This is a genomic window from Arenibaculum sp. (assembly GCF_035998295.1).
Lineage (GTDB): Bacteria > Pseudomonadota > Alphaproteobacteria > Azospirillales > Azospirillaceae > DASYHS01.
Map to the genome: position 1 here is coordinate 1 of NZ_DASYHS010000176.1, position 55,174 is coordinate 55,174.

53 protein-coding genes and 1 pseudogene (1 of these 54 cut by a window edge) are annotated in these 55,174 nt (G+C 69.8%); 21 read left to right on the top strand and 33 right to left on the bottom strand.

The window, feature by feature from the left end; genetic code table 11:
* The 10 genes from VGO20_RS17660 to rpiB form a co-directional block, all read right to left on the bottom strand.
* Positions 1-1,976: sodium-translocating pyrophosphatase (locus VGO20_RS17660; protein WP_327503685.1), on the bottom strand; the 1,976-nt coding region annotated here is incomplete at its 3' end.
* Between the two features lie 244 nt (positions 1,977-2,220).
* A complete protein-coding gene (locus tag VGO20_RS17665) occupies positions 2,221-2,709 on the bottom strand; it encodes a flagellar basal body-associated FliL family protein (RefSeq protein ID WP_327503686.1) in 489 nt (162 codons plus the stop codon).
* A gap of 66 nt (positions 2,710-2,775) precedes the next feature.
* Complete coding sequence (gene thiL, locus VGO20_RS17670; protein ID WP_327503687.1) at positions 2,776-3,807, bottom strand: thiamine-phosphate kinase; 1,032 nt, start codon at positions 3,805-3,807, stop codon at positions 2,776-2,778.
* Positions 3,788-4,375, bottom strand: a complete 588-nt coding sequence (nusB, locus tag VGO20_RS17675; protein WP_327503688.1) for a transcription antitermination factor NusB — start codon at positions 4,373-4,375, stop codon at positions 3,788-3,790. Before nusB ends, thiL begins: the two co-directional genes overlap by 20 nt.
* Positions 4,376-4,387: 12 nt before the next feature.
* Positions 4,388-4,852 (bottom strand): 6,7-dimethyl-8-ribityllumazine synthase, encoded by a 465-nt coding sequence (locus tag VGO20_RS17680; RefSeq protein ID WP_327503689.1) that lies wholly within the window; start codon positions 4,850-4,852, stop codon positions 4,388-4,390.
* 4 nt (positions 4,853-4,856) lie between these two features.
* Positions 4,857-6,059: a 3,4-dihydroxy-2-butanone-4-phosphate synthase gene (gene ribB, locus VGO20_RS17685; RefSeq protein ID WP_327503690.1), complete on the bottom strand. Its 1,203-nt coding sequence runs from the start codon at positions 6,057-6,059 to the stop codon at positions 4,857-4,859.
* Positions 6,056-6,661 (bottom strand): riboflavin synthase, encoded by a 606-nt coding sequence (locus tag VGO20_RS17690; RefSeq protein ID WP_327503691.1) that lies wholly within the window; start codon positions 6,659-6,661, stop codon positions 6,056-6,058. The genes ribB and VGO20_RS17690 overlap by 4 nt, the downstream gene beginning before the upstream one ends.
* A 142-nt stretch (positions 6,662-6,803) precedes the next feature.
* On the bottom strand, positions 6,804-7,934 hold the full coding sequence (ribD, locus tag VGO20_RS17695) for a bifunctional diaminohydroxyphosphoribosylaminopyrimidine deaminase/5-amino-6-(5-phosphoribosylamino)uracil reductase RibD (RefSeq protein ID WP_327503692.1): 1,131 nt from the start codon (positions 7,932-7,934) through the stop codon (positions 6,804-6,806).
* A 5-nt stretch (positions 7,935-7,939) separates the two neighbouring features.
* Complete coding sequence (gene nrdR, locus VGO20_RS17700; protein ID WP_327503693.1) at positions 7,940-8,398, bottom strand: transcriptional regulator NrdR; 459 nt, start codon at positions 8,396-8,398, stop codon at positions 7,940-7,942.
* Between the two features lie 36 nt (positions 8,399-8,434).
* Positions 8,435-8,869 (bottom strand): ribose 5-phosphate isomerase B, encoded by a 435-nt coding sequence (gene rpiB / locus VGO20_RS17705; RefSeq protein ID WP_327503694.1) that lies wholly within the window; start codon positions 8,867-8,869, stop codon positions 8,435-8,437.
* A gap of 467 nt (positions 8,870-9,336) precedes the next feature.
* On the opposite strand from rpiB, the gene VGO20_RS17710 reads away from it, so the two are divergent.
* Entirely contained in the window at positions 9,337-9,780 is a 444-nt protein-coding gene (locus tag VGO20_RS17710; protein WP_327503695.1) for a Ros/MucR family transcriptional regulator, read from the top strand.
* 87 nt (positions 9,781-9,867) lie between these two features.
* On the opposite strand, the gene VGO20_RS17715 is transcribed toward VGO20_RS17710, so the two are convergent.
* The 5 genes from VGO20_RS17715 to VGO20_RS17735 form a co-directional block, all read right to left on the bottom strand.
* Positions 9,868-10,065 carry a DUF6898 family protein gene (locus tag VGO20_RS17715; protein WP_327503696.1) on the bottom strand — a complete coding sequence of 66 codons (198 nt, stop codon included), beginning with the start codon at positions 10,063-10,065 and terminating at the stop codon, positions 9,868-9,870.
* 101 nt (positions 10,066-10,166) lie between these two features.
* Positions 10,167-10,640 carry a MarR family winged helix-turn-helix transcriptional regulator gene (locus VGO20_RS17720; protein WP_327503697.1) on the bottom strand — a complete coding sequence of 158 codons (474 nt, stop codon included), beginning with the start codon at positions 10,638-10,640 and terminating at the stop codon, positions 10,167-10,169.
* Between the two features lie 74 nt (positions 10,641-10,714).
* The gene (gene mmsB, locus VGO20_RS17725; RefSeq protein WP_473964860.1) at positions 10,715-11,608 is read right to left on the bottom strand and encodes a 3-hydroxyisobutyrate dehydrogenase; all 894 of its coding nucleotides are present in this window, start codon (positions 11,606-11,608) and stop codon (positions 10,715-10,717) included.
* 99 nt (positions 11,609-11,707) lie between these two features.
* The gene (locus VGO20_RS17730) at positions 11,708-12,787 is read right to left on the bottom strand and encodes an enoyl-CoA hydratase/isomerase family protein (protein ID WP_327503699.1); all 1,080 of its coding nucleotides are present in this window, start codon (positions 12,785-12,787) and stop codon (positions 11,708-11,710) included.
* Positions 12,788-12,818: 31 nt separating this feature from the next.
* Entirely contained in the window at positions 12,819-13,958 is a 1,140-nt protein-coding gene (locus tag VGO20_RS17735) for an isobutyryl-CoA dehydrogenase (protein ID WP_327503700.1), read from the bottom strand.
* 186 nt (positions 13,959-14,144) lie between these two features.
* Between VGO20_RS17735 and VGO20_RS17740 the strand changes: the two genes are divergently transcribed.
* The 3 genes from VGO20_RS17740 to hemB are packed head-to-tail and all read left to right on the top strand — an operon-like array spanning position 14,145 to position 17,134.
* The gene (locus VGO20_RS17740) at positions 14,145-15,125 is read left to right on the top strand and encodes a diacylglycerol/lipid kinase family protein (RefSeq protein WP_327503701.1); all 981 of its coding nucleotides are present in this window, start codon (positions 14,145-14,147) and stop codon (positions 15,123-15,125) included.
* Complete coding sequence (locus tag VGO20_RS17745; protein WP_327503702.1) at positions 15,122-15,991, top strand: metallophosphoesterase family protein; 870 nt, start codon at positions 15,122-15,124, stop codon at positions 15,989-15,991. The genes VGO20_RS17740 and VGO20_RS17745 overlap by 4 nt, the downstream gene beginning before the upstream one ends.
* Before the next feature lie 21 nt (positions 15,992-16,012).
* The gene (hemB, locus tag VGO20_RS17750; protein ID WP_327503703.1) at positions 16,013-17,134 is read left to right on the top strand and encodes a porphobilinogen synthase; all 1,122 of its coding nucleotides are present in this window, start codon (positions 16,013-16,015) and stop codon (positions 17,132-17,134) included.
* A 25-nt stretch (positions 17,135-17,159) separates the two neighbouring features.
* On the opposite strand, the gene VGO20_RS17755 is transcribed toward hemB, so the two are convergent.
* Genes VGO20_RS17755 through VGO20_RS17765 form a run of 3 tightly spaced genes read right to left on the bottom strand, consistent with a single transcriptional unit; the run spans position 17,160 to position 19,829 of the window.
* Complete coding sequence (locus tag VGO20_RS17755) at positions 17,160-17,624, bottom strand: hypothetical protein (protein WP_327503704.1); 465 nt, start codon at positions 17,622-17,624, stop codon at positions 17,160-17,162.
* Positions 17,625-17,650: 26 nt separating this feature from the next.
* Positions 17,651-18,508 (bottom strand): alpha/beta fold hydrolase, encoded by an 858-nt coding sequence (locus tag VGO20_RS17760; RefSeq protein WP_327503705.1) that lies wholly within the window; start codon positions 18,506-18,508, stop codon positions 17,651-17,653.
* Between the two features lie 58 nt (positions 18,509-18,566).
* Positions 18,567-19,829 carry a type III PLP-dependent enzyme gene (locus VGO20_RS17765; RefSeq protein ID WP_327503706.1) on the bottom strand — a complete coding sequence of 421 codons (1,263 nt, stop codon included), beginning with the start codon at positions 19,827-19,829 and terminating at the stop codon, positions 18,567-18,569.
* Between the two features lie 162 nt (positions 19,830-19,991).
* Between VGO20_RS17765 and VGO20_RS17770 the strand changes: the two genes are divergently transcribed.
* From VGO20_RS17770 to VGO20_RS17780, 3 genes are all read left to right on the top strand, one after another.
* Positions 19,992-21,491, top strand: a complete 1,500-nt coding sequence (locus tag VGO20_RS17770; RefSeq protein WP_327503707.1) for an aldehyde dehydrogenase family protein — start codon at positions 19,992-19,994, stop codon at positions 21,489-21,491.
* Positions 21,492-21,576: 85 nt separating this feature from the next.
* Complete coding sequence (locus VGO20_RS17775) at positions 21,577-23,967, top strand: penicillin acylase family protein (protein ID WP_327503708.1); 2,391 nt, start codon at positions 21,577-21,579, stop codon at positions 23,965-23,967.
* Positions 23,964-25,178 carry a threonine ammonia-lyase gene (locus tag VGO20_RS17780; protein WP_327503709.1) on the top strand — a complete coding sequence of 405 codons (1,215 nt, stop codon included), beginning with the start codon at positions 23,964-23,966 and terminating at the stop codon, positions 25,176-25,178. The genes VGO20_RS17775 and VGO20_RS17780 overlap by 4 nt, the downstream gene beginning before the upstream one ends.
* A 4-nt stretch (positions 25,179-25,182) precedes the next feature.
* Here the strand turns inward: VGO20_RS17780 and VGO20_RS17785 are convergent, their stop codons facing one another.
* A complete protein-coding gene (locus VGO20_RS17785; RefSeq protein WP_327503710.1) occupies positions 25,183-25,659 on the bottom strand; it encodes a flavin reductase family protein in 477 nt (158 codons plus the stop codon).
* 242 nt (positions 25,660-25,901) lie between these two features.
* On the opposite strand from VGO20_RS17785, the gene motA reads away from it, so the two are divergent.
* From motA to VGO20_RS17830, 9 genes are all read left to right on the top strand, one after another.
* Positions 25,902-26,762 (top strand): flagellar motor stator protein MotA, encoded by an 861-nt coding sequence (gene motA, locus VGO20_RS17790; RefSeq protein ID WP_327503711.1) that lies wholly within the window; start codon positions 25,902-25,904, stop codon positions 26,760-26,762.
* 9 nt (positions 26,763-26,771) lie between these two features.
* A complete protein-coding gene (locus tag VGO20_RS17795; RefSeq protein ID WP_327503713.1) occupies positions 26,772-27,797 on the top strand; it encodes a flagellar motor protein MotB in 1,026 nt (341 codons plus the stop codon).
* A gap of 129 nt (positions 27,798-27,926) precedes the next feature.
* Entirely contained in the window at positions 27,927-28,673 is a 747-nt protein-coding gene (locus VGO20_RS17800; protein WP_327503714.1) for an arginyltransferase, read from the top strand.
* Between the two features lie 304 nt (positions 28,674-28,977).
* The gene (locus VGO20_RS17805; RefSeq protein WP_327503715.1) at positions 28,978-30,105 is read left to right on the top strand and encodes an ABC transporter substrate-binding protein; all 1,128 of its coding nucleotides are present in this window, start codon (positions 28,978-28,980) and stop codon (positions 30,103-30,105) included.
* A 76-nt stretch (positions 30,106-30,181) separates the two neighbouring features.
* Positions 30,182-31,063 carry a branched-chain amino acid ABC transporter permease gene (locus VGO20_RS17810; RefSeq protein WP_327503716.1) on the top strand — a complete coding sequence of 294 codons (882 nt, stop codon included), beginning with the start codon at positions 30,182-30,184 and terminating at the stop codon, positions 31,061-31,063.
* Entirely contained in the window at positions 31,060-31,911 is an 852-nt protein-coding gene (locus VGO20_RS17815; RefSeq protein ID WP_327503717.1) for a branched-chain amino acid ABC transporter permease, read from the top strand. The genes VGO20_RS17810 and VGO20_RS17815 overlap by 4 nt, the downstream gene beginning before the upstream one ends.
* Positions 31,908-32,699: an ABC transporter ATP-binding protein gene (locus tag VGO20_RS17820; RefSeq protein WP_327503718.1), complete on the top strand. Its 792-nt coding sequence runs from the start codon at positions 31,908-31,910 to the stop codon at positions 32,697-32,699. The genes VGO20_RS17815 and VGO20_RS17820 overlap by 4 nt, the downstream gene beginning before the upstream one ends.
* Positions 32,696-33,412 (top strand): ABC transporter ATP-binding protein, encoded by a 717-nt coding sequence (locus VGO20_RS17825; RefSeq protein ID WP_327503719.1) that lies wholly within the window; start codon positions 32,696-32,698, stop codon positions 33,410-33,412. The genes VGO20_RS17820 and VGO20_RS17825 overlap by 4 nt, the downstream gene beginning before the upstream one ends.
* A 263-nt stretch (positions 33,413-33,675) precedes the next feature.
* Positions 33,676-34,791: a TRAP transporter substrate-binding protein gene (locus tag VGO20_RS17830; protein ID WP_327503720.1), complete on the top strand. Its 1,116-nt coding sequence runs from the start codon at positions 33,676-33,678 to the stop codon at positions 34,789-34,791.
* A 152-nt stretch (positions 34,792-34,943) separates the two neighbouring features.
* On the opposite strand, the gene VGO20_RS17835 is transcribed toward VGO20_RS17830, so the two are convergent.
* The 4 genes from VGO20_RS17835 to recO form a co-directional block, all read right to left on the bottom strand.
* Positions 34,944-36,590, bottom strand: a complete 1,647-nt coding sequence (locus VGO20_RS17835) for a TRAP transporter large permease (RefSeq protein ID WP_327503721.1) — start codon at positions 36,588-36,590, stop codon at positions 34,944-34,946.
* Between the two features lie 10 nt (positions 36,591-36,600).
* Positions 36,601-37,143: a TRAP transporter small permease subunit gene (locus VGO20_RS17840; protein WP_414639845.1), complete on the bottom strand. Its 543-nt coding sequence runs from the start codon at positions 37,141-37,143 to the stop codon at positions 36,601-36,603.
* Positions 37,144-37,329: 186 nt separating this feature from the next.
* The gene (gene parC, locus VGO20_RS17845; protein ID WP_327503723.1) at positions 37,330-39,549 is read right to left on the bottom strand and encodes a DNA topoisomerase IV subunit A; all 2,220 of its coding nucleotides are present in this window, start codon (positions 39,547-39,549) and stop codon (positions 37,330-37,332) included.
* Positions 39,546-40,292 carry a DNA repair protein RecO gene (recO, locus tag VGO20_RS17850; RefSeq protein ID WP_327503724.1) on the bottom strand — a complete coding sequence of 249 codons (747 nt, stop codon included), beginning with the start codon at positions 40,290-40,292 and terminating at the stop codon, positions 39,546-39,548. Before recO ends, parC begins: the two co-directional genes overlap by 4 nt.
* A gap of 188 nt (positions 40,293-40,480) precedes the next feature.
* Here recO and VGO20_RS17855 point away from each other — a divergent pair, with 188 nt between their 5' ends.
* The gene (locus tag VGO20_RS17855; RefSeq protein WP_327503725.1) at positions 40,481-42,586 is read left to right on the top strand and encodes a putative bifunctional diguanylate cyclase/phosphodiesterase; all 2,106 of its coding nucleotides are present in this window, start codon (positions 40,481-40,483) and stop codon (positions 42,584-42,586) included.
* 26 nt (positions 42,587-42,612) lie between these two features.
* Here VGO20_RS17855 and era read toward each other — a convergent pair whose 3' ends face one another.
* From era to folK, 8 genes and pseudogenes are all read right to left on the bottom strand, one after another.
* On the bottom strand, positions 42,613-43,554 hold the full coding sequence (gene era / locus VGO20_RS17860; protein ID WP_327503726.1) for a GTPase Era: 942 nt from the start codon (positions 43,552-43,554) through the stop codon (positions 42,613-42,615).
* Between the two features lie 49 nt (positions 43,555-43,603).
* Positions 43,604-44,323 carry a ribonuclease III gene (gene rnc / locus VGO20_RS17865; protein WP_327503727.1) on the bottom strand — a complete coding sequence of 240 codons (720 nt, stop codon included), beginning with the start codon at positions 44,321-44,323 and terminating at the stop codon, positions 43,604-43,606.
* Positions 44,320-45,087 carry a signal peptidase I gene (gene lepB, locus VGO20_RS17870; protein ID WP_327503728.1) on the bottom strand — a complete coding sequence of 256 codons (768 nt, stop codon included), beginning with the start codon at positions 45,085-45,087 and terminating at the stop codon, positions 44,320-44,322. Before lepB ends, rnc begins: the two co-directional genes overlap by 4 nt.
* A gap of 24 nt (positions 45,088-45,111) precedes the next feature.
* A complete protein-coding gene (acpS, locus tag VGO20_RS17875) occupies positions 45,112-45,549 on the bottom strand; it encodes a holo-ACP synthase (protein WP_327503729.1) in 438 nt (145 codons plus the stop codon).
* A gap of 37 nt (positions 45,550-45,586) precedes the next feature.
* Positions 45,587-46,132 carry a DUF2062 domain-containing protein gene (locus tag VGO20_RS17880; RefSeq protein WP_327503730.1) on the bottom strand — a complete coding sequence of 182 codons (546 nt, stop codon included), beginning with the start codon at positions 46,130-46,132 and terminating at the stop codon, positions 45,587-45,589.
* A 213-nt stretch (positions 46,133-46,345) separates the two neighbouring features.
* On the bottom strand, positions 46,346-48,514 hold the full coding sequence (locus tag VGO20_RS17885; protein ID WP_327503731.1) for a RelA/SpoT family protein: 2,169 nt from the start codon (positions 48,512-48,514) through the stop codon (positions 46,346-46,348).
* Positions 48,515-48,790: 276 nt separating this feature from the next.
* Positions 48,791-49,150 (bottom strand): annotated as a pseudogene (gene rpoZ, locus VGO20_RS17890) (DNA-directed RNA polymerase subunit omega); the annotation flags it as partial.
* 125 nt (positions 49,151-49,275) lie between these two features.
* Positions 49,276-49,776, bottom strand: a complete 501-nt coding sequence (folK, locus tag VGO20_RS17895; protein ID WP_327503733.1) for a 2-amino-4-hydroxy-6-hydroxymethyldihydropteridine diphosphokinase — start codon at positions 49,774-49,776, stop codon at positions 49,276-49,278.
* Positions 49,777-49,980: 204 nt separating this feature from the next.
* Here folK and VGO20_RS17900 point away from each other — a divergent pair, with 204 nt between their 5' ends.
* Complete coding sequence (locus VGO20_RS17900; RefSeq protein ID WP_327503734.1) at positions 49,981-50,553, top strand: LabA-like NYN domain-containing protein; 573 nt, start codon at positions 49,981-49,983, stop codon at positions 50,551-50,553.
* On the top strand, positions 50,550-51,212 hold the full coding sequence (locus tag VGO20_RS17905; RefSeq protein ID WP_327503735.1) for a uracil-DNA glycosylase family protein: 663 nt from the start codon (positions 50,550-50,552) through the stop codon (positions 51,210-51,212). Before VGO20_RS17900 ends, VGO20_RS17905 begins: the two co-directional genes overlap by 4 nt.
* On the opposite strand, the gene smpB is transcribed toward VGO20_RS17905, so the two are convergent.
* Both smpB and dapA read right to left on the bottom strand, forming a co-directional pair.
* The gene (gene smpB / locus VGO20_RS17910) at positions 51,209-51,685 is read right to left on the bottom strand and encodes an SsrA-binding protein SmpB (protein WP_327503736.1); all 477 of its coding nucleotides are present in this window, start codon (positions 51,683-51,685) and stop codon (positions 51,209-51,211) included. The two genes, VGO20_RS17905 and smpB, sit on opposite strands and share 4 nt — an antisense overlap.
* 27 nt (positions 51,686-51,712) lie before the next feature.
* A complete protein-coding gene (gene dapA, locus VGO20_RS17915) occupies positions 51,713-52,588 on the bottom strand; it encodes a 4-hydroxy-tetrahydrodipicolinate synthase (RefSeq protein ID WP_327503737.1) in 876 nt (291 codons plus the stop codon).
* A 69-nt stretch (positions 52,589-52,657) separates the two neighbouring features.
* Here dapA and VGO20_RS17920 point away from each other — a divergent pair, with 69 nt between their 5' ends.
* Positions 52,658-54,622 (top strand): lytic transglycosylase domain-containing protein, encoded by a 1,965-nt coding sequence (locus VGO20_RS17920; protein ID WP_327503739.1) that lies wholly within the window; start codon positions 52,658-52,660, stop codon positions 54,620-54,622.
* Positions 54,623-54,714: 92 nt separating this feature from the next.
* Positions 54,715-55,174 carry the 5' portion of a threonine/serine dehydratase family protein gene (locus VGO20_RS17925; protein ID WP_327503740.1) on the top strand. The gene runs 554 nt beyond the window's last position, so the window shows 460 of its 1,014 coding nt (coding positions 1-460); its start codon is at positions 54,715-54,717; its stop codon lies off the right edge, out of view.

Genomic DNA, 55,174 nt, shown 5'->3' on the forward strand with positions numbered 1-55,174 from the left:
TCGCCGGTCACGGCCGCCTTGTGGGCGTCGGAACCCTTGCCGCCGTAGTTGCCCTCCTCGATGTACTTCTTGGCGTTGTCCCAGGCGCCGCCGCCCGACGTCATCGAGATCGCGACGAACAGGCCGGTCACGATCGTGCCGAGCAGCATCGCGCCCAGCGCCGAGAACGCGGCCGCCTGGCCCGCGATCAGGTTGACGATGATGTAGAGCAGGATCGGCGCCACCACCGGAAGCAGCGAGGGGATCACCATCTCGCGGATCGCGGCCTTGGTCAGCATGTCGACCGCGCGGCCGTAGTCGGGCTTGGCGGTCCCTTCCATGATCCCCTTGATCTCGCGGAACTGACGCCGCACCTCGACCACCACGGCGCCGGCGGCGCGACCGACGGCGGTCATGCCCATGGAAGCGAACAGGTAGGGCAGCAGCCCGCCGATCAGCAGCCCGACCACCACGAACGGGTCCTGGAGGACGAAGGTCACGGGGACGTCGGGGAAGTAGTGCTTCAGGTCCTCGGTATAGGCCGCGAACAGCACCAGGGTCGCGAGGCCGGCGGAGCCGATCGCGTAGCCCTTCGTGACCGCCTTGGTGGTGTTGCCGACCGCGTCGAGCGCGTCGGTTGTCACGCGCGTCTCCTTCGGCAGATCGGCCATCTCGGCGATGCCGCCGGCGTTGTCGGTGACCGGGCCGTAGGCGTCGAGAGCCACCACCATGCCGGCCAGCGCCAGCATCGTGGTCACGGCGATGCCGATGCCGAACAGGCCGGCGAGCGCGTAGGCGATGATGATGCCGGCGCAGATCACGATCGTCGGCAGGGCGGTCGACTCCATCGACACCGCGAGGCCCTGGATCACGTTCGTGCCGTGGCCGGTCTCCGACGACTTGGCGACGCTGCGCACCGGGCGGTAGCTCGTCGAGGTGTAGTACTCGGTGATCCAGACCAGGAGGCCCGTGACGCCGAGCCCGACGAGGCTGCACAGGAACAGGTCGAAGCCCGTGACCGAGGCGCCGCCGATGCGTTCCATCGGCGTGCCGAGGCCGAACATCAGCAGAGTGGCCAGCAGGATCAGCACCGCCGAGATCGCGGCGGTCACGATGAGGCCCTTGTAGAGGGCGCCCATGATGTTGTTGCTCGGCCCCAGCTTCACGAAGAAGGTGCCCGCGACCGAGCCGATGATGCAGACCGCGCCGATCACCAGCGGGTACATCATCATCTCCGACTGGGTGGTGCCGGTGAAGAAGATCGCGGCCAGCAGCATGGTCGCGACGATGGTGACGGCATAGGTCTCGAACAGGTCCGCGGCCATCCCGGCGCAGTCGCCGACATTGTCGCCGACGTTGTCGGCGATCACGGCGGGGTTGCGGGGATCGTCCTCGGGGATGCCGGCCTCGACCTTGCCGACGAGGTCGGCCCCGACGTCGGCGCCCTTGGTGAAGATGCCGCCGCCGAGGCGGGCGAAGATCGAGATGAGGGAGGCGCCGAAGCTCAACGCGACGAGGGCTTCAAGGATGGCGCGCGTCTCGAACCCGGATGCGAGCAGGATGCCGTAGTAGACCGCGACGCCGAGCAGCCCCAGGCCGACCACCAGCATCCCGGTGATCGCCCCCGACTTGAACGCGATGTCGAGTGCCGGCGCCAGCCCGTGCCGGGCCGCCTCGGCCGTGCGGACGTTGGCGCGGACGGAGACGTTCATGCCGATGTAGCCCGCCAGGCCGGACAGGATCGCACCAACGAAGAAGCCGACCGCGGCCTGGATGCCGAGGACGAAGCCCAGCACGATGCCGATGACGACGCCGACGATGGCGATCGTCAGGTATTGCCGGTTCAGATAGGCCTTCGCGCCCTCCTGGACGGCGCCGGCTATCTCCTGCATGCGCTCCGAGCCGGCGCTCGCCGCCATGACCTGCTTGCCCGCATAGGCCCCGTATGCCAGCGCGAGCAGGCCACAGAGGATGACGAAGAAAAACGCGATTGACATCAATCCCCCCACCTTCCCTTTTTGAGGATGGTCCCAGTGCCCGCATTTACCGCCATAGATCAAGGTGGTAGCGGGAAATTTGGTGCCGGCGAAGCATGCCGGAGGGAAACGCGCAAAGCAACTGGGGCAACAACTCCGGAGCAGATCCACTGCCCAGGAGTGGTGTCCCCCGGCAATCCGCAGCCGTGACCGCGCAAGTTCCGCCGCCGGACGCCCCGAATCGGGGCGCGGCGGGCGAACACCGTCACATCGGGCGCTGCGTCACCACCTGGACCAGTACGTCGCGGAAAGCCTCCTGGCCGAGCACGCGCCGGCTCGCCGCGTTCAGGCGCTCCTTCACCTGCGCCAGGTCGAGCAGGCCGGCCTGGATCATCGTCCCCGACGCGACGGCGCCGTAGAGGCTGGTCAGGTAGGCATCCGTCAGCCGCGGGCCCTGTGCGCGCACGCGCTCGGCCGTCGCGGCGTCGCCGACCTCGACCGCGACCAGCAGGGTCACGAACTGGTCGATGCGGTCCGAGGCGAGGACGGGGACGGTCAGCGGGCCGATATTGACGAACAGGGGCACGCCGGTGGACGGCGGAGGCGGCGCCTGCGCCTGGCCGGCCTCCCGGTCCTCCTCCGCGCCCTCCTCCGCGGCCTGTCCGTAGCCGAGCTCGACGAAGACGTACCAGCCCGCGCCGAACCCGGCGCCGGCCATGAAGAGGGCACCGAACAGAAGAAGGAGAATGCGCATGGTCCGGTCTCCCCGAACGGCCGCAGTGCCGCGGAGCTACGATGCGCAGCTTCCGTTAAGGCCCGCTTAACCGTCCTGAAAATGGACCCAGCCGCGTCCCGCGAGGGGAACGGGCGCACCCGACGGGTCGAGGACTCGGACCCCGGCGGCACTCCCCGCCTCCACCATCCCACCGATCCGCGTCACGTCCACGCCCGCGTCGCGCGCGAGTGCCGCGATCTCGCCCTCGCGCGCGGCATCGGCGGTGAAGACGATCTCGTAGTCGTCGCCGCCGACCAGCGGCAGCGTGCGCAGGTCCGGCCGCAGGCCGACGGCCGCGCGGGCCGCTGCGGAAAGCGGCACCCGCTCCATCGCGATCTCGGCCGCGAGGCCGGAAGCCGCGCAGAGATGGCCGAGATCCGCGACCAGGCCGTCGGAGACGTCGAGGCCGGCGCTGGCGACAGCGCGCAGCAGCGGGACGGCGGCGAGCCGGGGCCGGGGCCGGCGGTAGCGGTCCGCGAGTTCGGCGGCGGCGGCCGGGCCGGGATCGAGCCGGCCCTGGAGCACGAGCAGGCCGAGCGCGGCGTCGCCGAACGTACCGGTGACGAAGACGGCGTCTCCCGCGCGCGCGGTGCCGCGGCGCAGCGCCCGCCCCTTCGGAACCGTCCCCATCGCCGTGACGCTGATGACGAGCGGCCCGGGCGTCGCGACCGAATCGCCGCCGAGCAGCGCGATGGCGAACAGGCGCTGCGCCTCGGCAAGCCCGCCCGCGAACGCCTCCAGCCAGGCGTCGTCGCACCCCCTGGGCATCGCCAGCGCCAGCGTGTAGCCGAGCGGGTCGGCCGCCATCGCGGCGAGGTCGGAGACGTTGACCCCCAGCGCCTTGACGGCGACGTCGGCCGGAGGGTCGCCCGGAAGGAAATGCACGCCCTCGACGAGGGCGTCCGTGGTCACGACCAGCTCGCGGTCCGGGGCGAGCGCTAGAAGAGCCGCGTCGTCGGTCAGCCCCAGGCTGGCCGGGTTCCCGGCCGCCAGCGGCCTGAAGAACCGGTCTATGCGGTCGAACTCGCCGAGCCTGTCCCCGGCCGGGCGCGGACCGTCACTCGCCGGCGGGGTCACGCCCCTCCCCCGAAACCTCGTCCGGGCGCAGCGTCCGGGCGACGCGGTCGAGCACGCCGTTGACCATCCCGGGCTCGCGGCCGGCGAAGAAGGCCCGGCCGACGTCGACATACTCGCTGATCAGGATGCGCGCATGCGTGCCGCCATGGGCGAGGATCTCGAACGCGCCCGCGCGCAGGATGGCGCGCAGCAGCAGTTCCAGCCGGTCCAGCGGCCATTGCGGGTCGAGCGAGCCCGTGACGATCCGGTCCACCTCCTCGCGCCGGGCCATGGCGCCGCGCAGGATGTCGGCGAAGAGCTGCGGGTCGGCGGCGACATAGCGGTCGCCGTCGATCTCCTGGCCGATGCGGTGCTTCACGAACTCGCCCAGCACGGTCTCGGGATTCGTGCCGGTCAGGTCGATCTGGTAGAGCGCCTGCACCGCCGCCAGCCGGGCGGCCTTGCGCCGGGCCTTCGCGGAACCGCCGCCGCGCTGCTTCTTCGGCTCGGGCGTCTCGTCCCCGCGGGAAGCCGCCTTGGCAGCGGCCAGCCGCGCGGCAGCGCGCAGTGCGTTGTCGGTCTTGGACATGGGTCCTGGAGCTTATCTCGGGTACAGCCGGAATTGGCGCTTGATCTCGATCATGTCAAGGCACGCCTGCGCCGCAACCCCGCCCTTGTTCCGGCCGGCGACCGAGGCGCGCGCCCAGGCCTGGTCGTCGTTCTCGACCGTGAGGATGCCGTTGCCGATCGCGAGCGTATAGCGCAGCGCCAGGTCCTGCAGGCCGCGCGCGCTTTCCTGGCACACATAGTCGTAGTGGGTCGTCTCGCCGCGGATGACGCAGCCGAGCGCCACGTAGCCGTCGAAGCGCCGTCGGCCGGTGTCGAAATCCATCGCCCGCACGGCGATCCGGATCGCCGCCGGGATCTCGAGCGCGCCCGGGACGGGGAAACGCTCGTAGGTGCAGCCGGCCGCTTCCAGCGCGGCGACGGCGCCGCGGCCGAGCTCGTCGGCGATGTCCTCGTAGAAGCGCGCTTCCACGATCATGACATGGGGCTTGTCGGACATGAGGCTATTCCGTTTCCTTGCTGTCGCCCGCGGACCCGCCGGCGATCGGCTGCCGGCCCACGACCTGCAGACCGTAGCCGTCGAGGCCGACGATGGTCTTGCTGCGGTTCGAGAGGAGCACCATCTCCCGCACCCCGAGGTCGCCCAGGATCTGGGCGCCGACGCCGTAGTCCCTCAGCTCCGGGCCGTCGTCGTCGTCCCCGCCGCCCTGGAGCACGGCCCTGACCCGCGACGAGAGGCTGGTCGGCTGCGGCTCGCGCAGCAGGACGACGACGCCCCGCCCCTCCGCGCCGATCCGGCTCATGGCCGCCTGCAGGTCGCCGCCGCGCCCCCCGGCCTTCTCGTACAGCACGTCGTCGAGCACGTTCAGCGCATGCATGCGGACCAGCACCGGCCCGGGCGTGGCGATGTCGCCCTTCACCAGGGCGATGTGCTCGGCATAGGCGATCTTGTTGACGTAGACGACCATCCGGAACTTGCCGCCGAAGCGGCTGTCCAGCTCGGTTTCGAGCGCGCGTTCGACCACCGTCTCGGTGCGGCGGCGGTAGTTGATCAGGTCGGCGATCGTCCCGACCTTCAGGCCGTGGAACTGCGCGAACTTGATCAGGTCCGGCAGGCGCGCCATGGTGCCGTCGTCGTTCATGATCTCGCAGATCACGCCCGCCGGGCTCAGGCCGGCGAGGCGCGCGATGTCGACCGCGGCCTCGGTGTGGCCGGCGCGGACCAGGACGCCGCCGTCGCGCGCGACCAGCGGGAAGACGTGGCCGGGCGAGGCGATGTCGCGCGGCGTGCTCTGCGGGTTGATCGCGACCTGGACCGTGCGGGCGCGGTCGGCGGCCGAGATGCCGGTCGTCACGCCCTCGCGCGCCTCGATCGACACGGTGAACGCCGTCTCGTGGCGCGACGCGTTCTGGCGCGCCATCAGCTGCAGGCCGAGCCGCTCGACGTTCGGCCGGTCCATGGCGAGGCAGATCAGCCCGCGGCCGAAGCGGGCCATGAAGTTGATCGTCTCGGCCGTGCACCACTGCGCCGGGATCACGAGGTCGCCTTCGTTCTCCCTGTCCTCGTCGTCGACGAGGATGAACATCCGCCCCTGGCGCGCCTCCTCGATGATCTCCTCCGGGCCCGACAGGAAGTCCAGGTTCCCGGTGCGCTCCCGGCCGGCCGCGACCGCCGCGCCGACCTGTGCCTTCGTGAAGGTCTTCATGATCCCCGTACCGCCAACAGACGCGCGACGTAGCGCGCCAACATGTCCGCCTCGAAATTCAGCCGGTCGCCCGGGCGGCGGCGGCCCAGCGTCGTGCAGTCCCAGGTGTGGGGGATGACGTTGACCCCGAAGATCGCCCCGTCGACCTCGTTCACCGTCAGAGACACGCCGTCCAGCGTCACCGATCCCTTGGGCGCCACGAACTGCGCCAGCTCCGCCGGCACCTCGAACAGCAGCCGGTGGCTGTCGCCCTCGGGCCGGACCTCGATCAGTTCGGCCAAACCGTCGACATGGCCGGAAACGACGTGGCCGCCGAGCTCGTCGCCGAGCCTGAGCGCGCGCTCCAGGTTGATCTCGGTTCCTTCCGTCCAGGCGCCAGCCGTCGATTTGGACAGGGTCTCGGCCGAGGCCGAGACGACGAAGCGCCCACCCCTCTCCGCCGCGGCGGTCGAGACGGCCGTCAGGCAGATGCCGCTGCACGCGATCGAGGCGCCGATCCGCACGTCCGAGAGGTCCTGGCGCGTCTCGATCGTGAAGACGGTGTCGCCCCGCCGCTCCACCTCGGCGATCCGGCCGACATCGGTGACGATCCCGGTGAACATGGTCCCGAACCCAACAATCCTTCGCCCGTCGCGGGCACGATTCCTTCGCCCTCGGCGGGCGCATGCGAGTTGCGCCGGCATCGTCCGGCACGGGGCCATTGGTTGCACGCCCGGCCGCGTTTGCCAAGCGCCTTCCCCGCAGTCAAGGGTCGCGCCGGGCGCGCCTCACATAGGATTCCACGAGATCCTCACCGACCCGGCGCACGCCGGCGCCCTCGAAACGGGGCGCCTGGGCGAGGGCTTCGACGCCGGAGCCCACGACCGCGGCGACGCCGTCGCCGCCGATCACGCTCGGCGCGCGGAACCACTCGATCCGGTCCACGAGGTCTTCGCGAAGCAGCGATCCCGCCAGCCTCGCCCCGCCCTCCGCGAGCACCCGCGTCAGCCCCCGCGCGCCCAGCGCGCGCAGCACCTCGGCCATGTCGATGGCGCCGACCTCGCCGCCCGCCACCTCGATGACCTCGACGCCGCAGTCGGCGAAGGCCTGGGCCCTCAGCCGGTCGACGCCGGCGAGCGCCACCACCCAGACCGGCACCTGGCGCGCGCCGCGCACGAGCCGGCTGGTGAGCGGCAGGCGCAGGCGGCTGTCGAGGACGATGCGGATCGGCGAGCGATGGCCCAGCCCCGGCAGCCGGCAGGTCAGGTCCGGATCGTCGGCGAGCGCCGTGTTCGACCCGATCATGATCGCGTCGTGGTTCGCCCGCAACGCGTGCCCCCAGGCGCGCGCCGCCTCGCCGGTGATCCACTTGCTGTCGCCGGAGCGCGTGGCGATGCGGCCGTCCAGGGTGGTCGCGAGCTTCAGGGTCACGAGCGGCCGCCCCTGCGCGATGCGCAGGAAGAAGCCCCGGTTGACCTCGCGCGCCTCCTCCGCGCACAGCCCGAGCTCGACCTCCAGCCCGGCCTCGCGCAGGAAGCGGACGCCGCCGCCCGACACGCGGGGGTCGGGGTCCTCGCAGGCGACGACGACGCGGGCGAGCCCCGCCGCCAGCAGGGCCTGCGTGCAGGGCGGGGTCTTGCCGAAGTGGTTGCACGGCTCCAGGCTGACATAGGCCGTGGCGCCGGCGGCCGCGCCGCCCGCCTCGCGCAGCGCCTCGGTCTCGCCGTGCGGGCGCCCGCCCGGCTGGGTCCAGCCGCGGCCGAGGATCACGCCGTCCCGGGTGATCACGCAGCCGACCGACGGGTTGGGCGCCACCGTCCCCAGGCCCCGGCGCGCCAGCGCCAGCGCCGTCCGCATCAGCCGGACGTCGTCCTGTCCCCACCGCTGTCCGGACATGGCGGTCAGCCTACCTCCTGCTTCAGCGTGCCGACGATCTCGTTGAAGTCGGCGGCCTCGCGGAAATCCTTGTAGACGGACGCGTAGCGCACATAGGCCACCTGGTCCAGGTTGAGCAGCGCCTGCATCACCATCTCGCCGATCTGCTTCGAGGGGATCTCGCTCTCTCCCGAGCTTTCGAGCTGGCGGACCAGGCTGTTGACGATCCGGTCGATCCGGTCGGCGTCGACCGGGCGCTTGCGCAGCGCGATGCGCATGGAGCGCAGCAGCTTCTCGCGGTCGAAGGGCTCCCTCTGGCCCGTGCTCTTCACGACCGTCAGCTCGCGCAGCTGGACCCGCTCGAACGTCGTGAACCGGGCGCCGCAGCTCGGGCAGAAGCGCCGCCGGCGGATCGCGGAGTTGTCCTCCGTCGGGCGGGAGTCCTTGACCTGGGTGTCGTCGTGTCCGCAGAAGGGGCAGCGCATGGGGCCTCGTCGGATCGTGGTCGGTGGGCGGCGGGCTCAGCCGAGCTTCGCAACCCGGCGCTCGTGGCGCCCACCCTCGAAAGGCGTTTCCAGGAAGGCGAGCAGGCAGTCGCGGGCCACTTCCGCCCCGACCATCCTGGCGCCGAGCACCAGCACGTTGGCGTCGTTGTGCTGGCGGGAAAGGCGGGCCGAGGTGACGTCGTGGCAGAGTGCCGCGCGCACGCCCTTATGACGATTGGCCGCGATGCCGATGCCGATGCCGGTGCCGCAGATCAGGACGCCCCGGGCCACGTCGCCCGCGCGCATGCGGGCGGCGAGCGCGTCCGCGAAATCGGGATAGTCGACGGAGGCGCTCCCGTCCGTCCCGAGGTCCAGCACCTCGCAGCCGGCGGACGCCAGCACCTGCTTCAGGGCGGCCTTCAGTTCCACTCCCGCATGATCGGAAGCGATCGCGATCTTCTCACCCGACATGTCACCAGACCCACGCAAACCGGAAAGTTATCTTCGGCAAAGCCGACCAGAGCCGACCATAGCCGATGTCGCGGGATGCCGCCACATCACCGCCGCCCTGCCCCCTGCCCTGCCCCGCCCCGCCCGTCCAGGGACTCGCGTCCGGCTTCCGGCGCGCTTTCCCGTCTCTTTCCGTAATCCTACCGTTGGAGTGGAAACCGGGCGCAATCTTGAGACGGCGTCCTATACGTCAAGTTGCGCCCTTCGGCTACGGGATAACGGGTACTCCACATCCACTACAATTCGACAAATCGGCCTTCGCCCTGCCTTTCGCGCCAGCGCGAAGGCTGTGGCAGTCTTGGCCCTTCGCTGTAAACGCCCAGGTCTTTAAAATAAGCAGCGGCCCTCTTGCGGAATTTTTATTGACACCTAAATCTCTCTGTGCAACTTGGTGCGGGCCAAGACAATGAATAACCAGGACACTGGGTATGAGTGAGCAGCAGGAACACAATCTCCCCGAGGATGCCATTCTGCGCATGACCACGGACATCGTGTCCGCCTACGTCAGCAAGAATGTCCTTCCGGCGCAGCAGATCCCGGAAGTCATCAACACGGTCTTCTCCTCGCTGACCGGGCTGAACGGGGCGCCGCGCGAAGCGCAGGCCGAGCCTCAGAAGCCGGCCGTGCCGATCCGGAAGTCCGTGACGCCCGAATACATCGTCTGCCTGGAAGACGGCAAGAAGCTGAAGATGCTGAAGCGCCATCTCCGGTCGACCTACGGAATGACGCCGGACGAGTACCGGTCCAAGTGGGGCCTGCCGCCGGATTATCCGATGGTGGCGCCGAACTATGCGGCACAGCGTTCGGAGTTCGCGAAGAAGATCGGTCTCGGCCGCAGTTCCGGCCGCCAGACCCGTCGTCGGGCATCCTGAGGCCTTCGGCCGGCTGGCCGTCGCACCCGGCCGGTCCCGCGGCAGCCCGTCAGCGGCTGCCGCTTTCTTTTCGTGCCGGCACGCAGATCAACGTTTTCGTGCCAGCACGTAGCTCAACTTGGCGACCACCGTGCGCTTGAGCTGCGCCTCGGCGTGCAGGGGGCCGACGACGCTCACCTCGGTGAGGGTGTCCGGGTCCACCGCCGTCGCCTTCAGGTACATGCCGACGCGCTGGAACTCGATCAGCACCTCGCGCTCGCCACCCATCGCTGCCGCCTTCTCCATCCGGACCCGCGCCTTTGACTACCCGGCCTCGAACGGCGGAGGGAGCGGAGAGGTGCCAGCCTCTCCGCTCCGGAAGCACGTGGAGCCGTTGGTATGCCGCGTCAGGCCGCCGAGGTGACCGGGAACGCGCTGTAGTCGAGCGAGGCCGACCAGAACCGCTCGAGCTTGCGCATCGTGTCGTTCGCCTTGGTCAGCTCCTCGTCGGAGAGCCCTGCCTTGTCGAGGGCGTCGATCTGCCGCTCGAACATGGCGCTGATCTTGTCGCGCAGGTCCAGCCCCTTCTTGGACAGGCGCACGCGCACCGACCGGCGGTCATGCGGCGAACGCTCCTGCCCGAGATAGCCGTTCTCGACCATCTTCTTGACGTTGTACGAGACGTTCGACCCGAGATAGTAGCCGCGGGCGGTCAGTTCGCCGACGGTCAGCTCGTCGTCGCCGATGTTGTAGAGGATCAGGCTCTGAACGTTGTTGATGTCCTGGATGCCAAGCCGGTCCAGCTCCGTCTTCAACACCTCCAGGAAATGGCGGTGAAGTCTCTCAATCAGTAGTATACTGTCATAGTAGGGCTGTCGCACGGCCTTCTCCATTGGCTCCGCCGGGGCACGGCGCGGCACCGGCCCGCGCCCGTCGGCTTCCTCCTGATGATAACCTATGGTTCTCCCCGGAGCATATTGATAATTCCCGAAAAATCTTTCCCGCCGTTTCCATTATTGCAGAATATTGCATAAAGAGACGCGGCCTCCGCGCCCAGCGGAGTGGGCGCCCCGCTGCCCTGGGCCGCCTGCTGCGACAGCTTCAGGTCTTTCAGCATCATGTCGGCGGCGAATCCGGGAACGTAGTCGCGGTTCGCGGGCGAGGCCGGGACCGGCCCCGGCACCGGGCAGTAGCTGGTCAGTGACCAGCACTGGCCCGAGGACTTGGACGCGATGTCGAAGAGCTTCTGCGCGTCGAGGCCCAGGCGCTCGGCAAGCACGAACGCCTCGGAAACGGCGATCATCGAGATGCCGAGGATCATGTTGTTGCAGATCTTCGCGGCCTGGCCGGTGCCCGGGCCGCCGGCGTGGATCACCGCCTTGCCCATATGCGACAGGATCGGCTCGGCCCGGGCGAAGGCGGCGTCGCTGCCGCCGACCATGAAGGTCAGCGTGCCGCCCGCCGCGCCGCCGACGCCGCCCGACACCGGGGCGTCGACCATGTCGAACCCCGCTTCGCGGACCGCCGCGCCGACCGCGCGCGCGCTCTCGACGTCGATGGTGGAGCAATCGATCAGCAGCGCGCCGGCCGGGACCGCAGCCAGGACGCCGTCCTCGCCGAGATAGACCGAGCGGACATGCGCGCCGGCCGGCAGCATCGTCACGACCACTTCGGCCGCGCGCGCGGCGTCGGCGGCCGAGGCGGCGGTCTCGATCCCGGCTTCCCGCGCGCGGGCCAGGTTGGCTTCGACGACGTCGAAGCCGAGCACGCGGTGCCCGGCCTTGACGAGGTTGGCGGCCATCGGCCCGCCCATGTTCCCGAGCCCAACGAATGCGATCGTCGCCATGATGTTCCTGCTCCTCCCGATGCGGCCGGCGCGCTGGCCGGCGCCGCTTCTGCGCGTTTGACTACGTCGCCGGGCGCCCGCGGGCGCCCGGTCGGCACCCGGTCAGACAAAAGTCAGTTCGTTGCTGCCGAGCGGCGCGAAATGCTCCTCGACGTCGGCCTCGCCGACGTCGCGCAGGCTCGCCGGCCGCCATTTCGGCGACCGGTCCTTGTCGACCAGCAGGGCGCGGATGCCTTCGTAGAAATCGTGCCCCCGCATGCATGCCTGGCTCAGCCTGTATTCCATGCGCATGGCATCGTCGAAGTCGAGCCCGGCTCCGGTCCTGATCTGCCGCAGCGTGACCTTGAGGCTCGTGGGCGACATCTGGCTCAAGACCGTCAACGTGGCGTTGGCCCAATCGGTTCCTTCGCGCTCCAGGGCGGACAGGATTTCCTCGACGGTGTCGAAGCCGAAGCAGCGGTCGATCGCCGCGCGCTGGGCGGCCAGCGTCGGTTCGCCGGCGTCGCCGGCATGCCGGCCCAGGACCGCGTCGACGATGCCGCCGGCATCCCCGCTCCAGTCTGCCGCGGCCAGATCGTCGACCACCGCCGCCAGGCGCTCGGACGGGACGTGGTGCGTCCCGACGCCGAGATACCGGATGTCGGCCGCATGCAGCCGCGTCCCGGTCAGGGCGACATAGGTCCCGGTCCGGCCCGGGCAGCGCGGCAGGAACCAGCTCCCGCCGACGTCGGGGAACAAGCCGATCCCGGTCTCCGGCATCGCGAACAGGGTGCGCTCGGTGGTGACGCGGTGCGAGCCGTGCACCGAGAGCCCGACCCCGCCGCCCATCGTGATGCCGTCGAGCAGCGCGACATAAGGCTTGGCGAACCGGTGGATGCGGCGGTTCAGCCGGTACTCCTCGCGGAAGAAGTCGCGCGTCAGCGCGCCGCCGCCCTGCCCCGCCTTCATCGCCTTGCCGTCGTCCCACACGGCGCGCACGTCTCCGCCGGCGCAGAACGCGCGGTCGCCGGCCCCCTGGACCACGACGGCCCGAACCGCGGGGTCGCGCTCCCACTGCGCCAGCACGGGATCGAAGGCCCGGATCATCGGCAGGTTGAGCGCGTTGAGCGCCTTCGGCCGGTCGAGCGTGACGACCCCGATCGGGCCCGTCACTTCGAATCGGATGTCTTGAACCTCGGTCATTCTCTTCCCGTATGCGCTGTCGGCGGAGGCGTCACGACGAGAGCAGGCGGCGGGCGATGATCACCCGCATGATCTCGTTCGTGCCCTCCAGGATCTGGTGCACCCGCACGTCGCGCAGGTAGCGCTCGATCGGGTATTCGCGGATGTAGCCGTATCCGCCGTGGAGCTGGAGCGCGTCGTTGCAGACCTTGAAGCCCACGTCGGTGGCGAAGCGCTTCGCCATGGCGCAGTACATCGTCGCCTCGGGGTGGCCCTGGTCGAGCGAGGCCGCGGCCCGGTGGACCATCAGCCGCGCCGCCTCCAGCTCGGTTGCCATGTCGGCGAGCTTGAACTGGAGCGCCTGGAAGTCCGCGAGCTTGCGGCCGAACTGGCTGCGCACGCCCATGTACTCGCGCGCCGCGTCCAGGCTGGCGCGCGCCCCGCCGAGCGAGCAGGCCGAGATGTTGAGGCGCCCGCCGTCCAGTCCCATCATCGCGATCTTGAACCCGTCGCCCTCCTCGCCGAGGCGGTTGGCGACCGGCACGCGGCAGTTCTCGAACACGACCATCGCGGTCGGCTGGCTGTTCCAGCCGAGCTTGCGCTCCTTCTTGCCGAAGGACAGGCCGGGCGTCCCCTTCTCGACGACGATGCAGGAGATGCCCTTGGGGCCCGCCTCGCCGGTGCGCACCATCGCGACGTAGACGTCGGAGGCTCCGCCCCCGGAGATGAACGCCTTCGACCCGTTCAGCACGTAGTGGTCGCCGTCGCGCTCGGCGCGCGCGCGCAGGCTCGCCGCGTCGGAACCCGCCCCCGGCTCGGTCAGGCAGTAGCTGGCGAAGAGCTGCGCCGACGCCAGCCCCGGGACCCAGCGCGACCGCTGCTCCTGGTTGCCGAAGCGGTCGATCATCCAGGTCGCCATGTTGTGGATGGAGAGATAGGCGGAAGTCGAGACGCAGCCGGCCGACAGCTCCTCGAAGATGATGGCGGCGTCGAGCCGCGTCAGCCCGGAGCCGCCGAACTCCTCCTTGCAGTAGATGCCGCCGAAGCCCAGCTCGGCGGCCTGGCGCAGGGCGTCGACCGGGAAGGTCTCCTTCTCGTCCCATTCCGCGGCGTGCGGGGCCAGGGAATCGGCCGCGAAGCCACGCGCGAGATCCTGGAAGGCGCGCTGGTCTTCCGTCAGGTCGAAGTTCATGATCCCGCATCTCCCCCTTCGTGCACAGGACACGGGATGATAGTGGCCCGGCCTCTTCTGTCAATGTTCGGGGGGGCGCACGCGAAAGTCTTTCCGCCGCCAGGAACCGGGCGGGCTCCGATGCTGTTCCTTGCTGGCCGCTGGGGCGAGTCTCGTGAGGGCGAAGCTGGTGCACGCGACATGAAGATGGCCGTCGTTCTCAATGCCGGGGCCGGCTACCTGCTGGGCCGGCCGCCGCAAGACGCCGCCGACCTGGTCCGGCGCCTGTTCGCCGAGGCGGGCCACGACGCCGACGTCGAGGTCGCCGAGGGGCGCGGCATCGTCGACGCCGTCGCGCGGGCCGCCGCCGCGGGGGCCGACGCGGTCGTCGTCGGCGGCGGGGACGGCACGGTGGCGTGCGCGGCCAACCGCCTCGTCGGGACCGGCACGCCGCTGGGCATCCTGCCGCTGGGCACGCTGAACCTCTACGCGCGCGACCTCGACACGCCGCTCGAGGTCGAGGAGGCCATCCCGGCGCTTGCCGCCGGCGAGGTCCATCCCCTGGACGTCGCCGAGGTCAACGGCCGCATCTTCCTCAACCATTCGGCCTTCGGCCTCTACCCGCTGATGATCCGCGAGCGCGAGGACATGCGCGCACGGCAGAAGATGTCGAAGCGCAAGCTCTCGAAATGGCCGGCCATGGCGGTCGCCGTGGTGAAGTCGCTGTACCGCTACCCGATGTTCACGGTCGGGCTCGACCTCGGCACCGGGCCGACCAGCATCGTGACCCCGGCGCTCGTCGCCTCCAACAACCGCTACGAGGAAGGGTTCGCCCCGATCCCCCGGCGCAGCAGCCTCGATTCGGGCCGTCTCGGCGTCTATGTCGCGCGGCACCGCCGCCCGCTCGCCATGGCCCGGCTGATGGCGGAGATGGTCCTGGGGTCCTGGCAGCAGGACGAGGAGCTGGACGTGTTCGAGACCCGGGAGTTCACCGTCACCAGCCGGCGCAGCCGCCTGCAGGTCGCGAACGACGGCGAGTTGGAGGTGATGATCCCGCCCCTGAAATACCGCCTGCGGCCGGGCGCGCTGCGCGTCCTGGTGCCCCGGGGCGCGGCACTCGACCGGCTCAAGGCCGCGGCATCCGGCCGGGAGACCGATGCCCTCGACGCGGTGCCCCGGTCGGCATGAGAAAGATCGCCCACATTTCCGACCTGCATTTCGGCCGCATCGACCCGATGGTGGTGGAGGCGCTGCTCGCCGACATCGAGCGGCTCCGGCCCGACCTCGTCGTCATCAGCGGCGACCTGACCCAGCGGGCCCGGCGCAGCCAGTTCGACGCCGCGCGCGACTTCCTCGCGCGGCTGCCGGTCCGGCACATGGTGGTCCCCGGCAACCACGACATCCCGGCCTTCAACCTGTTCGCCCGGTTCTCGCGGCCGTTCTCGGCCTACCGGCACTTCGTCTCGCGCGACCTGAACCCCTACTGGCAGGACGACGAGATCGCGGTGCTGGGCCTCAACACCGCGCGCCCGGTGATCCTCGACTTCGCCGAGGGCCGGGTGAACCGCCTCCAGATGGAGCGCGCGGCCGAGGTCTTCCGCGAGGCGGGCCACGGCCGCTTCAAGATCGTCTTCACCCACCACCCGTTCCTGCCGCCTCCGGACGCCCCGGGCACGCGGCTGGTCGGCCGGGCCCGGCGCGCGCTCGCGGCGATCGAGGCCGCCGGGGTGGACCTGCTCCTCGCCGGCCATCTCCACCGGGCCTATGCCGGCGACATCATGGGCCACCACACCCATATCGAGCGCTCGATCCTGGTGGCCCAGGCCTCGACGGCGACCTCGACGCGCCTGCGCCGGGAGCCCAACGCCTACAACTTCATCACCATCGGTCCGCCGGGGATCGAGATCGAGGTCCGGTCGTGGGAAGGCGCGCGCTTCACCGGCGGCATGAGCAGCCGCTACGAGAAGCGCGGCGACGTGTGGCAACTGGTCGCGCAAGATACGGGATTGAGGAAGGTGGCGGGCGGCGCGTACCATCGCGTCCGACAAGGTTGAACACGGCCCCGCAAGATCCCCATGCTTTTCGACAGACTGTTCCGCCGGTCCTCTCCCCGGCCCGCCCCCGCCCTGCCCGCTGCCGCCCTGCCCGTTCCCGCGGCGGAACCGGCGCACGCGCCCGTGCCGCCGGCCCCGTCCCAGGGCGCGGCCGGCCCGGCGTTTCCGCGGACGCGCATGCGGCGCAACCGGGCCGACGGCTGGACCCGCCGCCTGGTCGCCGAGAACCGGCTGTCGCCCGACGACCTGATCCTGCCGGTCTTCGTCGTCGACGGCAGCGGGCGGCGGGAGCCGATCCCCTCGATGCCCGGGGTGGAGCGGCTGTCGATCGACCTGCTGATCGACATGGTCAGCGAGGCCGCGGCACTCGGCATTCCGGCGATCGCGCTGTTCCCGGTCGTCCCGGCCGAGCTGAAGTCCGAGGATGCGCGCGAGGCGTACAACCCCGACAACCTGATGTGCCGGGCGATCCGCGCGATCAAGCAGGCGGTGCCGGAGATCGGCATCGTCGGCGACGTCGCGCTCGACCCCTATACCAGCCACGGCCATGACGGCCTGGTGGTCGACGGCTACGTCGCCAACGACGAGACGGTCGAGATCCTGTGCCGCCAGGCGCTGGTCCAGGCGGCGGCCGGCATCGACGTGGTGGCGCCCTCCGACATGATGGACGGCAGGATCGGCACGATCCGCGACCGCCTGGACGCGGCGGGCCACCAGCTCGTCCGGGTCTGCGCCTATTCGGCCAAATACGCGTCTGCCTTCTACGGCCCGTTCCGTGACGCCGTGAACTCGGGCGGGTTCCTGAAGGGCGACAAGCGGACCTACCAGATGGACCCGGCCAACACCGACGAGGCCCTGCGCGAGGTGGCGCTCGACCTGCGGGAGGGGGCCGACATGGTGATGGTCAAGCCCGGGATGCCCTATCTCGACATCGTCCGCCGGGTGAAGGAGACCTTCGCCGTCCCGACCTTCGCCTATCACGTCAGCGGCGAGTACGCGATGCTGAAGGCGGCCGCGGCCAATGGCTGGCTCAACTACGACGACGCCGTGGTCGAAGTCCTGCTCGCCTTCAAGCGGGCCGGCGCGGACGCCGTTCTGACCTACGCGGCGATGGACGCGGCACGGCTGCTGCGCCGCGGCTGAGCGCCCTCGGAGCGTCGCCGCGCGCTCACTCCATGCCGGAGTCGGAGAAGTACTGCTCGTGGGCCCGGTAGAGCGCGGCGTAGAACGGGTTCGCCGACAGGAACTTCAGGAACCCCTTCTGCCGGTCCCGCGTCGCGCGCAGCCAGGCATCCGCCGCTTCCTGGTGCTCGGGATGGGCCGACAGCAGGTAGAAGGCGGCCTGGTCCAGGGACGCGACCTCCTCCTCGGCAAGGCCTTCGAGAAGGGCCGCGATGTGCACCGGCAGCAGCGCCATGAAGGGCAGGTTGCTGCCGACGTCGCGGCGGTTTCTCTCGAAGCCGCCGCGCAGCTTCTCGACGATCCGGAAGAAGAGCTGCCGGCGCTCCCGCCAGCCCGGCTCGGCCGCGAGCAGTTCGACCAGGGTCCGGAACAGGCCGCGCTGCTCGTCGTCGAAGTCGTCCCAGGCGGACTGGGCCGGTCTGCGGATCGGGATCGGGGCGTCTTCGCTCATGTCACCGGGGGTCATGTTACCAGACGTCATCTGAACAGGAAGTCCCGGACCACGGAGATCTGGTCCTCGGCCATCAGCGACGGCGCGTGCCCGGCGCCCGCGACCTCGTGGATCTCCGCCTTCGGGCCGCGGCGCGTCATCCCGGCGGCCACCTCGCGCGTCAGCAGGGTGGAATCGGCGCCGCGCACCACCAGGACGGGGGCAGCGACCCGGTCCCACAGGTCCCAGAGGTCGACGTCCACCGGGGCCGACGCCCGCATCGGGACGACGATCGCCGGGTCGTGGAGCAGGCCGAAACCGCCGCCGGGCCGCGGGCGCGACGAGGTCCGCGCCAGGCTCCGCCATTGCGCCGCGCTCAGGCGCCCGAAGCCGGCATGGATCAGGCGCAGGTGGCGCTCCACCTCGTCGATGGTCCGGAACGTCGGGTCCAGGCCGACATAGCCGGCGATCTGCGCCAGCGCCTCCTTCGGGACGAAGGGGCCGACGTCGTTCAGCACCAGCCGGCCCAACGGCGCCTTGGGCCGGGACGCCAGGAGCAGGCCGATCAGCCCGCCCATCGAGGTGCCGACCCAGTCGACCGTCGCCACGTCCAGCCGCGCGATCAGCGCGACCATGTCCTGGACGTACTGGGGCAGCGCGTAGCCCATCGGGTCGGCGAGCCGGTCGCTGCCGCCCCGGCCGACGACGTCCGGGCAGACGACCCGGCAGCCCGCCTCCGCCAACGCGCGGGCCAGCGGGTCGAAGTCGCGGGCGTTGCGCGTCAGCCCGTGGACGCAGACGACCGTCCGCGCCGCGTCCGGGTCGCCCCACTCCAGGTAGGCCACGCGGTGGAACCCTCCGGGCCCGAGGCCGAGGAAGGCGTGCTCTCGCGGGATCTTGCTCATGCGGGAAGGTCTAGCACGCCGGCGCGCCGCCGGACATGGTTCCCGGCACCCCGGCCGCTCACTCCGCGGCCCGCGCGACGGGCTTCGCCTCCATCTCGGGCGCCGGCAGGAAGGCCGGGTCGCTGACCTCGACGAAGCGGTCGGGGAAGAAGCCGTTGAAGTCCGTCCGCAGTTCCAGCGTGTAGGCTCCCGCCTGGCCGATCTCGATGTAGTCTCCCTCCCGGACGTCGGCCGCGAGCCGGTACGGCCCCTCCATGTGGTCGACGGAATCGCAGGTCGGCCCGTAGAGCGCGAAGTCGTCGAGCTGGCCGCTGGTCCGTCCGTCGACCCTCAGCACCCGCATCGGGAAGGTGAGGCCGGCGTATTTCAGGTCGGACAGGCTGCCGTAGACGCCGTCGTTGATGTAGAGCTGGTTGCCGCGCCGCAGTTCGACCCGGACGACGAGCGAGGCGCCGGCCGCGACCAGCGCCCGGCCCGGCTCGCACCACAGCTCGCAGCCCTCCGGCAGGTCGAGCCCCTCCAGCCCGGTGCGAATCGCCGCCACGTATTCGTCGAGCGGCGGCGGCATCAGGCCGACATAGGGGACGGGGAACCCGCCGCCGACGTCGAGCACCCGGATGGGCACCGAGGCCCGCTCGATCACGTCGGCCGCCAGCCTGAGGGCCGCGGTGTAGGAGGCCGGGGTCAGGCATTGCGAGCCGACATGGAAGGAGAGCCCGACCGGGTGCCCGGCCTGGGCGGCCGTGCGCAGCAGGGCGGCGGTGCCGTCGACCGACGCGCCGAACTTGCCGCCCAGGTCGTAGATCGCGGCGCCGCGCGCGGTGGCCATGCGGACCACGACCGTCACGTCCTCCGCCCGCCCGGTCTCCACCCTGACCTTCTCCAGCTCGTCGGGATGGTCGACGACGAAATGGCGGACGCCGTACTGGTAGTAGGCGGCCCGGATCGCGCTGCGCTGTTTCACGGGATGCATGAAATAGGCCGACGCGTCCGGGTAGCGCTCCTTCACCAGCGCGATCTCCGGCAGCGACGCGGTGTCGAAATGGCGGATGCCCGCCTCGTAGAGCGCGTCGACGAAGACCGGCTCGGCGTTGCACTTGACGGCGTACAGCACCTTGCCCGGGAACTGCGCCAGGAAGTCGCGCGCGCCGGCGCGCAGCGCGTGGGGCCGCACGCAGTAGACGGGATTGTCCGGCCGCAGCGTGGCCGCCATCGCGGCCGCGTCCGGAAACCTCGGCGTCCCCTGGCCCGCACGGCTCGCCATGGCCGAGCTTTCGGCAGGGCTCAACGGCAGCGCCGGTGTGGCAACGGGTTTATGCATGCAGTCGACTCCCTTCCTTCATCCCCGCAATATCGCGGCGGCGGCGGCATTTGAAAAGCCCGGCCGGGCCTGGACGCATTTGTGTCACCGTATCCGCTTCCCACATGAGCCGGATGCGGACGCAGCGCGGTTGCGCCCGACGGCCACTGTCTGGAGGAACACATGAGATCCCCGTCCCTCTCTCCGGTGCTCGACCCGCAGGCGCTTGCGGCGGAGTTGTCGGGCAAGCTGCTGATCGGCGGCGCGATGGTTCCCGCGCGGTCGGGCCGGACGTTCGAGGTGATCGACCCGGCGACCGGCGAGGTCGCCGGCCACGCGGCGCTGGGCGAGGCGGCGGACGTCGCCGCGGCGGTCGAGGCGGCCGCGGCGGCGCAGCGGCGCTGGCGGGACGTGCCGGCCCGCGAGCGCGGGCGCCTGGTCGCGGACTGCGCCCGGGCCCTGTCGGCGCATGTCGAGGAACTGGGACGCCTGGTCGCCCTGGAGACGGGCAAGGCGCTGCGGACGGAAAGCCGGCTCGAGGCCAGCATCCTGGCCGACGTCTTCACCTTCTTCGGCGGCCTCGCCCCGGAACTGAAGGGCGAGACGGTCCCCTTCGACCCGAAGATGCTGACCCTGACCCTGCGCGAGCCGGTCGGCGTGGTCGGGGCGATCATTCCCTGGAACGTGCCGATGATGCTGATGGCGCTCAAGATCGCGCCGGCGCTGGTCGCGGGCAATGCGGTCGTCGTCAAGTCGGCCGAGGAGGCGCCCTTCGCCGCGCTGCGCGCCTGCCAGATCATGAACCAGGTGCTGCCCGCGGGCGTGCTCAACATCCTGTCGGGGATGGGCCCGGACTGCGGGGCGCCGCTGGTCGCCCATCCCAAGGTCGCCAAGATCACCTTCACCGGCTCGGTCGAGACCGGACGGATCATCGCGCGCACCGCCGCCGACAAGCTGATCCCGGTCACGCTCGAACTGGGCGGCAAGAGCCCGATGATCGTGATGGGCGACGCCGACCTCGACCGGGCGGTCGACGGCGCGATGATCGGCATGCGCTTCACCCGCCAGGGACAGAGCTGCACGGCCGCGAGCCGGATCTTCGTCCACGACTCCGTCCACGACGCCTTCGCCGAGAAGCTGAAGGCCAAGGTCGACACGCTGCGCATGGGCGACCCGCTGGACGAGGCGACCGACATCGGCGCGATCGTCTCGCCCGAGCAGTTCGAGAAGGTCCGCAACTACATCCGCATCGGCGCGGAGACGCCCGGCGCCCGCGCGCTGGCCTGCTCGGCCATGCCGTCCGACCCGCGGCTGGCCAAGGGCCTGTTCGTCCAGCCGGTCCTGTTCCTGGGGCTCGACAACGACAGCCGCGTCGCCCGCGAGGAGATCTTCGGGCCGGTCACCTGCATCATCCGCTTCCACGACTACGAGGAGGTGATCGCCGCCGCCAACGACAGCGAGTACGGCCTCGCGGCGACGATCTGGACCCGGGACCTGAAGACCGCGCTCGACGCCGCGCACCGGCTCGAGGCCGGCATCGTGCAGGTCAACCAGAACCTGGTGGTCCAGCCGAATCTCAGCTACGGCGGCGTCAAGTCGTCCGGCATGGGCAAGGAGGCCTCGCTCGAATCCATGCTCGAACATTTCACGCACAAGAAGACGGTGGTGCTGAACATGGCGTAGAAGGGCCGCTTCCGTCTTTTCCCTTTTCTCCCGGTGCCGTTTGCGCCAGAAACCCGCATCCCGTCCCGCCACCGTGGGCAGACAGATGAAGTGGTTCCGGCGCATCCTCGGCGCCACGTTCGCATTGGCGATCCTGCTGCCCGCGCTGGCCGTCGCGGGTGGCTGGCTGTGGCTGCGGACGGGCCTGCCGTCGGACGGGCGCGCGATCGCGGTCGACGGCCCGTCGGCGCCGGTCGAGATCCTGCGCGACGAGAACGCGGTGCCGCACGTCTTCGCCGGCAGCGACCATGACGCCTATTTCGCGCTGGGCTGGCTGCATGCCGAGGACCGGCTGTTCCAGATGGAGATGCAGCGCCGGGTCGGGGCGGGCCGCCTGGCGGAGGTGATCGGCGAGGCCGGCCTGCGCACCGACAGGTACATGCGCACGCTCGGCATCTACCGCCAGGCCGAGACGAGCTACGACGCGATGGCGCCGGAGATCCGCGACGCGCTCGACGCCTATGCGGCGGGCGTGAACGCCTGGCTCGCGCAGCGGCCCGGCCCGCTGCCGCTGGAATTCCAGGTGCTGCGCTTCGCGCCGGAGCCCTGGCGCCCGGCCGACAGCATCGTCTGGGGCAAGCTGATGGCGCTGCAGCTCTCGGGGAACTCCCGTGCCGAGCTGCGCCGGGCGCGCCTGCTGCAACGCCTGGACCCCGCGCAGGTCGACGACCTCCACCCCGCCTATCCCGACGGCGCGCCGGTCACGCTGTCGGCAGCACTCGGGGGGCTCGACTTCGAGCGCTGGGCGGGCGTGTCGCTGCCCGACCTCGGCCCGGACAAGGCCTCCAACGTCTGGGTGCTGTCGGCCGACCGGACCGCGACCGGCGCGCCGATCCTGGTCAACGATCCCCACCTCGCGCTGAATGCGCCGATCCTGTGGTATCTCGCGCGGGTCGAGGCCCCCGGCCTGTCGCTGACCGGCGCGACGGTGCCGGGCGTCCCGTTCCACCTGCTCGGCCACAACGGCACGATCGCCTGGGGCCTGACGACGACCGGGACCGACGTGCAGGACCTGTTCGTCGAACGCCTCGACCCCGCCGACGCGGGCCGCTACCTGACGCCCGAGGGGGCCGTCCCGTTCGAGACGCGCGAGGAGACGATCCGGATCGCGGGCGGCGGCGAGGAACGTCTGACGGTCCGCTCGACCCGGCACGGGCCGGTCATCTCCGACGTCGAGGACGCCGCGGCCGGCGTGCTGCCGGAGGGCCACGTCCTGTCGCTGGCCTTCACGGCCCTGAGCGGGCGGGACACGACGGCCGGAAGCCTCTACCACGTCAACCGCGCGCGGAACTGGGACGAGTTCCGGTCGGCGCTGCGGTCGTTCATCGTCCCGCAGCAGAACTTCGCCTATGCCGACAAGGCCGGGAACATCGGCTTCTACACCCCGGGGCTGGTGCCCGTGCGCGAGGCCGGGGACGGCACCCTGCCGTCCCCGGGCTGGACCGGCGAGCATGGCTGGACGGGCTTCGTCCCGTTCGAGGAACTGCCCCACGCCTATAACCCGCCGGGTGGAAGCTTCGTCAACGCCAACAACCGGGTCGTCGGGCCGGACTATCCCTGGCTCCTGACCACGGATTGGGACGACCCGTTCCGCGCGCTGCGGATCGAGGAACGCCTCGGCACCGCGCCGCCGCAAGACCTGGAGAGCTCCGAGGCGCTGCTCGCCGACACGGTCGACCTGGCCGCGCGCGACCTGCTGCCGCTGCTGGCGCGGGCGGAGACGGACGACCCGGCCGCGCGCGACGCGCTGGCGCGCCTGGCGGCCTGGGACGGACGGTCCGATCGCGACGCGGCCGAGCCGCTGATCTTCAACTGGTGGCTCAGGGAACTGAACCGCCGGCTCCATGCCGACGAACTGGGCCCCCTGGCCGCCGAGGTCCGGGGCCTCAACCCGCGCGTGGTGCGCAGGATGCTGACGGAGCGCCGGCGCTGGTGCGACGACGTGACCACGCCCGACGTCGAGGAAAGCTGCGGGCGGGTGCTGGGCGCCTCGCTCGAGGCGACGCTCGCGGCCCTGGCGGAACGGCACGGCGCCGACCCGGCGGGCTGGCGCTGGGGCGACGAGCACCGCGCGCCGCTCACCAACCAGGTGATCGACCGCATTCCCGTGTTGCGGTCGCTACGCGACCTCGGGACGGAGACGGACGGCTCCGACTTCACCGTGAACCGGGGAGCGACGCGGCTTTCCGACGACGAGGCGCCCTTCGCGCATGTCCACGGGGCGGGCTACCGGGCCGTCTACGACCTCGGCGCGCCGGAACGCTCGCTGTTCGTGATCGCGACCGGGCAGTCCGGCAACCCGCTGTCGCCCCACTACTCGGATTTCGTCGAGCGCTGGCGCGACGGGCGCCACGTCACCATCACCGGCACGCCCGAGGAACTGGCGGCGCGCGGAATCGGACGGCTCGTGCTGTCACCAGGGAGACAGGCCAGATGACCATCGGCATGGAAGACATCCGCCGGGCGGCGGCGACGATCCGGGACGACCTGGCGCCGAGCCCGACCATCCGCGCGGAGCGGCTGTCGGAGGAGCTGGGCTGCACGCTGTTCCTGAAGCTTGAGCATCTGCGGCACACCGGCAGCTTCAAGGAGCGCGGCGCCCTCAACAAGCTGCGCGGCCTTTCCGCCGAGGCCGCGCGGGCCGGCGTCATCGCGATGTCCGCCGGCAACCACGCCCAGGGCGTCGCCTACCACGCCCGCCGGCTGGGCATCCCTGCTACGATCGTGATGCCGGCGCACACGCCCTTCACCAAGGTGGAGAGGACCGAGTCCTACGGGGCACGCGTGCTCCTGCACGGCGCCAGCCTGTCGGAGGCCGAGGCCTTCGCCCACGAGGTCGCCGGGAAGGAAGGGCTGACCTTCGTCCATCCCTACGACGACCCGGCGGTGATCGCCGGACAGGGCACCTGCGCCATCGAGTTGCTGGAGGCGGTGCCGGACCTGGACATGCTGGTCGTGCCGGTCGGCGGCGGCGGGCTGATCGCCGGGATGGCGGTGGCGGCTCGGGCGATGCGGCCGGACATCCGCATCCTCGGCGTCGAGGCGGAGCTGTACCCCTCGATGCGGCAGGTGCTGGCGAGCGAACCGGTGGCGTGCCGCGGCGTCACCGTGGCCGAGGGCATCGCGGTCAAGAACCCCGGCCACCTCACGCGGGCCATCGTGAAGGACCTCGTCGACGAGATCGTCCTCGTCGGCGAGGAGATCCTGGAACGGTCGATCTACACGCTGCTGACCGACCAGAAGATCGTCGCAGAGGGGGCCGGTGCGGCGGGGGTCGCGGCCATGCTCGCGGATCCGGCGCGGTTCCGCGGCCTGCGGGTCGGCACCGTGATCTGCGGCGGCAACATCGATGCCCGCGTTCTCGCCTCGATCCTGATGCGCGGACTGGTCCGCGACGGCCGCATGGTCCGCCTGCGGATCGCGCTCACCGACGCGCCGGGAGCGCTCGCCCGGGTCACCGGCCTGATCGGCGAGATGGGCGGCAACATCGTCGAGGTCTACCACCAGCGCCTGTTCCACGACGTGCCGGTCAAGATGGCGGAGGTCGACGTCGTCGTGGAGACGCGCAACGCCGCCCACGTGCATCAGGTCATCGCCCGCCTGTGCGACGACGGCTTCCCGGCGGAGCTGATGGGCGACGTCTCGTGACCCCTCAGCACAGGCCGGCGTAGCGGCCCGCGAAGTAGACCAGGGGACGGCCGCCCCGGTCGGAGGCGAGCCTCAGGACGCGACCGACCAGGATCAGGTGGTCGCCCCCTTCGTACACGGATTCGGTCGCGCACTCGATCACCGCGAGGCTGCCGGCGATGACGGGGGCGCCGGTCGTCCAGCGCTCCACCGCGATGCCGTCCCAGCAGTCGTCGGCCGGGCCGGAGAACCGCACCGAGAGCTCGCGCTGCTCCTCGCGCAGCACGTTCACCGCGAAATGGCCGGCGTCGCGGAACGCCGCGAAGCGGGTCGCGGTGCGCGCGATGCTCCACAGCACGAGCGGCGGGTCGAGGGAGACCGAGGCGAAGGAGTTGATGGTGATCCCGACCGGCGCGCCTTGCGCGGGGCGCGCGGTCGCCACGGCGATTCCGGTGGCGAAGCATCCGAGCGCTGCTCGAAATTCGCGCGGGTCGATCGTCATGCGGCTCTTCCGTGGCTGGGACTCAAGGTCGGGCGATTCCCGGGTATAATAGTGGTATAGGCGAGGCGGCCGCCAAGTGCCACCTGCCACTTTTCCGGAGCGGCGGACCGGCACGCCGCGCGCGCCGGCTGTGCCCCGGCCGCCCGCGGAGCGCGTGCCGGCGGCCGGATTAAAACCTTCTTAACGAAGTTGACCGAGGCTGGGCGTCCCCGCAAGGCGCAATGTTCGGAAGCAACGGCCCCATGCTCTTCATCGTCGGGTCAGTCATTGTTGTCGTGTGCGTCCTGGGCGGATACGCCGCTATGGGCGGGAAGCTCGGCGTGCTGTGGCAGCCGTTCGAGGTGGTGATCATCGTCGGCGCCGCCGTCGGCGCCTTCGTGATCTCGAACCCGAAATCGGTGCTGAAGCGCTGCGCGGGCGCGATGTCGGTGCTGCTGAAAGGGTCGAAATACGACAAGGACAGCTATCTCGAGCTGCTGTCCATGCAGTACCAGATCTTCAAGATCGCGAAGACGCGCGGCCTGCTGGCGCTCGAGCAGCACATCGAGAAGCCGGAGGAGAGCACCCTCTTCGCCCAGTTCCCGAAGTTCAACGGCAACCACCACGCCGTCGTCTTCCTGTGCGACTACCTGAGGCTGATGTCGCTCGGCTCCGACAGCCCCCACGAGCTGGAGGCGCTGATGGACGAGGAGATCGAGACCCACCACCACGAGCAGATCCAGGTCGTCTCGGCGATCCAGACCATGGCGGACGGCATGCCGGCGCTCGGCATCGTGGCCGCGGTGCTCGGCGTCATCAAGACCATGGGCTCGATCACGGAGCCGCCGGAGGTGCTGGGCAAGCTGATCGGCGGCGCGCTGGTCGGCACGTTCCTGGGCGTGTGGATCTCCTACGGCTTCATCGGCCCGATGGCGTCGTCGTTGCGCAGCGTCTTCGACGCCGAGAACAAGTACTACCAGTGCATCAAGGCCGGGCTCCTGGCCCATCTGCACGGCTGCGCGCCGGCGGTGTCGGTGGAGTTCGCGCGCAAGGCGCTGCTCTCGGAGGTCCGGCCGACCTTCTACGAGGTGGAGGAAGCGACGGCCGCGCTTCCCCCGGCATAGGGCCGCGCGATGGCCGCGCCGGCCCCGTCGGGTGGGGCGAACAATCAGCAGAAGCCGATCATCATTATCAAGCGCCGCCGCAAGGCCGACCACGGCGGCCATCACGGCGGCGCCTGGAAGGTGGCGTACGCGGACTTCGTGACCGCGATGATGGCGTTCTTCCTGCTGCTGTGGCTGCTGAACGTCACGACGTCCGAGCAGCGCCAGGGCATCGCCGACTATTTCAGCCCGGCGAGCGTCTCGCGCACCACCAGCGGCAGCGGTGGCGTGTTCGGCGGGCTGACGATCACGGTGCCGGGCGCCCTGATCTCTCCCGGCGCCCCCATCGCGGTGTCGACGCCCACCCAGACCCGGCCCGGCGAGGACCGCAACGAGCCCCAGCCCAGCGACGCCGAGGACGACTTCCCGACCGCCGGCGACAGCGCCGAGGACACGGCCACCGAGGATGCGGCCCCCGGAAACGCGGCGTCCCGGGCCGCGGTGTCCGGGGCCGCCGAGGCCGGGACCGTCACCGAGAAGACGCTCGACGCGGCGATCGCCGAGCGCGAGGCGCGCCTCTTCGAGGAGGCCGAGAAGAAGCTGTTCGAGACGATCGGCGGCATCCCCGAGCTGGCGCAGCTCGCCGAGAGCATCGTCATCGACCAGACGCCGGAAGGCCTGCGCATCCAGATCATGGACCAGGCCAACCACACGATGTTCCCGCTGGGCAGCTCGCAGATGTCGCCCCAGACCGGCCAGCTCCTGGGGCTGGTCGCCAGGGCGGTCGAGCCGCTGCCCAACCGCCTGTCGATCAGCGGCCACACCGACAGCACGCGCTTCGCCAAGGACGACGTCTACGGCAACTGGGAGCTGTCGGCGGAACGCGCGAACGCGAGCCGGCGCGCCCTGATCGCGTCGGGCATCGCCGAGGAGCGCATCGCCACGGTGGTCGGCCGGGCCGACCGGGAGCCGTTCGTCACCGACCAGCCGGACTCGCCCCGCAACCGCCGCATCAGCATCGTGCTCCTGCGCGAGCGCCCGCCCGCCGTCCCCTGACGGCAGGGCCCGGCAGCGGCTCCGCCGCTAAGCTCTGGCAACGCCTCGGCGGTTGGGGTCATACTGGGCCGAGTCCTTTCCTCGGGCCCCACCCGCCGACGCTTTCGCGGCATATACCAGGGTCGAACGATGTCCGTGATGAGCTCCGCCACCCGGCCGCTGCAGCAGTTCTTCAGGTCGGGGCCCATGCCCTGCCCGTACCTGCCGGGGCGGGTGGAGCGCAAGCTGTTCACGAGACTGGCCCCGCCCTACGCCGCGGAGGTCAACTCGACCCTGTCGCGCGCGGGTTTCCGCCGCAGCCACGACATCGTCTACCGGCCCGTCTGCCCGGACTGCAGCGCCTGCGTCCCCGTCCGCATCCCCGTCGACGGGTTCGTCCCCTCGCGCTCGCTGCGGCGCGTCCTGCGGATGAACGGCGATCTCTGGGTCTCCGAGGTCCCGGCCGTCGCGACCCACGAGCAGTACCGGCTGTTCACCACCTACCAGTATTCGCGCCACGGCGATTCGGACATGGCGCGGATGACGGCCGGCGACTATTCGGCGATGATCGACGAGGGCCGGGCCGGCACCACCATGTTCGAGATGCGCGACTACCGCCAGCGCCTCGTCGGGGCTGTGCTGACCGACCGGCTTACCGACGGGCTGTCCGCAGTCTATAGCTTCTTCGACCCGTCCCTGGCGGAACGGAGCCTCGGCAGCTTCATGATCCTGAGCCTGGTGGAGCGCGCGCGGGCCTCCGGGCTGGGCTACGTCTATCTCGGCTACTGGATCCGCGACAGCCGCAAGATGGCCTACAAGGCCCGCTTCAGGCCGCTGGAAACCCTTGGAAGCAAGGGCTGGCAGCGCCTCCCGGACGAGCCCGGCACCGGCCCGTGACCGGCCGGCCGGGCCTCGACCCGGCGGCCGATCCCTCGCCGAACCCGACTCCGGCCTCGCGGGACACGTAACCCGATGCACAGCCCAAAGTCCGCCGCCGCCCCCGAAGTGACTGTCGGGGGCGATGGCTTTGACATACACGGTTACTCAAATGATTACGCACGCCGATGTCTGTTCGATCAAGCTGTCAATTATGCGGGCGGCATGCGGAAGACATATTCGACAACGCTTGCAATTTTTTCCGTATGGTCCATAAGTCCGGAAACTTGGAATTCAACCGGGCTGGAACATAGGGAGGAACCGCATGTCAAGATCGCTACTGGTCGCCGGGGCACTCGTTGCCGGCGTCCTCGCCGCCCCGCCCGCCCTCGCGCAGGAGACGGTAACGATCGGCGCGATCGAAATCCTGTCCGGGCCGAGCGCCGCCTACGGCGTCGCCATCCGGGGCGGGCTGGAACTGGCGATGGACGAGATCAACGCCGCCGGAGGGGTGCTCGGCGGCAGGAAGCTCGCCCTGATCGTCGAGGACTCGGCGGGGAACAAGGACCAAGCGGTCAATGCCGCGCGCAAGCTGATCGGCCGGGACAAGGTGCCGCTCATCATCGGCCCGACGCTTTCCAACGAGATGTTCGCGGTCGGCCCCGTCGCCAACGAGCGTGGAATCGTGATGGTCGGCACCTCGACCACTGCGGTGGGCATCACCGAGATCGGGCCCTACATCTTCCGCACCGCGTTGCCCGAGTCCGACGTGGTGCCCGTGACGCTGAAGACCGCCCAGGAGAAATTCGGCGTCGAAACCATCGCGATGATGTACGCCAACGACGACGCCTTCAGCAAATCCAGCTTCGACTCCATGAAGGCGGCGGCTGACAAGCTGGGCCTCGACATCGCCACCATCGAGACCTTCGGCAGCAAGGACACCGATTTCTCGGCCCAGCTCACGAAGATCAAGAGCCTGGACGTCGACGCCATCACCATCTCCGCGCTCGTCGAGCCGATCTCGGGCGTCGTCCTGCAAGCCCGCCAGCTCGGCATTCCCGACAGCGTGCTCCTGATCGGCGGCAACGGGGCGAACTCTCCCAAGCTGGGCGAGATCGCAGGCGCGGCCGCCGACGGCATGCTGGTCGGAAGCCCCTGGTTCATCGGCAAGCCGGACGAGATGAACCGGAAGTTCGTCGCCGAATTCGAGAAGCGGAACGGCATGCCTCCCGACCAGTTCGCCGCCCAGGCCTACGACACGATGTACATCGTGGCCCAGGCCATCGACAGGGCCGGTTCCGCCGAGAGCGACAAGCTCCGCGAGGCGCTGCTGCAAACGGACTACACCGGCGTGATGGGGCCGTTCTCCTTCACCGAAGGCCGAGACCCGGCCTCGGCCGAGGGCGTGGTGGTTCTCAGCATGAAGGACGGCAAGTTCGAGATTGTCGAGTAACCTTATCCGTGCCATGGCGCCGGCCCATCCACGGACCGGCGCCATGGTGCATTGAACCAGTCGGCATAGGCACTCGATGCTCTCCCAACAAATAGTCAACGGCCTTGTTCTTGGGTCAACCTACGCGCTTTTCTCGCTGGGCTTCACCTTGATCTTCGGCGTGCTTCGCGTCATCAACCTGACTTACGGCTTCTACTTTTCGGTTGGTGCCTTCGTAGCCTTGTACCTGGCGCGGTCGATGGAGGCCAGCATCTGGGTGGCGCTTCCGACGGGCGCGCTGGTCGCCGGACTGGTGGCCGTGGTGGTGGACAGCGTGCTGCTGACCCGCATCCGTCGAACCAAGGCGGGCGAGCTGGCGTCCCTGATGGTGACGCTGGGCGCCGTGCTGGCCCTGTATGCGCTGATGGCGGTCACCATCGGCACCGAGATTCAGCGCTTTCCCTTCGGGTTCGTCGACAATACGGCGTGGGAGTTCGGCGGCGTCCGGATCTCGCTGGTGCAGGTGCTGATCGTCGGCACGGCCCTGGCCCTGGTCGCCGTCCTGTTCCTGCTTCTTCAGCGCACGCGGCTGGGCCTGATGATCCGCGCGCTCGCGGAGAACGAGGACGCCGCCCGGCTGATGGGCATCAACGTGGATGCGACGGTGATGGCCGTCTCGTTCCTGTCCGGCTTCCTGGGCGGCGCGGCAGGCGTGCTGATCGGGCTGAACTTCAACGCCATCCAGCCCTTCATGGGCGAGGCCATGATGCTGCGCGGCTTCGCCGTCATCATCATCGGCGGGTTGGGGGACATACGGGGCGCCCTGGTCGCCGGCGTCCTGCTGGGCGTGCTGGAGGTGCTGACGGCCGGCTACATCTCCTCGACCGCGAAAGAGGCCGTGGCCTTCTCCATCCTGGTGCTGACCCTGTGGTTCCGGCCGGTAGGGTTGTTCGGCCGGGCGCAGGCGAAAAAGGCATGACGAACATGGCCGAATGGCTGGACAATTTCCTCTTCACCTACGAGACGCTGATCCACGCGCTGGGCGTCAACGGGCTGCTGGCCCTGTCCATCTACTGCGTCATGGCGCTGGGCCAACTCTCTCTGGGGCAGGCCGCGTTCCAAGGCATCGGCGCCTACACGGGCGCCTTGCTGACGCTCAAGCTGGGAGTGCCGTTCTGGCTGGTCCTGCCGCTATCCGCGCTGGTGCCGGCGCTGGTCGCGCTCATCATCGGCGGGCCGACGCTGCGGCTCAGCGGCGTCTATCTCGCGATCGCTACCATCGCGCTGGGCGAGGTGCTGCGCATCCTCTACGTCAACGCCGAGAGCATCACCGGCGGCGCGCTCGGGCTGTCGGGCATCCCGCGGAAAGCCGACCTGTTCCTGGTCTACGGCCTGCTGGTGGTCTGCGTGGTCGGGTTCTGGACCATCGGCCGCTCCAAGATCGGGCGCGCCATGGAGGCGATGCGCGAAGACGAGGTGGCCGCCGGCGTCATGGGCGTCAACCTGCCGCTCTACAAGCTCGGGGCGCTGGTCGCCTCGGCCATGCTGGCCGGACTGGCCGGGAGCCTCGCGGCGCACTCCAACAACTTCATCGGGCCCAACGAATACGGGTTCGAACACGCGGTGACCATTCTCAGCTTCGCGTTGCTCGGCGGCATCGGAACTCCGCTGGCCCCGGTGATCGGAGCGATGGTTCTGACGGCGCTTCCGGAAGTGCTGCGCCCGTTGCAGGACTTCCGCCTGGTCATCAACGGCTTGATCATCGTGGTGGCGGTCCTGTTCCTGCCGCGCGGGATCATCCCCTTCCGTCTGAGGCGGACATCATGAGCGCGCTACTGTCCGCCCGCGGCCTGACGATGCAGTTCCTCGGGCTCGTCGCCGTCAAGGACGTCGACGTGGACGTCACGGCCGGCTCCGTGCACGGCATCATCGGCCCCAACGGGGCCGGCAAGACGACGTTGTTCAACCTGGTCTCCGGCCTGATGCGGCCCACTTCGGGCACATTGACCCTGGAAGGACGCGACATCACGGCGCTGCCGCCCTATTCCCGCACGCGCCTGGGGCTCGCACGCACCTTCCAGAACATCCGGATGTTCACCGACATGACGGTCCTGGAGAACGTCATGACCGGCATGCACACCCGGCTGACGACGCCGGGATGGATGGCGCTGCTGCGCCTGCCGGGCTTTCGGGCCGAGGAACGGGCGGGCAAGGCATATGCCGACGAACTGCTGGAGCTGGTGGGGCTGGCGGACAAGGCGGATGTCCGGTCGGGAAGCCTTGCCTACGGCGAGCAGCGGCGGCTGGAGATCGCCCGCGCCCTGGCCGCCCGGCCGCGCCTGCTGCTGCTGGACGAGCCGGCGGCCGGCATGAACCCGGCCGAAACACGCGACCTGGCGGCGCTCCTCAGGAAGCTGGGGCATCGCGACGTCACGCTGCTGCTGGTCGAACACGACATGGGGTTCGTAATGGACCTGTGCGATCGCATAACCGTGCTGAATTTCGGCAGCAAAATCGCCGAGGGCGATCCCCGCGAGATCCGCAACGACCCCGCGGTCATCGAAGCGTATCTCGGCTCGAAGATCGCCGAGCGACTGGCGAGGACCCTTGCATGACGAGCCTCCTGGACGTTTCGGGGCTGCGCCTCGGCTACGGCCGCACGATGGCGGTCAAGGGGATAGACCTCTCGGTCCCTGCGGGCGCGGTGGTATGCCTGATCGGCGCCAATGGCGCCGGCAAGACGACGACGATGCGCGGGCTGTCGGGACTGCTCAGGACGGCCGCCGGGACCATCCGCTTCGACGGCGTGGACATCACCAACACGCCGGCCCACCGCATCGCCCGGCTCGGCATCCGGCAGGTTCCCGAGGGGCGGCAGGTGTTCGCCGAGATGACCGTGGAGGAGAACCTCCGCCTGGGCGGTCTCCAGGCACCCGACGCCCGGACGTTCGGGAGCCGGCGCGCGCAGGTGCTGGAGCATTTTCCCCGGCTGCAGGAGCGCCTCTCGCAGCAGGCCGGGCTGCTTTCCGGCGGCGAGCAGCAGATGCTGGCGCTGGGCCGGGCGCTGATGGGAGCGCCGCGCCTGCTGCTTCTCGACGAGCCGAGCATGGGGCTGGCGCCGCTGTTCGTCGAAGAGATCTTCCAGATCATCGCCGAACTGAAGGGCCACGGAACGACGATCCTGCTCGTCGAGCAGAACGCGCAGGCGGCGCTGGAGATCGCCGACTACGCCTACGTGCTGGAGAGCGGTCACATCACGCTTCATGGCCCGGGACCGGAGGTCGCCGACGACCCGCAGGTGATCGCAGCATATCTCGGCGGTCACTGAGCGCGGAGGACCGTCCCCGCTCCCGCCGGCGGCAACGGAGCGAACGGCTCACCGGCTTATGATTCGCCGCCCCGTCGCTTCCATTTCGCGGCCATACTCAATACCGACATTTTGCTGCGTTTTGTTTCAGCTCCATTGCGGAATTGGATGAGCCCCCTATAATCCACCGACCAAGCTCGCGGCAGTGTTTCCTGCCGCAGGGGTTAACACCAACAAAAGCGGGCGTCCGACCGGCGGTCGCCAGAAGTATGAGGGAGAGTTTCATGAAACGCCGTTCGTTCTTGAAGGGGGCCACTGTCGCGGGCGCAGCGGGAGCCGCCACGCTGGCGTCGAGCTTCCCGAAGCCGGCGATCAGCCAGAACCGCATGGAATGGCGCATGGTCACCGCCTGGCCGAAGGGCCTGCCCGGCGTCGGAACCAGCGCGCAGCGTCTCGCCGACAACGTCACCGCGATGAGCGACGGCCGCCTGACGGTCAAGCTGTACGCGGCGGGCGAGCTGGTCCCCGGACTGGCGTGCTTCGACGCGGTTTCCGACGGCACGGCCGAAATGGGCCATGACGCGTCCTACTACCATCTCAACAAGTCGGAAGCCTGCGCGTTCTTCACGGCGTTCCCGTTCGGCTTCACGGCCAGCGAGCAGACCGCCTGGATCCATCACGGCGGCGGCCAGCAGCTCTGGGACGAGCTGTATGCGCCGTTCAACCTGAAGGGCTTCATCGCCGGCAACACCGGCACCCAGATGTTCGGCTGGTTCCGCAAGGAGATCAACTCGGTCGACGATCTGAAGGGCCTGAAGTTCCGCACGCCCGGCAACACCGCGAAGATCATGACCAAGCTGGGGGCGACGATCATCCAGCTCCCGGGCGGAGAGATCTTCCCGAACCTCCAGTCCGGCGCGCTCGACGCCGCGGAATGGATCGGCCCCTACAACGACCTGCCGTTCGGCCTGTACCAGGTCGCTCCGTACTACTACTCCCCGGGCTTCCAGGAGTTCTCGGCGTCGCTGAACCTGGTGGTCAACAAGGAGAAGTACGACGCGCTTCCCAACGACCTGCAGCAGATCATCAAGGTGGCCGCGCAGGCCGGCCACGACGACATGCTGGCCGAGGCCACTGCCGGCAACGGCCCGGCGCTGGCCACGCTGGTCCAGCAGCACAACGTCCAGCTCCGTCGCCTGCCGCGCGACGTGCTGATCGCGATGGGCAACGCGACCAACGAAGTCCTGCTCGAGCTGATCGACAACGCGGACCCGATGACCAAGAAGGTCATCGACAGCTATCTCGGCTTCCGCGAGAAGGTCGTTCCCTGGAGCCGGGTCGGCGAGCATGCGGTCTACGAAGCGCGTGTTCTGCCCTTCCCGCACGGCAAGCGGGTCTGACGCGAACGCCCCAGGCGACCCCGTCGAGAACGAAGAAGGCCCGCGGCATACGCCGCGGGCCTTTTACTTTGCCGATCGCCGGACGATGCGGGTGAGCCTGGGCGGGTGAGCCGGGGCGGGTGAGCCGGGCGGACGCCGGCCCCGCCCCGCCTTCACTGGCTCTTGAACAGGTCCTGGAAGTCGTCCTCGCCTTCCGGCTCGCCTGCGGGCTGGCCTTCGGGCTGCCCGGCCGGCGCGGATTCGGGCTGCGGCGCCGCCTGCCCGCCGCCGGGCGAACCGAACAGGTCGCCGAAGCCATCCTGGCCGTCCTGGCTTTCTCCGCCCGGCTGCTGCTGTTGCCCGCCACCGAAAAGATCGCCGAAGCCACCCTCGGCGCGGGGCGTGATCACCACGGCCGCCGGGGGCCCGGGCGCGAACAGCCGCTCCGGCAGCCAGGTCGCCATCCCGGGGATCAGCCAGATCAGCACGATGCCGACGACCTGCAGGCCGATGAACGGAACGACGCCCCTGTAGATCGCCATCGTGTCGAGCACGCGGGACGCGACGCCGCGCAGGTAGAACAGCGCGAACCCGAAGGGCGGGGTCAGGAAGCTGGTCTGCAGGTTGACGCCGAGCGCGACGCCCAGCCAGATCGGATCGACGCCGAGCATAATCAGCGGCGCAGCCGTGATCGGCACGATGATGAAGATGATCTCGAACGTGTCGAGGAAGAAGCCCAGGACGAAGGTCAGCAGCATCACCGCGATCACGGCGCCGACCTGGCCGCCCGGCATCGCCGACAGCATGTCGTGGACCACCTGCTCGCCGCCGAGCCCGCGGAAGGTGAGGCTGAAGACCGAGGCGCCCAGCAGGATCACGAACACCATCGAGCTGATCTTCACGGTCGCGAGCATCACCTCGTTGACGATCTTGAAGCTCAGGCGGCCGCGCATCGCAGCCATCAGCATCGCCCCGACCGCGCCGACCGACGCCGATTCCGTCGCGGTCGCGATACCGCTGAGGATGGAGCCGAGCACCGTGAAGATCAGGATCAGCGGCGGCACCAGGGCGACGAAGACGTTGCGCAGGAGCCCCGCGCGCTCCGCCGCGGTCATCTGGATCGCCGGGCAGGAGCTGGGATGGAAGATCGCCTTCACCAGCACCCAGGCGACGTAGAGGAAGACGAGCGTGATCCCGGGGATCATCGCGCCCGCGAAGAGCTGGCCGACCGACACGGGAGCGAACGCGAAGTTCCCCATGGCCAGCTGCGCCTGCTGGTTGGCGCCCTGGAGCATGTCGCCCATGAAGATCAGGACGGTCGAGGGCGGGATGATCTGCCCGAGCGTCCCGGAAGCGCAGATGATCCCGCTCGCGAGCTTGGGATCGTAGCCCGCGCGCATCATCGCCGGCAGGCTGAGCAGCCCCATGGTGACGACGGTCGCGCCGACGATGCCGGTCGAGGCCGCCAGCAGCCCACCGACGAGGATGACCGAGATGCCGAGGCCGCCCCGCATCGCCCCGAAAAGCTGGCCCATCGTGGTCAGCAGCGCTTCCGCGATCTTGGACCGCTCCAGCATCACGCCCATGAACACGAACAGCGGCACCGCGACCAGGATCTCGTTGATCATGATGCCGAAGTAACGCGAGGCCAGCCCGGTAAAGAGATGGAAATCGAGCACCCCGGTCATGGAACCGATCCACGCGAAGATCAGCCCCGTGCCCGCGAGCGTGAAGGCTACGGGGTAGCCGATCATGATCACGAAGATCGTGACCACGAACATCCCGCCGGCGATCAGCTCGCCCAGAAGAACGTTGGACATTCGTCGGGCCTCAGTGGCTGGTGGGTTCGGGGGCGTATTCCTGCCGCCCCGAGAGGAACAGGATGCGCCGCGCGATCAGGGAAAGCCCCTGCAGGCCGACGACCACGGCGAACACCCAGATCATCGACTTCAGAAGGAAGAAGCCTGGAAGCCCGCCCGCTTCCCTGGACGCCTCCCGGATCGCCCAGGCCGAGCCGATATAGGGCACGCTGGTGATCACGAGCACGACCAGCCACGGGAACAGGAAGACGAGGGTCCCGAAGATGTCGACCCAGGCGCGGGTGCGCTCGGACGACTTCGCGTAGAAAATGTCGACGCGGACATGTCCGCCATGAAGGAAGGTGTAGCCGGCGCCGACCATGAAGACGATCGCATGCTGCCAGACATACATCTCCTGCATCCAGATGTAGCCGGTGGAGAACGCGTAGCGCAGTACGACAACGGTGAAACAGACCAGCACTGTGCCGAGCGTCAGCCAGGCCACGATTCGGCCGATCCACTCGTTCATCGAGTCGATCACGCCGACCAGGATCTCCAATGCGCGCAAAACCACCTCTCGGCTAACCCTGCCCTCGGCCGTCCGTTGATCCCTCGGGGGGGATAATGCGGCCTTGTCAAATCCGGCAACATGTACCCAACGGGGCACGCAAATGCCAGACAAAACAAATGCGCGGCAATATCGCGCAATCCGAAAATTGCGCCGGCGCGCCGGGAGGGGGCCCCCCCTCCCGGGCGTCGTTCACTCCCCGAAACGGTTGTTCTTGGGGAAGCCGTTCGGCGGCATCCGGCCGACCTGCCCGCGCGCGCCCTTCCAGGGCGACATGTCGGCCTCGGTCCTGGTCCGGTCGCCGAGCTGCCAGACGAGCCCCTCGCTCCAGCGGAATGCGCGCAGGTCGGACAGGCTGGCGTCCGAATATCTCTGCAGGATCACTCCGCGGCCGCGCGCCAGGACCGGCACGTCCTCCATGGGGAATACCAGCAGTTTGCGGTTGTTGCCGATCACGGCGACGTGGTCGCCGTCGGCCGGGACGCAGGCCTTGGCGACGGCCCCCTCCCCTACGGTGACGACCTGCTTGCCGCCGCGGGTCTGTGCGACGACCTCGTCCTCCTCGACGATGAAGCCCCGCCCGTCGCTCGCGGCCACCAGCAGGCGCCGGCCGCCCTCGTATTTCATAACGGTAACGATGTCGGCGTCGTTGGGCAGGTCGACCATCAGCCTGACCGGCTCGCCGAAGCCGCGGCCCCGCGGCAGCTTGTCGCCCGCCAGCGTGTAGAAGCGGCCGTTGGTCGCGAAGACGAGCAGCTTGTCCGTCGTCTCGGCGTGAAGCACGAAGCGCGCGGCGTCGCCCTCCTTGTACTTGACCTCCCCGGCATCGGCGAGGTGGCCCTTCACGGCCTTGATCCAGCCCTTGGCCGACAGCAGGACCGTGATCGGCTCGCGCTCGACCATGGCTTCCAGCGGGATCACGACCGCCGACGGCGCGTCGGCGAGGTCGGTGCGCCTGCGCCCGAAGACCTGGGTCTTGCCGAACTTCTTGCGGATGTCGGCGAGCTGGCGCGCCACGGTCTTCCAGCGGCGCGCCTCGTTGGCCAGCAGCTCGACCAGGTCGGCACGTTCCTTCGACAGGGCGTCGTGCTCGCGCTGGATCTCCATCTCCTCGAGCTTGCGCAGGCTGCGCAGGCGCATGTTGAGGATCGCCTCCGCCTGGACGTCGGACAGGGTGAAGGTCCGCATCAGCTCCGCCTTCGGCTCGTCCTCCTCGCGGATGATGCGGATCACCTCGTCCAGGTTGAGATACGCGATCAGGTAGCCGCCCAGGACCTCGAGGCGGTGGTCGATCTTGCCGAGCCGGTGGCGGGACCGGCGTTCCAGCACCTCGATCCGGTGGTCGAGGAAGGCGCGCAGCACTTCCTTGAGGTTCATGACGCGCGGGACGTTGTCCTTGTCCAGCACGTTCATGTTGAGCGGGATGCGCACTTCCAGGTCCGTGCCCCGGAAGAGCGATTCCATCAGGACGTCGGGGTCGACGTTGCGGCTCTTGGGCACCAGGACGAGCCGGATGTCCTCGGCCGACTCGTCGCGCACGTCCTCCAGCAGCATCAGCTTGCGGGCGTTCAGCAGCTCGGCGATCTTCTCGACCAGCCGGCTCTTCTGGACCTGGTACGGGATCTCGGTGACGATGATCTGCCACGTGCCCTGGACCAGCTTCTCGACCATCCAGCGCGCCCGCAGCCGGAAGCCGCCCCGCCCCGTGCGGTAGGCCTCCATGATGCTGTCGCGCGGCTCGACCAGGATGCCGCCGGTCGGGAAGTCGGGACCGGGAAGCAGGCCGACGAGATCGTCGACGGACGCGCCGGGATGGCGGATCAGATGGTCCAGCGCGTCGCAGATCTCGTCGACATTGTGCGGCGGGATCGACGTCGCCATGCCGACCGCGATGCCGGACGCGCCGTTGGCCAGCAGGTTGGGGAAGCTGGCCGGCAGCACGACCGGCTCCTCCCCCTCGCCGTCGTATGTGGAGCGGAAATCGACCGCGTCCTCGTCGATGCCGTCGAGCAGGGCCCGGGCGACGTCCGTCAGCCGGGCCTCGGTGTACCGCATGGCGGCCGCGTTGTCGCCGTCGATGTTCCCGAAATTGCCCTGGCCGTCGATCAGCCGGTAGCGGACGGCGAAGTCCTGGGCCAGGCGCACGAGCGCGTCGTAGACCGCCGTGTCCCCGTGCGGGTGGAACTTGCCGATCACGTCGCCGACCACGCGGGCCGACTTCTTGGGCGGCAGGTCGGGATCGAGGCGGAGCTGGCTCATGGCGAAGAGCAGCCGGCGGTGCACCGGCTTGAGCCCGTCCCGGACGTCGGGCAGCGAGCGCGCCATGATGGTGCTGAGGGCGTAGGACAGGTAGCGCTCGCCGAGCGCGTCGGCGAGAGGCTTGTCTTGGATGTCGAGGACTGGGTCGGTCATAGCGTCATTTGTCTACCAGATGAGGTAGCCGTTTTGCGATAGCGTTCCAAGAACCGCGCCCTGGCCGCGGGCAGGCCGATGCCCCCCGCCGCCATCGCGGTCCGCTCGAGGAAATGGCCGGCGAGCAGCAGGCCCTGGAGGACCTCCTCCGGGTCGGCGGCTCCCCGGCCGACCAGGAATCCCGGCAGCGTCAGGAGCTTGTCCCGGTACGCCTCGCCGGCGGAAAGCGAGACCGCGCGCCCCGTGCGCGGGCTTACGTAGGAAAGCCGGTCGTTGGTCCCGGTCGCGGCGCAGCGGGTCAGGTCGAGGCCGAAGCCCAGCTCCTGGAGCACGCCCAGCTCCCACCGCACATAGGCGGCGTCCCAGAACTCCGACCCCAGCGCGACCAGCAGGGCGCGGAAGCCGTCGTAGACGGGTCCATGGGGCTCGCGCTCCGGCAGGGCCGCCTCGCACACCGAGCAGGCCGACACCAATGCCGCGAGTCGCAGCGGATCGTCGAGCAGACCGGCCGCGATGCTGCGGTCGAGCTCCAGGCTGAAGGCGCCGAGATGTTCGGGCAGGCGCGCGCGCCAGCGTGCGCTGACCAGGTTCCCGGCCTCGAGCACGCCGCGCTGGCGCGAGCTGCGCGCGCCTTGCACCAGGCCCGCATGCCGTCCGTGCTCGCGCGTCAGCAACGTCGCCACGGCCGCGGTCTCGCCATGGGGACGCGCCGACAGGACGATGGCTTCGTCGGTCCATTCCATGCGGATGTTCTATCATTGTTCGCGCAGGGTTGCACGCGTCATGACGCCGGGAGCGACCGAGGCCCGCACATCCTTTGAAATCGCGCCGCCTAGCCCTTATGGTGATGTCGGCGCCCATTCGGGGCCGTGGATTCTGGTTGCCCGTCGCTGGCTGGCCGGCGCACCGTCCGAAGGGTCGAGAGGCTAGCTTGGAGCAGTTGATCGAGCGGTACGAGCTGGCCATCCGCGCCGGGCGCGAGGCCATCTGGGACTGGGACCTCAGGACCGACCAGATCTACTACTCGGCTCGTTTCCTGCAGCTTCTCGGCCTGCCCGGCGGCGATCTCACCGCCAGCCCCGACCTCTGGCTCGGCCGCGTGCATCCCGACGACGTGGACTGGCTCAACGCCGTCTTCCAGGGCCAGCTCGGGGAGCAGGCCCCTCCCTTCCACCTGGAACACCGGGTTGAGCGGACGGACGGGTCCTGGTGCTGGCTGCTGTGCCGGGGCGTCGCCATCCCCGGGCACGACGGTGAGCCGGTCCGGCTCGTCGGCTCGGTCGCGGACGTGACCGAACGCAAGCTCGCCGAGGAGGCGCTCCGCCGGTCGGAGGAGCGCTACGCCCTGGCGGCGCGCGGGGCGAACGACGGGCTGTGGGACTGGAACCTCGAGACGGACGAGATCTACTACTCCCCGCGCTGGAAGCAGATGCTCGGCTGCGCCGACGCGGTCGCGGCCTCGCCGCGGACCTGGTTCGAGCGCGTCGTCGCGGCCGACCGGGCGGAGCTGGAGGCGGCGATCGGCGCGCATCTCACCGGCGATACCGGCCATCTCGAACACGAGTTCCGGATGCGCCATTCCGACGGGTCCGAGCTCTGGCTGCTGGTGCGCGGGATCGCGGTGCGCCTCGACGACGGCCGGCCGGTCCGCATGGCCGGGTCGCTGACCGACGTCACGGCCCGCAAGCGCGCGGAGCGCCAGCTCCTGTTCGACGCGCTCCATGACGGGCTGACCGGGCTGCCGAACCGGACCCTGCTGATCGAGCGCATCGGCCAGGCGCTGGACCGCGACCGGCGCGCCCGGGGCGGGCAGTTCGCGGTGTTGCTGCTCGACATCGACCGCTTCAAGACCATCAACGACAGCCTGGGGCCGGTCGACGGCGACCAGGTGCTGATGACGACGGCGGCCCGCCTGGACAAGGCGTGCCACCACGGCGACACGGTGGCGCGCCTCTCGGCGGACGAGTTCGGCCTGCTGGTGAACGAGGTCGACGACATCGCGTCCGCGGTGACCGCCGCGCGCCGGTTCGCCGACGCCGTCGCCCAGCCGATCCGCCTCGGCGACGACGACCACCTGCTGACCTGCTCGGTCGGGGTCGCGCTGAGCGGGTCGGGCTACGCGGCGCCGGACGACATGCTGCGCGACGCCAGCCTGGCGATGTTCCGGGCCAAGACCGGCGGCGGCAACCGCGTCGAGCTGTTCGACGGCCAGCTCCACCGCCATGCGCTCGACATGCTGCGCCTGGAGACGGACCTGCGGACGGCGATCGACGCCGGGGAGCTGTGCCTGTTCTACCAGCCGATCGTCTCGATGGCGACCGGCCGGCTGGCCGGCTTCGAGGCCCTGATGCGCTGGCGCCATCCCCGGCGCGGCCTGATGCAGCCTTCGGAGTTCATCCCGGTCGCCGAGGAGACGGGCCTGATCGTGCCCATGGGCCGCTGGGCCCTGCACAAGGCGGCCAAGCGGCTGGCCGCCTGGCAGCGGCTTCGCGATCCCGTGTCGCAGCACCTGTTCATGAGCGTGAACGTGTCGGGCAAGCAGTTCGCCGAGGACGACCTCGTCGGCCTGGTGGCCGAGGTCCTGGACGCCCATCCCTCCCTCGACCCCGCCTCGATCAAGCTCGAGATCACCGAGAGCCTGCTGATGCAGGACCCGGAACGGTCGGTCCAGCTGATGCGGCGGCTGAAGGCGCTGGGGGTTCGCCTGTCGCTGGACGATTTCGGCACCGGCTACTCGTCGCTGAGCTATCTGAGCCGCTTCCCCGTCGACACGCTGAAGATCGACCGCAGCTTCGTCTCCGGCATCGCGGAGGGCGGGGGCGGCGCCGAGATCGTACGGATCATCGGCGTGCTCGCGAACGCCCTCCTGATGGAGGTGACCGCCGAGGGGATCGAGTCCCAGCCCGAGGTGGAGTTCCTGCGCGGCCTGCCGACCCATTACGGCCAGGGCTTCCTGTTCGGCCGCCCGATGCCGGAACAGCAGGCCGACCGCATGGTCCGCCGCGACCCGCTGCTCCTCGAGGCCGTCACGTCATAGCGGGCGGAAGACCGCCCACCGCCCCGTCACGCGTTGAAGTCGAGCCCCCAGGACCGGTAGTGCTCGGGGTTCTCGGCCCATTTCTCCCGGACCTTGACGTGCAGGATCAGGTGGACGCGGCGCTCGAGGAAGGTTTCCAGCTCCTTGCGCGCCGCCTGGCCGATGTTCTTGATCCGGCTGCCGCTCTTGCCGAGGACGATCGCCTTCTGGCTGTCGCGCTCGACATAGACCTCGCAGGCGATGCGCACGGAGCCGTCCTCGAACTCCTCCCAGGCCTCGGTCTCGACCGTCGTGGCGTAGGGAAGCTCCTGGTGGAGCTGCAGGAACAGCTTCTCGCGCACGATCTCGGCCGCCAGCAGCCGCATCGGCACGTCGCTGATCTGGTCCGCGGGATAGAGCCAGGGGCCTTCCGGCATGCGCGCCGCGAGCATCCGCAGGAACTCCGGGACGCCGTCGCCAGTCACGGCGGAGACCATGAAGATCTCGTCGAACACGCCCTCGCGGGCGAGCTCCTCGGCCAGGACCAGCAGCTTCTCCTTGGCGATCAGGTCGATCTTGGTCAGGGCCGCGTGGCATCGCCGCCCCGTGTCCTTCAGGGTCGCGATGATCGAGCGCGTGTCCTCGTCGACCTGCCGGCGCGAGGCGTCGACCAGCAGCACCACGAGGTCGGCGTCCGCCGCCCCCTGCCACGCGGCCGCGACCATCGCGCGCTCCAGACGCTTCTTCGCGCCGAAGATGCCAGGCGTGTCGACGAAGATCACCTGGCTGTCGCCCTCGATGGTGATGCCGAGCACGCGCGCCCGGGTCGTCTGCACCTTCGGGCTCACGATCGACACCTTCGCGCCGACCAGCGCGTTCAGCAGCGTCGACTTGCCGGCGTTCGGCGCCCCGACCAGGGCGACGAAGCCGGCACGGGGATGCTCGGGTTGCGCGCCTTCCGGCGCGTCGGGAACATCGTTCGGGTCCATCGGCCCGGTATCCATAGGCCCGCTCTCCATAGGCTCGGTTTCCATCGGCTCAGTCATGGAGGGGAACTCCCACGCTCTGGAGCATGGTGGTCGCGGCCAGCTTCTCGGCGGCCCGCTTCGATCCGGCCCTTGCCGTCACCGGCTCGTGGCCCTCGACCGTGACGCGCACGTCGAACTGCGGCTCGTGCGCGGGGCCGGACTGGCCGACGGTCTCGTAGACCGGCAGGGGCTTGCCGCGCCCCTGGGCCCATTCCTGAAGGGCCGTCTTCGCATCCTGGGGCGGCGGCGCCGCCCGCTCGATCAGGGGCGCCCAGTACCGGCGGATCAGCGCCTGCGCGCTGGCGAGGCCGCCGTCGAGGTAGAGCGCGCCGATCACCGCCTCGCAGCAGTCCGCGAGGATGGCCCGGTTGGTGCGCCCGCCCTGGTCCGCCTCTCCCTGGGACAGGCGCAGGTGGCGGCCGAGGCTGAGCTCGTCCGCGATCACGCCCAGCGCCTCGCGCCGGACGAGTGCCGCGTGCCGCTTGGCCAGATGCCCTTCCGGCTCGTCGGGAAAGCGCTCCAGCAGCCACGCGGCGACGACCAGCCCCAGGACGCGGTCGCCCAGGAACTCGAGCCGCTCGTAGGCGAAGCCGGGCGCCCGGCGCGCGGTCGAGCGGCCGAGGCCGGACAGGCTCGGGTGGGTCACGGCGTCCGACAGCAGGCGCAGGTCCGCGAACTCATGGCCGAGCTTGGCCGACAGCTCGGCCAGGTCGGCGGCGTCGCCGGTCATACCACGCCGTCTAGCAGGCGCGAGAACCGCAGGGCGAAGGGCCACTTCCATATCTCCCAGATCCGGGCATCGTCGAGGGAGAGGAAGAGGAACTCGGCCCGGCCGACCAGGTTCTCCTCCGGCACGTAGCCCACGGTCGAGAACTCGCGGCTGTCGGCGGAGTTGTCGCGGTTGTCGCCCATCATGAAGTAGTGCCGCTCCGGGACGACGAACTCGCGGGTGTTGTCGTAGGGGCCGGCGTCGCTGATCTCGCGTATCAGGTGCTCGCGGCCATTGGGCAGCGTCTCGCGGTAGACCGTCGCGCGCACGAGGCGGCCGTACTCGTCCGGGGCGACCTCCTCCTCCACGCGCTCGCGCTGCACCGGCTCGCCGTTGATGTGCAAGATGCCGTCCGTCACCTGGATGCGGTCGCCGGGCATGCCGACGATGCGCTTGATGTAGTCGGTCCGGTTGTCGCGCGGCTGCTTGAACACCGCGACGTCGCCGCGCTCGGGCTCGCTTCCCAGGATGCGGCCGTCGAACAGCGGCAGGCCCAGGCCGACCGTGTACTTGCTGTAGCCATAGGTGAACTTCGAGACGAAAAGGTAGTCGCCGACCAGCAGCGTCGGTACCATCGACGAGGACGGTATGTTGAAGGGTTCGTAGGCGAAGGTCCGGAACCCGACGGCGATGATCACCGCATAGAGAAGGGTTCTGACCACCTCCGCGAAGCCGCCGGACTTCTTCTGCGTGGACGCTGACTGCTTTCTCGTGAATTCGGTCATGGCGATGCCAAAGTGTCGGGGCGCTCAGGGCGCCGGTTTGGCGGCACCACTAGCGGCAACCGCGGAGATGATGACTTGCGCCTCGGCCAACGGATACTCGTCGGTCAGGGTGAGATGGATCACGGCGACCATGCCCGCAGGCGTGATCGCCTCCAGCCGGGCGAGCGCGCCTCCGGTCAACCGCATCGTCGGCTGCCCGCCCGGAAGGTTCACGACGCCCATATCGCGCCAGAACACGCCCTGGCGCAAGCCCGTACCGAGCGCCTTGGCGCAGGCCTCCTTCGCGGCGAAGCGCTTGGCATAGGTCGCGGCCCGCGCGTGGTGGGCCCCGCCGCCCCGCCGGTCGGCCTTGGCGCGCTCCGGCGCGGTGAAGCAGCGGTCGATGAACCGCTCGCCGAAGCGCTCGATCGTCCGCTCGACGCGACGGATGTCGACGAGATCGTTGCCGATGCCGATGATCATGGCCGCAGGCCCTGCCCCGCCCCGGCCGCGGCGGCGATCATACCTTCTGCCCCGCCCCGGAAGACCCGTTTCCGGCGATCCGGGTCCCGTTGGCCCCGGTCCCGTTGGCCCTGGTCCCGTTGGCCTTGGACCGGCAGCGGCGCGCGCGCGCCGCCTGGTAGCCGGCGATGAGCCTGTGCGTCAGCAGGAAGGTCGCGAACCACGCGATCGTGCCGAGGATCAGGCCGCCCACGGCCATGGGCAGCAGCAGTTGGCCGGGCGAATCCGCCAGTACCTGCATGGTCAGCCACTCCGCCCTCGCGGCGGAGCCTTCCATGCCCAGCAGGTTGCGGCCGAGGCGGTAGGTCGCGATCCAGATCGCGGGGAAGGTCCAGGGGTTGCCGACCACGGTCCCGACCGCCGATGCGAAGACGCTCGCGCCGAGCATCCAGGCGAGAAGGGCCGCGAGCAGGAAATGGAGGCCGATGAAAGGCGTGAAGGACACGGCGGCGCCGCAGGCCAGTCCGGCGGCGATGCCGTAGGGGCTGCCCGGCATGCGCCCGACGCGATGGACCATGTAGCGGCCGGTGCGTCTCCATCCCATGCGCGGCCAGACGAACTCCCGGGCGCGGCTGAGATACGAGGCATCGGATCGTGAACGGGACATCGCAGGGTTCGGGCCGCTCGAAGATATCTGCTTGGCAACATATGGGCATTCCCACGACGCCCGCCACCGGCATTAGGGACTGAATTAGCGTCAAATTCGAGGCGACCCGAACGGGAGCGCGTTTGCGCCCCGGGAAGGGTCCGGGCGCGTTCAGCGGCCCCGAGCCCGGTCGACCGAGTTTATCACCGGCGTCGCGCGGAGTGCCGCGATGATGTTCGTGAGATGCTTCAGGTCCTTGACCTCGATGTCGATCAGCATCTCGAAGAAGTCGGGGTTCCGGTTCGTGATCTTCAGGTTGTTGATGTTGCCGCCGTTCTTGCCGATCACCGTCGAGAGCGTGCCCAGGCTGCCGGGCTCGTTCGCGATGATCACGTTTATGCGGCCGACATGCTCCTCCGGGGTGTCGGGCCCCGACTCCCAGGAAACGTCGATCCAGCGCTCCGGCGTGTCGTGGAAGCTCTCCAGGGTCTCGCAGTCGATCGTATGGATCGTGACCCCCTTCCCCGTCGTCACGATGCCGACGATCCGGTCGCCCGGCAGCGGATGGCAGCAGCCGGCGAAATGCACGGCCATGCCCGGGATCAGGCCGCGGATCGGCAGCGGCTGGTCCTTGCGGCCCTTGGCGCGCTGGCGGTTGAGCGGCACCACCTTGTCGTCGCGCTCGGCCGCGGCCGCCTTGTGGCCGGGGAAGACGGCGTTAAAGATCTCGCGCGCGGACTGGAGGCCGGACCCGACGCTGGCGAGCAGGTCTTCCGAATGGCCGGCCTGGAAGATCTTCAGGACGTTGTCGAGCGCCTTGTCCGTGAAGTCGTAGCCTTCCTGGCGCCACTGCTTCTGCAGCATGGCGCGCCCGAGGTCGATGTACTGCTCGCGCTGCTGGGTGCGGACGAACTTGCGGATGCGCGCGCGCGCCTTGCCGGTGACGACGAAGCGCTCCCAGGCCGGCGACGGCGTCTGCGCCTTGGACGTGGCGATCTCGACCTGGTCGCCGTTCTGGAGCTGCGTGCGCAGCGGCAGCATCCGCCCGTTGATCTTCGCGCCCACGCAGGTGTCGCCGATCTGGCTGTGGACCGCGTAGGCGAAATCGACCGGCGTGGCGCCCCGGGGCAGCGAGATCAGGTCGCCCTTGGGCGTGAAGCAGAAGACCTGGTCCTGGAACAGCTCCAGCTTGGTGTGCTCGAGGAACTCCTCCGGCCGCTGGGCGTGCTCCAGGATGTCGAGCAGCTCGCGCAGCCACCGGTACTGCTTGCCGTCCGTGCGCGCATGCCCCTGCTTGTAGGCCCAGTGGGCGGCGACGCCCAGCTCGGACACCTCGTGCATGTCCTGGGTCCGGATCTGGATCTCGATGCGCTGGCGCTCCGGCCCGATCACGGCGGTATGGATGCTGCGGTAGCCGTTCGGCTTCGGCGTCGAGACGTAGTCCTTGAACCGCCCCGGCACGACGGGATAGCGCGCGTGCAGGACGCCGAGCGCCTGGTAGCACTGCTCGACCGAGCCGACGATGACCCGGAAGGCCATGATGTCCGAAAGCTGCTCGAACGCGACGTCCTTGCGCTGCATCTTCCGCCAGATCGAGTACGGCGTCTTCTCGCGGCCCGTGACCATGGCGTCCGGAACGCCGTTGTCCTGGAAGTTGCGGCGCAGCTCCGTGATGATGCGGGTGACGAGGTTGCCGCCCTCGGAGCGCAGGAACGCCAGGCGGGCGAGGATGCTGTCCCGCGCCTCCGGGTTCAGCTCGGCGAAGGACAGGTCCTCGAGTTCGTCCTTCATCTGGTGGACGCCGATCCGCTCGGCGAGCGGCGCGTAGATCTCGAGCGTCTCGCGCGCGATCCGCTTGCGCTTGTCCGGGTTCTTCAGGTGGTAGAGCGTGCGCATGTTGTGCACGCGGTCCGCCAGCTTGACCAGCAGGACGCGGATGTCCTCGGACATCGCGAGGACCAGCTTGCGGAAGTTCTCGGCCTGCTTGATCTGGTCGGTCTGGCTCTCGATGTGCTGGAGCTCGATCCGCGACAGCTTGGTGACGCCGTCGACCAGGCGCGCGACCTCGCCGCCGAACAGGCGTTCGACGTCCTTCACCGTCGCGCCGGTATCCTCGACCGTGTCGTGAAGCAGCGCCGTCACGATCGACGCCGAGTCCAGCTTCATCCTGGTCAGGATCCCCGCGACCTCGAGCGGGTGCGAGAAATACGGGTCGCCGGAGGCCCGGGTCTGGGAGCCGTGGGCCTTCATCGCGAAGACGTAGGCCCGGTTCAGCAGATCCTCGTCCGCGTCCGGATCGTACGCCTTCACCCTTTCGACCAGCTCGTATTGCCGGATCATCGATCCAAACCCACCGCAGCCCGGAAGGTGGCCCGACGCCACCCCGGCGTATCGACCCGGCCGTCCATCCGCCGGAGTGTTCCCGGGCCCAGCCCGCCCATGGTCGGGGGTCTTCCGGCGTCAGTCGTAGTAGCGGTCGTCCTGCGTGTCGAGCGCGTCGCTGGGCGTCTCGGCGTCGTCGCCATAGGCCTTGCCGACGTCGTTCACGTCGCGGTCGACGAGGTTGCCGTCCTCGCCCTCTAACGAGGCGCCCGGCTCCCGGTCCATGCGGGTCAGCACGTCGTCGTCCTCGGAGAGGTCGTCGTCGCCGCCGAGCTCGTCGTCCTGGGCGTCGAGACGCCCGCCCTGCGCGGCCCAGCCCTGCTCGCCGGCCATCAGCTCGACGATGTCCTCCTCCGGCTCGTCCTGCTCGACCACCTTCTGATGGCCGCGGACCAGCGCGTCGCGCAGGCCGTCCAGTTCCACCGTCTCGTCGGCGATCTCGCGCAGCGCCACGACCGGGTTCTTGTCGTTGTCGCGGTCGATCGAGAGCGTGGCCCCCGCCGCGACGTCGCGCGCGCGTTGCGCCGCCATCATCACCAGCTCGAACCGGTTGGGGACCTTGAGTACGCAATCTTCGACAGTAACGCGAGCCATACCGTGCCAACTCCAATCCTGGACGAGATTCCATATATACGCGTGGGGCGAGGCTCAGACAAGCACCCGACCGCTGCCCGCGCTGCATTGCAGCATCACAGTGGGAAGCATAACCGGGTGTGACGTCAGGCGGGATCGGCCGGCTCGGCCGCCTGGCCCGGCGGCAGCCGCGCGATCAGCGCCTCCAGCGTCTCCCCGGTCGCGGGGTGCCGCCAGCCCGGCGCCACGTCGCGCAGCGGCAGCAGCACGAACGCGCGCTCGTGCAGGCGCGGATGCGGAAGCTCGGGCCCGGCCGGGCCGGTCCGCACCAGGCCGCCATAGGCGAGCAGGTCCAGGTCGAGGACCCTGGCTTCGTTGCGGACCTTCCGGATCCGCCCGAATTCCGCTTCGATCCGGTGCAGCTCCTCGAGCAGGCCGGCCGGGCCGAGGGAGGTCGCGACGGCGACCACCGCGTTCACGAACCAGGGCTGCTCCGAGACCGGCACCGGCGCCGTCCGGTACCAGCGCGACCGGGCGGTGACCTCGACGCCGCCCCGCTCCAGCCGGCGCAGGGCCTCCTCGCATACCTCTCGCGGTCCGCCGAACCGCCCGCCGGCGAGATTGGAACCGATTCCGATCAGTATCAATGCGATGCTTCCTCTGTTCCCGGCCTTGTCCCTGGCCCTGGCCCCGTCACTGAACGGCGGACCAAGGTCCGGGAACGCCCCTTGTGCATTCCTGGGATGGGCCCTATTTTACCTTTGAATATCACATCGTCGTAAATGACGTCTCTCCACCAGTTTGGCGACAACACTGATTCGAGCCAACTAATAGTCTCAAAGGGTAATGTTATGGGCATTTTTTACCAGGAAGAGCGCATCGCCCTGTTCATCGACGGCGCCAACCTCTACGCAGCCGCCCGCGCGCTCGGGTTCGACATCGACTACAAGCGCCTCCTCGAGCAGTTCGCAGGAAAAGGCAGGCTGGTCCGGGCGTTCTACTACACCGCCCTGGTCGAGGATCAGGAATACTCGCCGATCCGCCCGCTGGTCGACTGGCTCGACTACAACGGCTACACGATGGTGACGAAGCCGACCAAGGAGTTCACCGACGCGTCCGGCCGCCGCAAGATCAAGGGCAACATGGACATAGAGCTCGCCATCGACGTGATGGAGATGGCAGACCATGTCGACCACATCCTGCTGTTCTCCGGCGACGGGGACTTCCGCCGCCTGGTGGAGGCAGTGCAGCGCAAGGGCGTCCGCGTCTCCGTGGTCAGCACGGTGCGCTCCCAGCCGCCCATGGTCGCCGACGAGCTGCGCCGGCAGGCCGACAACTTCATCGAGCTGCAGGACCTCTCGGCGAGCATCGCCCGCGTCCATGCCCATCGCGACCCGCCCGAAGGCCCGGTCAGCCACGCGTGACGTCTTCGGGCCCGCGTGCGGACGCACGCGCCGACCCACGCGAGCCCGACCGGGACTGCGGCCGCTGCCCGCGCCTGGCCGCGTACCGGGCGGAGAACCGCGGCCGCTGGCCGTCCTTCTTCAACGCTCCCGTCCCGGCGGCGGGGCCGTCCGCCCCTTCGGTGCTGGTGGTCGGCCTCGCCCCGGCGCTGCGCGGGGCGAACCGCACCGGGGTCCCGTTCGAAGGCGACGATTCGGGGACGTTCCTCCATGCCGGCTTGGACCGCGCGGGCCTGGACCGCTCAGGCCAGGCCGGGCCCGGCGCGCCGGCGCTGCGCATCACCAACGCGGTACGCTGCGCCCCGCCGGCCAACCGGCCGAACGCGGCCGAGATCGCGGCCTGCCGGGACTTCCTGCGGGACGAGATCGCCGCGACCCGACCGCGATGCGTGCTGGCGCTGGGCCGCGTGGCGCACGAGGCGGTCGTGGCGGCGCTCGGCCGCCGGCGCGGCGACCACGGCTTCTCGCACGGCGCCCGGCACGAGATCGGCGCGCTGGTGCTTCACGACAGCTACCATCCGTCCCGCCAGAACACCCGGACGGGACGCCTCACCGCGGCGATGTTCGACGACGTGCTCGCGCGCCTCGCCCGCGACCTGGGACGGCCTGAGCCGCGCTAGCCCTTGTCGCGCATCAGGCGCGCCTTGTCGCGCTGCCAGCTCCGCTCTTTCTCGGTCTCGCGCTTGTCGACCTTGCGCTTGCCGCGGGCGAGGCCGATGTCGACCTTCGCGATCCCGCGGTCGTTGAAGTAGATCGACAGTGGCACCAGCGTCACGCCCTCGCGCCGGATCGATCCCAGCAGCCTGTTGCGTTCGCGCTTGTGGAGCAGCAGCTTGCGCGGCCGCCGGACCTCGTGCTGGAAGAACTTGCCGGCCAGCGTGTATTCGGGGATGTAGGCGTTGAAGAGGTATACCTCGCCGTCCCTCTCGCCGGCATAGCTCTCGCCGATGCTGGCCCGGCCGGCGCGCAGGCTCTTCACCTCCGTGCCGGCCAGCACGATGCCGGCCTCGAGCGTTTCGTCGATGAAATAATCGAAGCGGGCGCGGCGGTTCTGTGCCGCCAGCCGCGCCGGTTCCGGACCTTGCCGGGCCATGCTCTTCCCTTCCCGTTTCGATCGTCGTCAGTTCAGGACGCCGGCCTTCACCATCGCGTCGCGCACCACGGCCCGCGTGGCGTCCGACACCGTCACGAGCGGCAGCCGCACCTCCTCGGAGCACAGGCCGAGCAGGCTCGCCGCGTACTTCACCGGGGACGGGCTGGATTCGACGAACATCGCGTGATGCAGCGGCATCAGTTGGTCGCGCAGCCGTTCCACCGTCGCGAAGTCCTGCGCCTGCCACGCCTTGTGCAGGGCCGCGCACTGCGCCGGCGCCACGTTCGCGGTCACCGAGATGCAGCCGTGGCCGCCCTGGGCCAGGAAGGCGGCCACCGTTGCGTCCTCGCCGGAAAGCTGGCAGAACTCGGGCCCGATTTCGATACGCGTCCGTAACGGTCTGGCAAGGTCCGCGGTGGCATCCTTCACGCCGACGATGTTCGGCAGCTTCGCGAGCCGCGCCATCGTCGCCACCGACATGTCCACGGCCGACCGTGGGGGTATGTTATAGATGATGATCGGAACGTCCACCGCGTCATGGATCGCCTTGAAATGCTGATACAGCCCTTCCTGGGTCGGCCTGTTGTAGTACGGCGTCACCACCAGGACGGCGTCCGCGCCCGCCTGCTTGGCATGGCGGCTCAGCATGATCGCCTCGTCCGTCGAGTTCGAGCCGGTGCCGGCGATCACCGGGACCCGGCCCGCCGACGCCTCGATGCACAGCTCGACGATGCGCATGTGCTCCTCGTGGGAGAGCGTCGGCGACTCGCCGGTGGTCCCGACCGGGACCAGCCCCTGCGTACCCTGGGCGATCTGCCAGTCGACGAAGGTCTGGAAGGCTTTCTCGTCGACCGCTCCGTCGGCGAACGGAGTCAGCAGGGCGACGATGGAACCCGTGAACATGGAAACCTCCGGGCGGGCATGGCTGCAAGGGTCCGAACCTTAACCGCGGCGGCAATGGTCGGCAAGTGCATGCGCAGCATCGCCACCACGGCGTTTCTGCTGGCAGTCACGCTGTCCTTCCTCCCCGCGGCGCCGGCCCGGGCGTCGGCGACGCTCTCGGCGCAGGACGTCGCCGCCTACCGCGCCGCCTTCGCCGCGGCGGAAGCGGGGCGATGGGCGGATGCCCGCCTGCTCGGCTCCCGGGCGGCCGAGCCGCTGCCGGCCAAGGTCCTGGCCTGGATGGAGATGGCCCATCCCGACGGCGGGACCGACTTCCGCGTCATCACGGCGTTCCTGAGCGACAACCCGCACTGGCCCAACCTCGCGGCGCTGCGGCGCAACGCCGAGGCGGCGATGCCGGCGACGCTCGACCGGCGCGAGGTGGCGGCGTGGTTCGAGCGGTTCCCGGCGCTGACGGGGACCGGGGTGATCCGCCACGCCGACGCGCTGGTCGCGACCGGCGCCCCGGCGCAGGCCGCCACGCTGGTCCGGGACCGCTGGATCGACGGGAACTTCACGCCGGACGAGGAGCGGGAACTGCTCCGGCGGTTCGGCGGCTTCCTCACCGCGGCCGACCACGCCGCCCGGCTCGACCGGCTGGTCTGGGACGGCAATGCCGGCGCGGCCCGGCGCATGTACCCGGTCGTCGACGCCGGCTGGAAGGCGCTGGCCGAGGCGAGACTGGCGCTGACGGGGGCGCGGCCGGGCGTCGACGGGCTGATCCGGGCGGTCCCCGACCGGCTGCGGGAACACCCCGGCCTGCTGTACGAGCGCTTGCGCTGGCGCCGCCGCAAGGACCTGGAGGACGGCGCGCTCGAGATCATCCGGGCCAAGCCGGCCGAGCTCGGCCGGCCGGCCGCATGGTGGAGCGAGCAGCACATCCTCGCGCGCCGCGCCATCGAGCGGGGCGACTACGCGCTCGCCTACCGGCTCGCGGCCGAGCACGGCCAACGCGACGGCCTGCCCTTCGCCCAGGCGGAGTTCCTGGCCGGCTGGCTGGCGCTGCGCTTCCTCGACCGGCCCGAGGACGCGCTGCGGCACTTCCACTCCCTGTACGAGAACGTCGGCTCGCCGATCAGCCTGTCCCGGGGCGCCTACTGGGCGGGCCGGGCGGCCGAGGCGCTGCGGCGGCCCGATGAGGCGACGCGCTGGTACGGGCTCGCGGCGCAGCACGTCACGACCTTCTACGGCATGCTCGCCGCCGAGCGGCTGTCGCATGGCGGGCCGCTGCGGCTTCCGGCCGAGCCGGCGCCCTCCGCCGAGGCCGAGGCGGCGTTCGCCGGGCGCGAGCTGGTGCGCATCGCCCGTATGCTGAACCAGATCTCCCCGGAGACGGACCGCGAGGGCCCGTTCCTGAGGCGTCTCGGCCTGGACGCGGCGAACGCCGAGGAGCACGCGCTGATCTCCCGGCTGGCCCTCGACCTCTCCCGCCCCGACCTGGCGGTATGGACCGGCAAGCAGGGCGCCCAGAACGCGATCGTGGTCGCCGACGGATACCCCGTCATCGATATGCCGCGGCCGGGCGTGCCCGACCCGGCGCTGGTACACGCGCTGATCCGGCAGGAGAGCACGTTCGACCGCCGCGCGGTCAGCCCGGTTGGCGCGCGCGGCCTGATGCAGCTCATGCCCGGGACGGCGCGGGAGGTCGCGGGCAAGCTGGGCCTGACGCACAGCAACGTGCGGCTGACCGACGACCCCGAATACAACATCACGCTCGGCAACTGGTACGTCCAGAACCTGCTCGACCGGTTCAACGGCTCCTACGTCCTGGCAACGGCGGCCTACAACGCCGGCCCGTCCAGGGTGCAGGGCTGGCTGCGCCAGTTCGGGGACCCGCGCGCCGAGGGCGTCGACGTGATCGACTGGATCGAGATGATCCCGATCTACGAGACGCGCAACTACGTCCAGCGCGTGATGGAGGGCATGTACGTCTACCGGGCGCGGTTGAACGGCGGCACCTACCGCCTGACGCTCGGAGACGACCTGCGGCGCTGAGGGGCCGAAAGGCTCGCCGCGCCGCGCCCTTGCCCGGCGCGGCGCGGCGTGCGAAGGCTATCCGGTCGCCACCGGCACCGGATCTCCAGACCATGTCCACCGTCCCCAGCGCCGACCTTCCCGTCTTCACGGACGTGCTGGACGCCGCCGCGCGCCTGCGCGGCAAGGCCGTGCAGACGCCGCTGCTCGAGTCGCCCCTGCTCAACGACCGGCTCGGCGGGCGGCTCCTCGTCAAGCCGGAGATGCTCCAGCGCACCGGCAGCTTCAAGTTCCGCGGCGCCTTCAACAGGGTCAGCCTGATACCCGAGGAGGAGCGCAGGCGCGGCGTCGTCGCCTTCTCGTCCGGCAACCACGCCCAGGGCGTGGCCGCCGCCGCCCGCCTGCTGGGCGTCCCGGCGACGATCGTGATGCCGTCGGACGCGCCGCCGGTGAAGACGGCGAACACCCGCGCCTGGGGTGCGCGCGTCGTTCAGTACGACCGGTGGACCGAGGACCGGGAGGCGATCGCAGCCTCGCTCGCCGCCTCGTCCGGCGCGACGCTCGTCCGTCCCT

What these genes read in the sequence shown, in the direction of transcription:
- recO (WP_327503724.1), bottom strand. Translation starts at nt 40,292, where the DNA reads ATGGAATGGACCGACGAAGCCATCGTCCTGTCGGCGCGTCCCCATGGC.
- VGO20_RS17900 (WP_327503734.1), top strand. Translation starts at nt 49,981, where the DNA reads ATGGGCATTTTTTACCAGGAAGAGCGCATCGCCCTGTTCATCGACGGC.
- VGO20_RS17770 (WP_327503707.1), top strand. Translation starts at nt 19,992, where the DNA reads ATGAGATCCCCGTCCCTCTCTCCGGTGCTCGACCCGCAGGCGCTTGCG.
- ribD (WP_327503692.1), bottom strand. Translation starts at nt 7,934, where the DNA reads ATGTCCGGACAGCGGTGGGGACAGGACGACGTCCGGCTGATGCGGACG.
- nrdR (WP_327503693.1), bottom strand. Translation starts at nt 8,398, where the DNA reads ATGCGCTGCCCCTTCTGCGGACACGACGACACCCAGGTCAAGGACTCC.
- VGO20_RS17665 (WP_327503686.1), bottom strand. Translation starts at nt 2,709, where the DNA reads ATGCGCATTCTCCTTCTTCTGTTCGGTGCCCTCTTCATGGCCGGCGCC.
- VGO20_RS17880 (WP_327503730.1), bottom strand. Translation starts at nt 46,132, where the DNA reads ATGGGATGGAGACGCACCGGCCGCTACATGGTCCATCGCGTCGGGCGC.
- VGO20_RS17885 (WP_327503731.1), bottom strand. Translation starts at nt 48,514, where the DNA reads ATGATCCGGCAATACGAGCTGGTCGAAAGGGTGAAGGCGTACGATCCG.
- VGO20_RS17710 (WP_327503695.1), top strand. Translation starts at nt 9,337, where the DNA reads ATGAGTGAGCAGCAGGAACACAATCTCCCCGAGGATGCCATTCTGCGC.
- VGO20_RS17735 (WP_327503700.1), bottom strand. Translation starts at nt 13,958, where the DNA reads ATGAACTTCGACCTGACGGAAGACCAGCGCGCCTTCCAGGATCTCGCG.
- VGO20_RS17810 (WP_327503716.1), top strand. Translation starts at nt 30,182, where the DNA reads ATGCTCTCCCAACAAATAGTCAACGGCCTTGTTCTTGGGTCAACCTAC.
- VGO20_RS17800 (WP_327503714.1), top strand. Translation starts at nt 27,927, where the DNA reads ATGTCCGTGATGAGCTCCGCCACCCGGCCGCTGCAGCAGTTCTTCAGG.
- VGO20_RS17680 (WP_327503689.1), bottom strand. Translation starts at nt 4,852, where the DNA reads ATGTCCGACAAGCCCCATGTCATGATCGTGGAAGCGCGCTTCTACGAG.
- VGO20_RS17820 (WP_327503718.1), top strand. Translation starts at nt 31,908, where the DNA reads ATGAGCGCGCTACTGTCCGCCCGCGGCCTGACGATGCAGTTCCTCGGG.
- rpiB (WP_327503694.1), bottom strand. Translation starts at nt 8,869, where the DNA reads ATGTCGGGTGAGAAGATCGCGATCGCTTCCGATCATGCGGGAGTGGAA.
- VGO20_RS17920 (WP_327503739.1), top strand. Translation starts at nt 52,658, where the DNA reads ATGCGCAGCATCGCCACCACGGCGTTTCTGCTGGCAGTCACGCTGTCC.
- VGO20_RS17755 (WP_327503704.1), bottom strand. Translation starts at nt 17,624, where the DNA reads ATGAGCGAAGACGCCCCGATCCCGATCCGCAGACCGGCCCAGTCCGCC.
- dapA (WP_327503737.1), bottom strand. Translation starts at nt 52,588, where the DNA reads ATGTTCACGGGTTCCATCGTCGCCCTGCTGACTCCGTTCGCCGACGGA.
- nusB (WP_327503688.1), bottom strand. Translation starts at nt 4,375, where the DNA reads ATGTCCAAGACCGACAACGCACTGCGCGCTGCCGCGCGGCTGGCCGCT.
- VGO20_RS17765 (WP_327503706.1), bottom strand. Translation starts at nt 19,829, where the DNA reads ATGCATAAACCCGTTGCCACACCGGCGCTGCCGTTGAGCCCTGCCGAA.
- VGO20_RS17745 (WP_327503702.1), top strand. Translation starts at nt 15,122, where the DNA reads ATGAGAAAGATCGCCCACATTTCCGACCTGCATTTCGGCCGCATCGAC.
- VGO20_RS17730 (WP_327503699.1), bottom strand. Translation starts at nt 12,787, where the DNA reads ATGACCGAGGTTCAAGACATCCGATTCGAAGTGACGGGCCCGATCGGG.
- lepB (WP_327503728.1), bottom strand. Translation starts at nt 45,087, where the DNA reads ATGACCGAATTCACGAGAAAGCAGTCAGCGTCCACGCAGAAGAAGTCC.
- era (WP_327503726.1), bottom strand. Translation starts at nt 43,554, where the DNA reads ATGGACCCGAACGATGTTCCCGACGCGCCGGAAGGCGCGCAACCCGAG.
- VGO20_RS17830 (WP_327503720.1), top strand. Translation starts at nt 33,676, where the DNA reads ATGAAACGCCGTTCGTTCTTGAAGGGGGCCACTGTCGCGGGCGCAGCG.
- acpS (WP_327503729.1), bottom strand. Translation starts at nt 45,549, where the DNA reads ATGATCATCGGCATCGGCAACGATCTCGTCGACATCCGTCGCGTCGAG.
- VGO20_RS17775 (WP_327503708.1), top strand. Translation starts at nt 21,577, where the DNA reads ATGAAGTGGTTCCGGCGCATCCTCGGCGCCACGTTCGCATTGGCGATC.
- VGO20_RS17715 (WP_327503696.1), bottom strand. Translation starts at nt 10,065, where the DNA reads ATGGAGAAGGCGGCAGCGATGGGTGGCGAGCGCGAGGTGCTGATCGAG.
- VGO20_RS17795 (WP_327503713.1), top strand. Translation starts at nt 26,772, where the DNA reads ATGGCCGCGCCGGCCCCGTCGGGTGGGGCGAACAATCAGCAGAAGCCG.
- ribB (WP_327503690.1), bottom strand. Translation starts at nt 6,059, where the DNA reads ATGAAGACCTTCACGAAGGCACAGGTCGGCGCGGCGGTCGCGGCCGGC.
- VGO20_RS17835 (WP_327503721.1), bottom strand. Translation starts at nt 36,590, where the DNA reads ATGTCCAACGTTCTTCTGGGCGAGCTGATCGCCGGCGGGATGTTCGTG.
- VGO20_RS17825 (WP_327503719.1), top strand. Translation starts at nt 32,696, where the DNA reads ATGACGAGCCTCCTGGACGTTTCGGGGCTGCGCCTCGGCTACGGCCGC.
- VGO20_RS17760 (WP_327503705.1), bottom strand. Translation starts at nt 18,508, where the DNA reads ATGAGCAAGATCCCGCGAGAGCACGCCTTCCTCGGCCTCGGGCCCGGA.
- VGO20_RS17815 (WP_327503717.1), top strand. Translation starts at nt 31,060, where the DNA reads ATGACGAACATGGCCGAATGGCTGGACAATTTCCTCTTCACCTACGAG.
- parC (WP_327503723.1), bottom strand. Translation starts at nt 39,549, where the DNA reads ATGACCGACCCAGTCCTCGACATCCAAGACAAGCCTCTCGCCGACGCG.
- VGO20_RS17690 (WP_327503691.1), bottom strand. Translation starts at nt 6,661, where the DNA reads ATGTTCACCGGGATCGTCACCGATGTCGGCCGGATCGCCGAGGTGGAG.
- rnc (WP_327503727.1), bottom strand. Translation starts at nt 44,323, where the DNA reads ATGACCGGCGACGCCGCCGACCTGGCCGAGCTGTCGGCCAAGCTCGGC.
- smpB (WP_327503736.1), bottom strand. Translation starts at nt 51,685, where the DNA reads ATGGCCCGGCAAGGTCCGGAACCGGCGCGGCTGGCGGCACAGAACCGC.
- VGO20_RS17785 (WP_327503710.1), bottom strand. Translation starts at nt 25,659, where the DNA reads ATGACGATCGACCCGCGCGAATTTCGAGCAGCGCTCGGATGCTTCGCC.
- VGO20_RS17780 (WP_327503709.1), top strand. Translation starts at nt 23,964, where the DNA reads ATGACCATCGGCATGGAAGACATCCGCCGGGCGGCGGCGACGATCCGG.
- VGO20_RS17805 (WP_327503715.1), top strand. Translation starts at nt 28,978, where the DNA reads ATGTCAAGATCGCTACTGGTCGCCGGGGCACTCGTTGCCGGCGTCCTC.
- VGO20_RS17740 (WP_327503701.1), top strand. Translation starts at nt 14,145, where the DNA reads ATGGCCGTCGTTCTCAATGCCGGGGCCGGCTACCTGCTGGGCCGGCCG.
- motA (WP_327503711.1), top strand. Translation starts at nt 25,902, where the DNA reads ATGCTCTTCATCGTCGGGTCAGTCATTGTTGTCGTGTGCGTCCTGGGC.
- hemB (WP_327503703.1), top strand. Translation starts at nt 16,013, where the DNA reads ATGCTTTTCGACAGACTGTTCCGCCGGTCCTCTCCCCGGCCCGCCCCC.